The sequence below is a fragment of the Cypionkella sp. genome (assembly GCF_036782355.1).
In the GTDB taxonomy this organism is placed as follows: domain Bacteria; phylum Pseudomonadota; class Alphaproteobacteria; order Rhodobacterales; family Rhodobacteraceae; genus Cypionkella.
Map to the genome: position 1 here is coordinate 1 of NZ_DAIPZF010000024.1, position 50,662 is coordinate 50,662.

The 50,662-nt window shown below is 56.2% G+C and carries 48 protein-coding genes; 34 read left to right on the top strand and 14 right to left on the bottom strand.

Features of this window, described 5'->3' with window-relative positions; genetic code table 11:
* Positions 1-96: 96 nt before the first annotated feature.
* From V7Q10_RS10450 to V7Q10_RS10465, 4 genes are read left to right on the top strand one after another with little or no spacing between them, the layout of a single operon-like run.
* The gene (locus V7Q10_RS10450) at positions 97-1,347 is read left to right on the top strand and encodes a sarcosine oxidase subunit beta family protein (RefSeq protein WP_333869080.1); all 1,251 of its coding nucleotides are present in this window, start codon (positions 97-99) and stop codon (positions 1,345-1,347) included.
* A 10-nt stretch (positions 1,348-1,357) separates the two neighbouring features.
* Positions 1,358-1,645, top strand: coding sequence for a sarcosine oxidase subunit delta (locus V7Q10_RS10455; protein WP_333869034.1), 288 nt, complete (start codon positions 1,358-1,360; stop codon positions 1,643-1,645).
* On the top strand, positions 1,642-4,596 hold the full coding sequence (locus tag V7Q10_RS10460; RefSeq protein WP_333869035.1) for a sarcosine oxidase subunit alpha family protein: 2,955 nt from the start codon (positions 1,642-1,644) through the stop codon (positions 4,594-4,596). Before V7Q10_RS10455 ends, V7Q10_RS10460 begins: the two co-directional genes overlap by 4 nt.
* Positions 4,589-5,155, top strand: coding sequence for a sarcosine oxidase subunit gamma (locus tag V7Q10_RS10465; protein WP_333869036.1), 567 nt, complete (start codon positions 4,589-4,591; stop codon positions 5,153-5,155). The genes V7Q10_RS10460 and V7Q10_RS10465 overlap by 8 nt, the downstream gene beginning before the upstream one ends.
* Positions 5,156-5,164: 9 nt before the next feature.
* On the opposite strand, the gene V7Q10_RS10470 is transcribed toward V7Q10_RS10465, so the two are convergent.
* Positions 5,165-6,181 (bottom strand): GlxA family transcriptional regulator, encoded by a 1,017-nt coding sequence (locus tag V7Q10_RS10470; RefSeq protein WP_333869037.1) that lies wholly within the window; start codon positions 6,179-6,181, stop codon positions 5,165-5,167.
* A gap of 107 nt (positions 6,182-6,288) precedes the next feature.
* Entirely contained in the window at positions 6,289-7,188 is a 900-nt protein-coding gene (locus V7Q10_RS10475; protein WP_333869038.1) for a LysR family transcriptional regulator, read from the bottom strand.
* A 106-nt stretch (positions 7,189-7,294) separates the two neighbouring features.
* On the opposite strand from V7Q10_RS10475, the gene V7Q10_RS10480 reads away from it, so the two are divergent.
* The 9 genes from V7Q10_RS10480 (at position 7,295) to V7Q10_RS10520 (ending at position 17,533) form a co-directional block, all read left to right on the top strand.
* Positions 7,295-8,302, top strand: a complete 1,008-nt coding sequence (locus V7Q10_RS10480) for an Ldh family oxidoreductase (RefSeq protein WP_333869039.1) — start codon at positions 7,295-7,297, stop codon at positions 8,300-8,302.
* Between the two features lie 95 nt (positions 8,303-8,397).
* Positions 8,398-9,405 (top strand): ABC transporter substrate-binding protein, encoded by a 1,008-nt coding sequence (locus V7Q10_RS10485; protein ID WP_333869040.1) that lies wholly within the window; start codon positions 8,398-8,400, stop codon positions 9,403-9,405.
* Between the two features lie 92 nt (positions 9,406-9,497).
* Positions 9,498-10,370, top strand: a complete 873-nt coding sequence (locus V7Q10_RS10490; RefSeq protein WP_333869041.1) for an ABC transporter permease — start codon at positions 9,498-9,500, stop codon at positions 10,368-10,370.
* A gap of 2 nt (positions 10,371-10,372) precedes the next feature.
* Entirely contained in the window at positions 10,373-11,389 is a 1,017-nt protein-coding gene (locus V7Q10_RS10495) for a quaternary amine ABC transporter ATP-binding protein (protein ID WP_442885857.1), read from the top strand.
* 16 nt (positions 11,390-11,405) lie between these two features.
* Positions 11,406-12,860, top strand: a complete 1,455-nt coding sequence (locus V7Q10_RS10500; RefSeq protein WP_333869042.1) for an aldehyde dehydrogenase family protein — start codon at positions 11,406-11,408, stop codon at positions 12,858-12,860.
* The gene (locus V7Q10_RS10505; RefSeq protein ID WP_333869043.1) at positions 12,857-13,861 is read left to right on the top strand and encodes a membrane dipeptidase; all 1,005 of its coding nucleotides are present in this window, start codon (positions 12,857-12,859) and stop codon (positions 13,859-13,861) included. The genes V7Q10_RS10500 and V7Q10_RS10505 overlap by 4 nt, the downstream gene beginning before the upstream one ends.
* The gene (locus V7Q10_RS10510; protein ID WP_333869044.1) at positions 13,858-15,531 is read left to right on the top strand and encodes a hypothetical protein; all 1,674 of its coding nucleotides are present in this window, start codon (positions 13,858-13,860) and stop codon (positions 15,529-15,531) included. The genes V7Q10_RS10505 and V7Q10_RS10510 overlap by 4 nt, the downstream gene beginning before the upstream one ends.
* A complete protein-coding gene (locus V7Q10_RS10515) occupies positions 15,528-16,169 on the top strand; it encodes a DUF3726 domain-containing protein (protein WP_333869045.1) in 642 nt (213 codons plus the stop codon). Before V7Q10_RS10510 ends, V7Q10_RS10515 begins: the two co-directional genes overlap by 4 nt.
* Before the next feature lie 266 nt (positions 16,170-16,435).
* The gene (locus tag V7Q10_RS10520) at positions 16,436-17,533 is read left to right on the top strand and encodes a sigma-54 interaction domain-containing protein (RefSeq protein ID WP_333869046.1); all 1,098 of its coding nucleotides are present in this window, start codon (positions 16,436-16,438) and stop codon (positions 17,531-17,533) included.
* Positions 17,534-17,617: 84 nt separating this feature from the next.
* Here V7Q10_RS10520 and fliD read toward each other — a convergent pair whose 3' ends face one another.
* The 3 genes from fliD to V7Q10_RS10535 are packed head-to-tail and all read right to left on the bottom strand — an operon-like array spanning position 17,618 to position 21,329.
* Positions 17,618-19,243 (bottom strand): flagellar filament capping protein FliD, encoded by a 1,626-nt coding sequence (fliD, locus tag V7Q10_RS10525; protein WP_333869047.1) that lies wholly within the window; start codon positions 19,241-19,243, stop codon positions 17,618-17,620.
* Between the two features lie 47 nt (positions 19,244-19,290).
* Positions 19,291-20,535, bottom strand: coding sequence for a flagellar motor protein MotB (locus tag V7Q10_RS10530; protein ID WP_333869048.1), 1,245 nt, complete (start codon positions 20,533-20,535; stop codon positions 19,291-19,293).
* 29 nt (positions 20,536-20,564) lie between these two features.
* Positions 20,565-21,329, bottom strand: coding sequence for a motility protein A (locus V7Q10_RS10535; protein WP_333869050.1), 765 nt, complete (start codon positions 21,327-21,329; stop codon positions 20,565-20,567).
* A gap of 259 nt (positions 21,330-21,588) precedes the next feature.
* Here V7Q10_RS10535 and V7Q10_RS10540 point away from each other — a divergent pair, with 259 nt between their 5' ends.
* The 3 genes from V7Q10_RS10540 to V7Q10_RS10550 all read left to right on the top strand — a co-directional run bounded on the left by V7Q10_RS10540 (position 21,589) and on the right by V7Q10_RS10550 (position 23,243).
* The gene (locus V7Q10_RS10540) at positions 21,589-22,092 is read left to right on the top strand and encodes an Lcl C-terminal domain-containing protein (RefSeq protein ID WP_333869051.1); all 504 of its coding nucleotides are present in this window, start codon (positions 21,589-21,591) and stop codon (positions 22,090-22,092) included.
* A gap of 105 nt (positions 22,093-22,197) precedes the next feature.
* Positions 22,198-22,605 carry a hypothetical protein gene (locus tag V7Q10_RS10545; protein WP_333869052.1) on the top strand — a complete coding sequence of 136 codons (408 nt, stop codon included), beginning with the start codon at positions 22,198-22,200 and terminating at the stop codon, positions 22,603-22,605.
* Positions 22,602-23,243, top strand: coding sequence for a hypothetical protein (locus tag V7Q10_RS10550; RefSeq protein ID WP_333869053.1), 642 nt, complete (start codon positions 22,602-22,604; stop codon positions 23,241-23,243). Before V7Q10_RS10545 ends, V7Q10_RS10550 begins: the two co-directional genes overlap by 4 nt.
* A gap of 56 nt (positions 23,244-23,299) precedes the next feature.
* On the opposite strand, the gene V7Q10_RS10555 is transcribed toward V7Q10_RS10550, so the two are convergent.
* From V7Q10_RS10555 to V7Q10_RS10575, 5 genes are read right to left on the bottom strand one after another with little or no spacing between them, the layout of a single operon-like run.
* Positions 23,300-23,605 (bottom strand): hypothetical protein, encoded by a 306-nt coding sequence (locus tag V7Q10_RS10555; RefSeq protein WP_333869054.1) that lies wholly within the window; start codon positions 23,603-23,605, stop codon positions 23,300-23,302.
* Entirely contained in the window at positions 23,605-23,901 is a 297-nt protein-coding gene (flgM, locus tag V7Q10_RS10560; RefSeq protein ID WP_333869055.1) for a flagellar biosynthesis anti-sigma factor FlgM, read from the bottom strand. The genes V7Q10_RS10555 and flgM overlap by 1 nt, the downstream gene beginning before the upstream one ends.
* Positions 23,902-23,936: 35 nt before the next feature.
* Positions 23,937-24,635, bottom strand: a complete 699-nt coding sequence (gene flgA, locus V7Q10_RS10565; RefSeq protein ID WP_333869056.1) for a flagellar basal body P-ring formation chaperone FlgA — start codon at positions 24,633-24,635, stop codon at positions 23,937-23,939.
* Between the two features lie 14 nt (positions 24,636-24,649).
* A complete protein-coding gene (locus V7Q10_RS10570; protein ID WP_333869057.1) occupies positions 24,650-25,777 on the bottom strand; it encodes a flagellar assembly protein T N-terminal domain-containing protein in 1,128 nt (375 codons plus the stop codon).
* An 8-nt stretch (positions 25,778-25,785) separates the two neighbouring features.
* A complete protein-coding gene (locus V7Q10_RS10575) occupies positions 25,786-26,313 on the bottom strand; it encodes an LPP20 family lipoprotein (RefSeq protein ID WP_333869058.1) in 528 nt (175 codons plus the stop codon).
* 250 nt (positions 26,314-26,563) lie between these two features.
* Here V7Q10_RS10575 and flhA point away from each other — a divergent pair, with 250 nt between their 5' ends.
* From flhA to V7Q10_RS10600, 5 genes are read left to right on the top strand one after another with little or no spacing between them, the layout of a single operon-like run.
* Positions 26,564-28,684: a flagellar biosynthesis protein FlhA gene (flhA, locus tag V7Q10_RS10580; RefSeq protein WP_442885858.1), complete on the top strand. Its 2,121-nt coding sequence runs from the start codon at positions 26,564-26,566 to the stop codon at positions 28,682-28,684.
* 11 nt (positions 28,685-28,695) lie between these two features.
* Positions 28,696-30,099 carry a hypothetical protein gene (locus V7Q10_RS10585; protein ID WP_333869059.1) on the top strand — a complete coding sequence of 468 codons (1,404 nt, stop codon included), beginning with the start codon at positions 28,696-28,698 and terminating at the stop codon, positions 30,097-30,099.
* Positions 30,100-30,107: 8 nt separating this feature from the next.
* The gene (locus tag V7Q10_RS10590; RefSeq protein WP_333869060.1) at positions 30,108-30,914 is read left to right on the top strand and encodes a MinD/ParA family protein; all 807 of its coding nucleotides are present in this window, start codon (positions 30,108-30,110) and stop codon (positions 30,912-30,914) included.
* Between the two features lie 6 nt (positions 30,915-30,920).
* Positions 30,921-31,640, top strand: coding sequence for a sigma-70 family RNA polymerase sigma factor (locus tag V7Q10_RS10595; protein WP_333869061.1), 720 nt, complete (start codon positions 30,921-30,923; stop codon positions 31,638-31,640).
* An 8-nt stretch (positions 31,641-31,648) separates the two neighbouring features.
* A complete protein-coding gene (locus V7Q10_RS10600; RefSeq protein WP_333869062.1) occupies positions 31,649-32,065 on the top strand; it encodes a hypothetical protein in 417 nt (138 codons plus the stop codon).
* Between the two features lie 64 nt (positions 32,066-32,129).
* Here the strand turns inward: V7Q10_RS10600 and V7Q10_RS10605 are convergent, their stop codons facing one another.
* From V7Q10_RS10605 to V7Q10_RS10615, 3 genes are all read right to left on the bottom strand, one after another.
* The gene (locus V7Q10_RS10605; protein WP_333869063.1) at positions 32,130-32,948 is read right to left on the bottom strand and encodes a flagellar hook-basal body protein; all 819 of its coding nucleotides are present in this window, start codon (positions 32,946-32,948) and stop codon (positions 32,130-32,132) included.
* Between the two features lie 68 nt (positions 32,949-33,016).
* On the bottom strand, positions 33,017-33,355 hold the full coding sequence (locus tag V7Q10_RS10610; RefSeq protein WP_333869064.1) for a hypothetical protein: 339 nt from the start codon (positions 33,353-33,355) through the stop codon (positions 33,017-33,019).
* Positions 33,352-33,984, bottom strand: a complete 633-nt coding sequence (locus tag V7Q10_RS10615) for a hypothetical protein (protein WP_333869065.1) — start codon at positions 33,982-33,984, stop codon at positions 33,352-33,354. Before V7Q10_RS10615 ends, V7Q10_RS10610 begins: the two co-directional genes overlap by 4 nt.
* 98 nt (positions 33,985-34,082) lie before the next feature.
* Between V7Q10_RS10615 and flgB the strand changes: the two genes are divergently transcribed.
* The 11 genes from flgB to flgL all read left to right on the top strand — a co-directional run bounded on the left by flgB (position 34,083) and on the right by flgL (position 48,710).
* A complete protein-coding gene (flgB, locus tag V7Q10_RS10620) occupies positions 34,083-34,472 on the top strand; it encodes a flagellar basal body rod protein FlgB (RefSeq protein WP_333869066.1) in 390 nt (129 codons plus the stop codon).
* A 2-nt stretch (positions 34,473-34,474) separates the two neighbouring features.
* Complete coding sequence (gene flgC / locus V7Q10_RS10625) at positions 34,475-34,891, top strand: flagellar basal body rod protein FlgC (protein ID WP_333869067.1); 417 nt, start codon at positions 34,475-34,477, stop codon at positions 34,889-34,891.
* Between the two features lie 20 nt (positions 34,892-34,911).
* Complete coding sequence (locus tag V7Q10_RS10630) at positions 34,912-35,616, top strand: flagellar hook assembly protein FlgD (RefSeq protein ID WP_333869068.1); 705 nt, start codon at positions 34,912-34,914, stop codon at positions 35,614-35,616.
* A gap of 24 nt (positions 35,617-35,640) precedes the next feature.
* Positions 35,641-39,426 carry a flagellar hook-basal body complex protein gene (locus V7Q10_RS10635; RefSeq protein ID WP_333869069.1) on the top strand — a complete coding sequence of 1,262 codons (3,786 nt, stop codon included), beginning with the start codon at positions 35,641-35,643 and terminating at the stop codon, positions 39,424-39,426.
* Between the two features lie 24 nt (positions 39,427-39,450).
* Positions 39,451-40,206 carry a flagellar basal body rod C-terminal domain-containing protein gene (locus V7Q10_RS10640; protein ID WP_333869070.1) on the top strand — a complete coding sequence of 252 codons (756 nt, stop codon included), beginning with the start codon at positions 39,451-39,453 and terminating at the stop codon, positions 40,204-40,206.
* Positions 40,207-40,277: 71 nt separating this feature from the next.
* Positions 40,278-41,066, top strand: a complete 789-nt coding sequence (gene flgG, locus V7Q10_RS10645; protein WP_333869071.1) for a flagellar basal-body rod protein FlgG — start codon at positions 40,278-40,280, stop codon at positions 41,064-41,066.
* Positions 41,067-41,077: 11 nt separating this feature from the next.
* Positions 41,078-41,740, top strand: a complete 663-nt coding sequence (locus tag V7Q10_RS10650; RefSeq protein ID WP_333869072.1) for a flagellar basal body L-ring protein FlgH — start codon at positions 41,078-41,080, stop codon at positions 41,738-41,740.
* A gap of 11 nt (positions 41,741-41,751) precedes the next feature.
* Positions 41,752-42,876: a flagellar basal body P-ring protein FlgI gene (locus V7Q10_RS10655; RefSeq protein WP_333869073.1), complete on the top strand. Its 1,125-nt coding sequence runs from the start codon at positions 41,752-41,754 to the stop codon at positions 42,874-42,876.
* A 9-nt stretch (positions 42,877-42,885) separates the two neighbouring features.
* Complete coding sequence (locus V7Q10_RS10660) at positions 42,886-43,209, top strand: rod-binding protein (protein ID WP_333869074.1); 324 nt, start codon at positions 42,886-42,888, stop codon at positions 43,207-43,209.
* 4 nt (positions 43,210-43,213) lie between these two features.
* Positions 43,214-47,401, top strand: coding sequence for a flagellar hook-associated protein FlgK (flgK, locus tag V7Q10_RS10665; protein WP_333869075.1), 4,188 nt, complete (start codon positions 43,214-43,216; stop codon positions 47,399-47,401).
* A gap of 16 nt (positions 47,402-47,417) precedes the next feature.
* Positions 47,418-48,710, top strand: a complete 1,293-nt coding sequence (flgL, locus tag V7Q10_RS10670; RefSeq protein WP_333869076.1) for a flagellar hook-associated protein FlgL — start codon at positions 47,418-47,420, stop codon at positions 48,708-48,710.
* A 10-nt stretch (positions 48,711-48,720) separates the two neighbouring features.
* On the opposite strand, the gene V7Q10_RS10675 is transcribed toward flgL, so the two are convergent.
* Positions 48,721-49,260, bottom strand: a complete 540-nt coding sequence (locus V7Q10_RS10675; RefSeq protein ID WP_333869077.1) for a hypothetical protein — start codon at positions 49,258-49,260, stop codon at positions 48,721-48,723.
* A 462-nt stretch (positions 49,261-49,722) separates the two neighbouring features.
* On the opposite strand from V7Q10_RS10675, the gene V7Q10_RS10680 reads away from it, so the two are divergent.
* Positions 49,723-50,235 (top strand): flagellar basal body-associated FliL family protein, encoded by a 513-nt coding sequence (locus tag V7Q10_RS10680; RefSeq protein WP_333869078.1) that lies wholly within the window; start codon positions 49,723-49,725, stop codon positions 50,233-50,235.
* A 48-nt stretch (positions 50,236-50,283) separates the two neighbouring features.
* Entirely contained in the window at positions 50,284-50,469 is a 186-nt protein-coding gene (locus tag V7Q10_RS10685; protein WP_333869079.1) for a hypothetical protein, read from the top strand.
* Positions 50,470-50,662: the final 193 nt, after the last annotated feature.

The window sequence follows — 50,662 nt, forward strand, 5'->3', positions numbered from 1 at the left end:
CATCATGTCGGATGTCGCCAGCAGAATGTCCGAACCGACCCTGTTCTGGGGGCTGAGGATGCTTCAGTTTCGGGGCCAAGATGATCTGAGGTGGATATGCGCTACTCGGGGTTCCAAGTTCTGAAGCAGGCCCTAAGCGGGCACAAAGGCTGGGGCCGCGCTTGGCGCGATCCAGAGCCGCAGTCGCAATATGACATCGTGATCGTCGGCGGCGGTGGGCATGGTTTGGCGACGGCCTATTATCTGGCGCGCAGCTTTGCCAAAGCGCGCGTTGCGGTGATCGAAAAGGGCTGGATCGGCGGCGGCAATGTTGGGCGCAATACCACGATCATCCGGTCAAACTATCTTCTGGATGGCAACGAGCCTTTCTACGAATACTCGATGAAACTTTGGGAAGGGTTGGAGCAAGACTTCAACTTTAACGCCATGGTCAGCCAGCGTGGCGTGCTGAACCTGTGCCACACCGATGCGCAGCGCGATGCCTTTCGGCGGCGGGCAAACGGCATGCGGCTGAACGGGGTTGATGCCGAATTGCTGGATGCCGAAGGCGTGCGCAAGATGGCGCCCTTCCTGAACTTCGACTCCGCCCGCTTTCCGATCAAAGGCGGCTTACTTCAACCGCGCGGCGGCACCGTGCGGCATGATGCGGTGGCCTGGGGCTATGCGCGCGGTGCAGACAGCCGCGGCGTCGATATCATCCAGAACTGCGAGGTCGTCGGTTTTCGGATCGAAAACGGCACCTGTCTTGGGGTGGAAACCACGCGCGGATATATCGCTGCTGCCAAAGTGGGCGTCGCGGTTGCGGGATCTTCCGGTGCTGTGATGGCCAAGGCGGGCATGCGGCTGCCGATTGAAAGCCATGTGCTGCAAGCCTTTGTCTCGGAAGGGCTGAAACCGATCATCCCTGGCGTTATCACCTATGGCGCGGGGCATTTCTATGTCAGCCAATCCGACAAGGGCGGTCTGGTGTTTGGCGGCGATATCGACGGCTATAACTCTTATGCCCAGCGCGGCAACCTGCCGGTGGTCGAAGATGTCTGCGAAGGCGGCATGAGCCTGATGCCGATGATCGGCCGCGCCAAGCTGCTGCGGATGTGGGGCGGCATCATGGATATGTCGATGGATGGCAGCCCGATCATCGACAAGACCGATATCGGCGGGCTCTATTTCAACGGCGGCTGGTGCTATGGCGGCTTCAAGGCGACACCGGCCAGCGGCATGTGCTTTGCGCATCTGCTGGCCACCGACACCCCGCACCCAACCGCCACGGCCTATCGCTTTGATCGCTTCCGCAAGGGGCTGATGATTGACGAAAAAGGCATGGGCGCGCAGCCCAATTTGCATTGAGGGATCCCAGATGATCATCAACCACCCGCTGCTTGGCCCGCGCGACAGTCAGGAATTCACCTATCTGGGCGACGCCAGCCTGATCGAGCGCCCCGATTGGCAGGCCGCCGATGCGGTCGATCAGTTCTATGACTACCTCTATCTGCGCGACAACCCCGCAGGTCTGCACCGCGAGCTGTGGTATCACGAGCAGGGCGATCGATCGTGGCTGGTGGTCACGCGCAACACGCTTACCCATGACATCACCTCTGTCGAGCTGGCCCGCGATGTGGCCAAAGCCAAAGGCCGAAGCACATGAGCCAGATAAACCGTATCGCGGGCGGGCTGATTGACCGCCAAAAGACGCTGGAGTTTCACTTCGACGGCAAGAGCTATCAGGGCCATCCGGGCGACACGCTGGCTTCGGCGCTGCTGGCCAATGGCGTGCGGCTGATGGGGCGGTCGTTCAAATATCACCGCCCGCGCGGACCGCTGACCGCAGGGTCAGAAGAACCCAATGCCATCGTCGCCTTGCGCGCGGGTGCGCGGCAAGAACCCAATGCGCGCGCCACTGTGGCCGAGCTTTATGACGGGCTGACCGCGCGCAGCCAGAACCATATCGGCCGCCTGTCATTCGATCTTTTGGCGGTGAATGATCTGCTTTCGCCGTTTTTTGCAGCAGGTTTCTACTACAAGACCTTCATGTGGCCCAAGGCGTTTTGGGAAAAGCTGTACGAGCCGATCATCCGCCGCGCCGCAGGTCTGGGCAGCCTAAGCGGGCAGCCTGACCCCGATCTTTACGACAAGGGCTTTTTGCACTGCGATCTGTTGATCATTGGCGCGGGGCCTGCGGGGCTGGCTGCGGCGCTGACGGCGGGGCGCAGCGGCGCGGATGTGATCTTGGCGGACGAAGATTTCGTGCTGGGCGGTCGGCTGAACAGCGAAACCTATCGGCTGGATGAGGCCTCTGGGGCAGATTGGGCGCGCGCGGCCGTTGCCGAATTGGCAAGCCTGCCCAATGTGCGGCTGATGGCACGCACCACCGTGTTGGGCGCGTTTGATCACGGCATCTATGGCGCGCTGGAACGGGTTGCCGACCATCTGCCAAGCCCTGCGGCTGGCACGCCGCGCCAAATCCTGTGGCGGATCTACACCAAGCGCAGCCTGCTTTGCGCAGGGGCAATCGAGCGGCCGATTGCTTTCGAAAACAACGACCGCCCCGGCATCATGCTGGGCTCGGCGCTGCGCAGCTATGCCAACCGCTGGGGGGCTGCGGTTGGTCAAGAGGTGGCGATTTTCACCAATAATGACGAAGGCCACAGCACGGCTCGCGATCTTTTGGCCAAAGGTCTGCGCATTGCCGCCGTGATCGACAGCCGCACCGATGCGCCGAAGTCTACCGCCTATGAGGTATTGGCGGGCGCTGTTGTCACCAATTCGGCAGGCAGGCTGGGGCTGCGCTCGGTCACGGTTGGCCTGCCGAACGGCCAAAGCCGCAGGATTGACTGCCAAGCGCTTGGTGTTTCGGGCGGCTGGAACCCGAATGTGCATCTGACCTGCCATCAGCGCGGCAGACCAGCCTGGGATGCAGGCCTTGCCGCCTTTGTGCCAGGGGCAAACCTGCCTATGGGCATGAGCGTGGCGGGTGCGGCAATGGGGCAGATGTCAACCACGGCGGCGCTTGCCTCGGGGGCGGCGGCGGCGGTGGCTTGCCTTGCCGATCTGGGCGTCAGCGCGAGCTTGCCAAAGCTGCCCGCAACAGAAGACAGCCCGCTGCGGCTGACCCCGCTGTTTCATGTGCCGGGCAAGGGGCGGGCTTGGCTGGACCAGCAAAACGATGTCACGGTCAAGGATGTGAAGCTGGCACATCAGGAAGGCTATATCTCGGTCGAGCATCTGAAACGCTACACCACCCTTGGCATGGCCACCGATCAGGGCAAGACCTCGAACATCGGCGGGCTGGCGGTGATGGCCGAGATGACCGGCAAATCCATTCCCGAAACCGGCACCACCATGTTCCGCCCGCCCTATACGCCAGTGTCGATTGCGGCCTTTGCCGGGCGCGCAAGCGGCGTGGATTTTCGCCCGACCCGCCTGACCCCCAGCCATCATTGGGCGGCAGAACAGGGCGCGGTCTTTGTCGAGGTCGGCATGTGGCTGCGCGCGCAATGGTTCCCCCGTGCGGGTGAGACCACATGGCGCCAATCGGTGGACCGCGAGGTGCTGGCCACGCGCAAATCGGTGGGCATTTGCGATGTCACCACGCTTGGCAAGATTGATGTGCAGGGCACTGATGCGGCCGAGTTTCTGAACCGCATCTATGCCAATGCCTTTGGCAAGTTGGGCGTCGGCAAAGTCCGCTATGGGCTGATGCTGCGCGAAGACGGCATAGCGATGGACGATGGCACCACCGCGCGGCTGGCCGAAGATCACTTTGTGACGACCACCACCACCGCCAATGCGGTCGGGGTATACCGCCATCTGGAGTTTTGCCGCCAATGCCTTTGGCCCGATCTGGATGTGCAGATCATCTCGACCACCGAAGCTTGGGCGCAATATTCGATTGCGGGGCCGAATGCACGCAAGCTGCTGGAAAAGATCGTCGATCCGGCCTTTGACATCAGCAATGCCGCCTTTCCCTATATGGGCTGTGGCGAGATCACGGTCTGCGGCGGTCTGCGCGCGCGACTGTTTCGGATTTCATTTTCGGGCGAATTGGCCTTCGAGCTGGCCGTGCCCACCCGCTATGGCGACGCGCTGATGCGACGTTTGGTCGAGGACGGCCGCGAATATGACGCCACCGTCTATGGCACCGAAGCGCTTGGCGTGATGCGCATTGAAAAGGGCCATGCCGCGGGCAACGAGCTGAACGGCACCAGCACCGCGCTGAACCTTGGCATGGGCGGTATGGTCAGCAAAAAGAAAGACGCCATCGGCTCGACCCTATCGGAACGCGAGGGGCTGAACCAACCCGATGCGTTGCGCCTTGTCGGCTTCCGGCCCGTCGATCCGCAGCACAACTTTGCCGCCGGATCGCATCTGATCGGCAAAGATGCCGAGGCGAATGCTGCCAATGATCAGGGCTATTTAACCTCGGTGGCGTTTTCGCCCAGCCTTGGCCACAGCATCGGCCTTGGCTATCTGAAAAACGGTGCCGCCCGCACAGGCGAGATCTTGCGCGCGGTCAATCCGGTGCAAAACGCCGAAACGCTGGTCGAAGTCGTCAGCGCCCATTTCATCGACCCAGAGGGAGAGCGCCTTCGTGCATAGTCTTGCAGCCCTGACACCGCTTGGCAGCCCCCTGCCAAAAACCGAGCAAATCGGCACGCTTACGATTTCCGAGATCACCAACTGCGCGCTGGCCTCGGTCACGCTTCGGCGTGGCAAGGATCAGGCCTTTGCGGTGGCGGCTGAAACGCTATTTGCCACCGCCCTGCCCGGGCCAGGCGTCTGGCAGCAGGCAGGCGTTTATGGCTTGATTTGGATGGGCCCCGATCAATGGTTCATCGAAGCGCCCTTTGCCAGCCATGAAGACATCGCCCAAATCCTGAAGGCAGGCTTGGGCGACAGCGCTTCGGTGACAGAGCAGACCGATGGCTGGGCGCGCTTTGATGTGCAAGGCGCGCGGGTTGTTGACCTGTTGGAACGGCTGTGCCCCGCGCCCAGCCGCCGCATGCAGACCGGCGCCGCCACCCGCACGCTGCTAGAGCATATGGGCTGTCTGGTGATTTGCCGCGAAACCGCGCAGCATTTCAGCCTGCTGGCACCGCGGTCTTATGCCAAATCCTTGCTGCATGCGCTGACAGCGGCGGCGCGCAGCATCGGCTAAAGCCTTGGCCTATGCCGAAGGCAGCGGGCGGTTATTTTCCACCCGAAAGCGGTTGATCGTGGCACGATCTTCGGCAGGGGAAACACCAAATTCTTGCCGATAATGCCGCATCAGGGGCGGCAAAGTTTCGTATCCAATGGCCGAAGCAATCCGCGCCATCGGTTCGCGCGAAAACAGCACCAATTGCCGTGCCGCCTTCATCCGCAGCATGCGGTAATAGAGCGAAGGGCTTTGTCCTGTGGCCTTTTTGAACTGCCGCTCAAGTTGCCGCGGCGAAACGCCCACCGCGCAGGCCACAGCCTCGACCGCAATAGGCTCTGCCAGATGCCGGCCCAAAATCGCCACCGCCTTAGCAACCGGCTCGGGCAACATATCGGCGGTGCTGTCGCGGTGAAAAGTGGGGGTCTTTTGCCGCACCCCCCTGCCCCGCACCACTGGATGTTGAAACCAGCAGGCCACTTCGGTGGCGGTATCGGCACCGAGCTGGGTCTCAACGAAACTGAGCATCAGATCAAAACTTGCCGCAGCTCCGGCCACACTATAGCGGGGATGATCGAAAACGATTACGTCGTCGCGCATATCCATCTGCGGAAACTCTTGCGCAAAGGCCGCCGCATAGCACCAATGCACCGAAACGGCATGGCCCTCCAACAGACCAGACCGCGCCAAAGGAAACACCCCGCCACTGACACCGCCCACCGCCGCCCCGTGACGCATCAAGCGCCGCAGCTGCGCCTCCGAGGTCTTGCGATTGACAAAATCCGAGGTCGGACTGCTTAGAAGAAACAAATAGTCGATCTGCGCGACATCACAAAGCGCCGCATCGGTGTCAAAGACCACCTTGGCACTAGAGGCAATCCGCCCGCCGGTTTCGGAAATGATCTTCCAGTCAAAGGCGATGCAGTCGGCAATTTCATTCGCCGCCCGCAAAGGCTCGATCATCGAGGTCAGGCAAGACATCGGAAAGCCCGGGAAAATCAGAAAGCCGATGGTCAGTGTTGGTTTGTGCAAAAGCTGTTTCACCACAGCAAACCCCGTTTGAAATTACAAAGGTGCCAGATCGGGCCAGCTTGATCTGGCACGGGCACTGACTTTGGCATAAAAGCAAGCTGTGAGGCAGCGCGGCGCATGGCCTAGATCAACTTTAGTGACAGGGCCTGCGCTCGTTTGCGCAAATCCTCGGAAAAAAAGCTGTGAAAGGCTTTGGCCAAGGGGCTTTGAACCTTGTTGCCGGGGGTCAGAATGCCAACTGTGCGAAAGCAACTGGCATCGGCAAGTGTCAGCGCGCACAGCCCAAGCGGCAGCGCCGCCGTGGCCAGCGCCGGCAAGAGCGTGATCCCCATCCCCGCCTGCACCATCGCCAAAAGCGAACTGACATTGCGCACCGAAAGCGAGGATTTTTGCGCCAAAGCCCGAAAGCCTTCGGATGTCAGTCCACGGCAGGCCTCGTTTTGAATGATGTCTTGCGTGGCAAGATCTGGCCAGGCCAGCGGCTGCTTATGCGTTGCAAGCTTGGTGTCAGACCGGCAGACCAGACGAAACGGGTCGGTGAACAAGGGGCTAAAGGTCAGCGTCGCCCCATCGCGCGGCCGCCCCGCAAAACCCAGATCAACCTGCCCACTTTCGACCAGATGATGCACTTCGGTGCTATCGGTGTCGAAAAGTTCAATCTCCAGCCCCGGACGCTGTTTCACAAAGGCCTGAAGCGCCAAGGGGATCAGATTTACCGCCACCGAAGGCACCGCAGCCAGCCGCAACTTGCCCGATCGTGCCCCCGCATAGGTGGCAATCACTTCCATCGCACGATCATAATCACGCAACAAAACCACCGAGCGATCATAGACCAGCTGCCCAAGACCCGAAAGCGTCTGTTTGCGATCCGCCTCGAACAGCGGGCCGCCCAAGCGATCTTCGATCTGTTTTAAGGTCATTGAAACCGCCGAGGGGGTGCGATGCAGGCGATCTGCGGCATCCTTGATATTGCCATTTTCGGCAACTGTTACCAAAGCACGCAGGGCTTCGAGGCGGATCATCAGGCACCACTTCAGATAAATTGAACTCAAAGGTAGAATTAGTTGCTTGCCTGAAGTTAGACAAGCGGGTTTCTGTCGCAAGCAACAGCTAAAGGAGGGCCGCGCCTTGGACCAACACCTAAACCTAGATGAGGTCGAAGACTTGGCCTTCACCAGTTTGCGCACCGCCGGCGCGTCTGAGTTGGCGGCCCGCTCGATGGCAAAGTCGATCCGCGCCGCCGAGCGCGACGGCATTCGCAGCCACGGGCTGATGTATTTGCCGATTTATATCGAACATTTACAATGTGGTAAGGTTTTGCGCGCGGCCATGCCTTCGGTCTCGCGGCCGCGACCTTCGGCGATTTTGGTTGATGCGGGCAACGGCTTTGCGCATCCGGCGATTGATGCCGGATGGGCAGAGTTCACCGCCGCCGCACAAGAAAACGGCATTGCCGCGATGACGGTGACGCGGTCTTACAATTGCGGCGTGCTTGGCCATCATGCCGAGCGCTTGGCGATGGAGGGGATGATTGGCCTGTGCCTGACGCATGCGCCAGCATCGATTGCACCGGTGGGTGGAAAAATTCCGGTCATTGGCACCAACCCCTTTGCCCTTGCCGTGCCAGATGGCGCAGGCGGTGTGGCTTTGGTGATAGATCAATCCGCCAGCGTGGTGGCAAAATCGGAAGTCATTCTGAAATCCCGCAGGGGTGAGCCTATTCCCGAAGGCTGGGCGCTTGATTCCGATGGCAATGCGACCACCTCGGCCGAGGCGGCCCTAAAGGGGTCGATGCTGCCATCGGGGGGATATAAAGGCTTTGGCATTGGGCTGCTGGTCGAGGTGCTTGCCTCGGCGCTTTCTGGCGCGCATTCAAGCAGGCAGGCCAGTCCGTTTTCGGGCAGCCTTGGCGGCCCCCCCGGTACAGGCCAATGCTTTATTGCCATTGCGCCTGATGCCTACTCTGGCACATTTCCAAGCCATATCAATGCGTTGATTGAAGCCATCTCGACGCAAAGTGGCGCACGCCTGCCCGGGTCGCGCCGCAGCACCGCGCGGCTTCGCACCGAGGCGCAGGGGGTTTTGGTCGATGCGGGTTTGATGGAGCGGATCGCGACACAACTTAAGAATAACTGAACTAGACTGAAATAAATCTGGTTTGATTGAACTGAATTTCCAGCGCAGTCTCTGCACAGACGGTCGGTGCAGGCCGCAATCCTTCAGGAGGTTCCATGACATTCACCCTAAGAAACACCGGTCTGGCCGCGATTGCGGCTTTGTCGATTGGCGGCGCGACAACAGCGCAGGCCGCCGATTGCGGCACAGCCGGCACCGTCACAATTGCAGAAATGACCTGGCTTTCAGCGGCATCCTTGGCGCATGTGGCCCAGCATGTTCTGGCCAGTGGCTACGGCTGTGATGCGCAATTGGTGCCCGGCGACACCGTGCCCACCGCCACCTCGATGCTGACCCGCGGCCAGCCCAATATCGCGCCCGAGCTTTGGGTCTCGACCGTGCAATCCATCTGGGATGACGCCCAGGCCAAGGGCGCTTTCTACAAGGCCGGCGATATCTTTGCCAATGGCGGCGAAGAAGGCTGGTGGGTTCCCGATTATGTCGCCGCAGCGCATCCAGAGCTGAAATCCATCGAAGACCTAAAAGCCAATTGGGCGCTGTTTGCCGAGGCCGCCGATCCGACGCGTGGCCGCCTTTATGGCTGCCCTCCGGGCTGGGGATGTGAAATCATCACCAACAATCTGTTCAAAGCCCTGAACTTGGGCGAAACCTACGAGCTGTTCTCGCCAGGCTCGGGTGAAAACCTCAAGGCCTCGATCGCCCGTGCGGTTGCGCAAAAAGAGCCGATTGTTGGCTATTACTGGGGTCCATCGGATGTGATCGGCAAATATCACATGGTGCGCCTTGGCATGCCAGAGTCTGATCCTGCCAAGTTCACCTGCCTCACTCAAACCGACTGCGCTGATCCGCAAGTCACCGGCTGGGCCAAGGGTCAGATTGCGGTTGCAGTCACCGCCGACATCAAAGACAGCGCGCCGGATGTGGCCGAGTTTCTGTCGAAAATGCAGGTTCCAAACGATCTGATCAGCCAAGTGCTAGCTTGGGGCGATGACAACAAAGCCACGCCAGAAGAAGTGGCCATGTATTTCTTGAAAACTCATGAAGCCGTCTGGTCGGCTTGGGTGCCTGCGGATGTCGCCGATAAGATCCGCGCATCGCTTTGATCTGCAAGACAGTTTCGTAAACTAAAACCACGCGGGGCGGCAGTTTCAGATTTGGACCTGCCGCCCGATTTTTCAGGATCAAGGATATCAAAATGGGTCAAGAATTCCCGCAACTGTTTGACCTAAAAGCCTTAAGTCGCTTTGTAGATGATGGTTTCAACGAGATCGTCGGCGCCTATGGCCGCACGCTGGAACAGATCTTCCTGCCGATCCTGAAAATGCTTTTGGCGCTTGAGCGGGGGCTGATCTGGCTGCCGTGGTGGGTGGTTCTGCTGGCGCTGGCAGGGCTTGCTTGGGCCGCCTCACGCGAGGTCAAAACCGTGGCGATTGTGGCTGTTCTGACCATCGGCCTTGGGGTTCTGGGGGTTTGGGAGGCCGCGATGGCCACCATCGCGCTGATGCTGGTCTCGACCTTTCTGGCCATTTTGATCGGCATTCCTTTGGGCGTTGCGATTTCGCGCTCGAACCCGATGCAATCGGTGGTGCTGCCGGTCTTGGACATCATGCAGACGATGCCGATTTTCATTTACCTAATCCCCTTTGTGATGCTGTTTGGCCCCGGCAAAATTCCGGCCTTGCTGGCCACGATCATCTTTGCGATCCCGCCCGTGATCCGGTTGACCAACCTTGGCATTCGCCAAGTCGATGCCGAGATTGTCGAAGCGGTGCGCTCGTTTGGGGCTTCGCCGCGCCAGACCTTGTTTTCGGTGCAAATTCCGCTGGCGCTGCCCACCATCATGGCAGGGATCAACCAAACCACGATGATGGCGCTGTCGATGGTGGTGATTGCCTCGATGATCGGTGCAGGCGGGCTGGGCTATCAGGTTTTGCAAGGCATTCAACGGCTTGAGGTCAGCCGTGGCCTGCTGGCCGGGCTGGGCATTGTGTTTCTGGCGATCATTTTTGACCGCATTGCGCAGTCTTATGGCCGCCGCATGCAAAAATCCCTTAAGTTGGAGCAGTGACCGTGGCCCGTGATGTGAAGATCAAAGTCGAAAAGGTTTGCAAGATTTTCGGCAAGACCCCGCAAGAGGCGATGGCCAAGGTTCAGGCGGGGATGAGCAAAACCGATCTGCTGGCGCAGACCTCGCATGTTTTGGGGCTGAACGATATCAGCCTCGAGATCGAGCGCGGTGAGCTGTTTGTCATCATGGGTCTGTCGGGCTCGGGCAAATCAACTTTGATCCGCCATTTCAATCGCTTGATCGAACCAACCGCGGGGCGGATTCTGGTCGATGGCCAAGATATCCTGACCCTGAACGACACAGAGCTGCGCGACTTCCGCCGCCGCAAGGTGTCGATGGTGTTCCAGCGCTTTGCGCTTTTGCCGCATAAGACCGTGCTCGAGAATGTGCGGCTTGGCCTGATCTTGGACGGCATGGACAAGGCGCAGGCCGACCGCCGCTCGATGGAGCAGATCGAGCTTGTCGGCTTGCAGGGCTTTGAAAACAGCTATCCCGGGCAGCTTTCGGGCGGCATGCAGCAGCGCGTCGGTTTGGCGCGTGCCTTGGCGACAGATGCCGAAATTCTGCTGATGGATGAGGCGTTTTCGGCGCTTGACCCGCTGATCCGCAACGACATGCAGACCCAGTTGAAACAGATTCAGGCACGCTTGCACAAAACCATCGTCTTTATCACCCATGATCTGGATGAGGCGCTGTTTCTGGGCGACCATATCGCGATCTTGAAGGATGGCGAATTGCGCCAGATTGGCACCGGAGCCGAGATTTTGCTTGCCCCTGCCGATGACTATGTCGCGCGCTTTGTGCGCGATGTGAACCGCGCCCGCATCGTCACCTGCGGTGCAATCGCCGATCCTGCGGTGCAAGGCGGGCCAAGCGAAGTGGCCTCTGACAGCTTTTTAGAGCAGGCTTTTGCGATTTTGGCCCAAACCGAAGGCGCTGTCACCGTGCGCCACGCGGATGGCTCGATTGCGGGCGGGCTGACACGGCAGGCGGCTTTTGCCGCTTTGGCACATACATGAAATTGGGACAGAACATATGACTTTGACAGAAACGCGCAACTTTATCGCGGGTGATTGGTGCCAAGGCGAGGGCGAGATCGAAAGCCGCAACCCCTCGGACCTGTCTGATCTGATCGGGCATTACGCGCAAGCATCTGCCGCGCAATTGGATCAGGCGCTGATGGCAGCACGGGCTGCGCAGCCGCTGTGGTGGGCAGCGGGCATCCAGAAGCGTCATGATGTCCTGATGGCGATTGGCACCGAGATGATGGCGCGCGCGACCGAGATCGGCACGCTTTTGGCCCGCGAGGAAGGCAAGCCCGCAGCCGAAGGCAAGGGCGAGGTTTACCGCGCCGGTCAGTTTTTCACCTATTTCGCCGCCGAAGCGCTGCGGCTTCAGGGCGATCAGGCCGAAAGCACGCGTCTGGGCATCGAGATCGAGGTGCGGCGCGAGCCTGTGGGCGTGGTGGCCGTGATCTCGCCTTGGAACTTTCCGATTGCCACGCCCGCGTGGAAAATCGCGCCAGCGCTGGCCTTTGGCAATGCGGTTGTCTGGAAGCCCGCCAATCTGACCCCCGCCGCCGCCGTGGCGATGGCCGAGATCATCGCGCGGGCGGGCTTGCCTGCGGGCACCTTTAACCTTGTGCTGGGGGCTGGCGCGCAGGTGGGCAACAGCTTGGTTGGCGCGCGCGGGGTTGATGCGATCAGCTTTACCGGCTCGGTGCCCGTGGGGCGACAGATTGCGGCGGCCTCGATTGCGAATTTGCCGAAACTGCAAATGGAGATGGGCTCGAAAAACCCAATGGTCATCATGGAGGATTGCGATCTGGATTTGGCGGTGGCCCATGCCGCGGGTGCTGCCTTTGGCGGGACGGGGCAGAAATGCACTGCTGCCAGCCGGCTGATTGTCCACGAGAAAATCTATGACGCCTTTGCTGCAAAGCTGGTGGCCGCGGCGCAGGCCTTGCGGGTGGGCCATGCGCTGGACCCACAGACGCAAATCGGCCCTGTGGTCAGTGCAGGCCAGCTTGCGCAAAACCTGCGCTATATCGAACAGGGTCGCGCCGAGGGCGCCGAGCTTTTGTGCGGCGGCACGCGGCTTGATCGGCAAACCGAGGGCTATTTCATGGCCCCTGCCGTTTTTGCCGACACCAGAAACGATATGACGATCAATCGCGAAGAAATGTTTGCACCGATCACCTGCCTGCAAAAAGTCTCGAGCTATAGCGAGGCGCTGCATGTCGCCAATGACAGCGAATTTGGTCTTACCGCTGGGATCATGACCAAAAGCCTTGCGCGCGCCAACCACTTTCGCGCTAATGCACGGGCAGGCTGTGTGATGGTGAACCTGCCGACAGCGGGCACAGACTACCATGTGCCCTTTGGCGGACGCGGGGCATCCTCGCACGGGCCACGCGAACAAGGGCGCTATGCGGCGGAATTTTATACAACGGTTAAAACCTCTTACACCTATGCGGGTCTTCCAGAATGACGGTGCTGATCGACGGGTTACAATATGCCAATTGGTCCGAACGGATCTTTCGCCAGCTGCGCGAAGGCGGCGTCGATGCCATTCACGCCACGATCACCTATCACGAAACTTTTCGCGAAACGGTCACCAATATCGAGCGTTGGAACCGCTGGTTCGAGCTTTATCCCGATCTGATCTTTCAAGGCTTTAGCGCCGCAGATGTGGGTTTGGCCAAAGCGACAGGCCGGACAGCGGTGTTCTTTGGGGCGCAAAATCCCAGCTGCATCGAAGATGATATCGGGTTGGTCGAGGTGCTGCACCGCTTGGGTCTGCGTTTTATGCAGCTGACTTATAACAACCAATCCTTACTGGCGACCGGCTGTTATGAGGCAGAGGATACCGGCCTAACCCGCATGGGCCGCGCGGTGGTCAGCGAGATGAACCGCGTCGGCATGGTGGTCGATATGAGCCATTCGGCCGAACGATCAACCCTAGAGGCCATCGCCCATTCCAGCCGCCCAATCACCATCAGCCACGCAAATCCAGCGGCCTGGCATGGGGCATTGCGCAACAAATCCGACCGAGTTCTTAAGGCCTTGGCGGAAAGTGGCGGCATTTTGGGCTTTTCGCTGTATCCGCATCACCTTTTGGGCGGCAGCGCCTGCGGTTTGCAAGACTACTGCGCGATGATCGCAAGAACAGTCGAGCTGATGGGCGTCGATCGTGTCGCGATTGGCTCTGATCTGTGCCAAGACCAGCCTGACAGCGTCGTGGAATGGATGCGCACGGGGCGGTGGACCAAATCGGTTGATTACGGCGAAGGCTCGGCCGCGGCTCCCGGATTTCCCGCCATGCCAGACTGGTTTCGCGACAATCGCGATTTCGGCAAGCTGGCGGCAGGCTTGCGGGCGGTGGGTTTTTCTAGCGCCGATGTGGCGGCAATCATGGGCGGGAATTGGTTGCGGTTTTTCCAAGACAGCTTTGGATCGGCAGAACTGGCGCTGCAAAAGGCCGCACAATGACCTGCGGCGCGCAAAACCCGATGCCCGAGGCGGCAGCCTTTCGCAGACCCGCCGCCGAGATCATGGATCTTTCGCGCATGGGCTCTGCGCATCCCACGCGCCTGTCGTTTCTGCGCAGCCTGCTGCGGCGCGTGAGCCAAGAGAACTGGCGCTTTGACCGTCCTGTGTGGTCAATAGATGCCAAGGGTGTGGGCCGCGCGGTTTATCGCGCGATTGGGCCAGATCGTACCTATAGTCTTGTTGCCTTTGCCCATGATCTGCCCGATGAGATGCGCTCGGATCGGGTGATTGCCACGGCTTGGGATGCCACCTTTACCCTGTTTGACGGTGACCCCAGCGCGGCCGATCTTGACCGTCTTGCCGCCAATGTGCCGCTGCAAGAAGCAGGTCGGGTGACAGCGCGCGAGTTGACCCTAAGCCGCGCCAACCGCTCGGTGCGGCTGTTTGCCCATGTGGTCGAGCGGCTTGCGGCAGGCCTGCAACCTGATGACAGTGAAGTGGATGCGGTGGGCTATCTGATGCGCACCACTGCCGTTTACGGCGCGGGTAAGTTTGGTGCGGCAGATCGCCATGTGATCGAACACCGCCCCGAATTGGGCGGGCCGTTTCAGGCCGAGATGCTGACGGTCTGGCTGATCCGACAGTTCACCGTTGATATTGTAGAGCATTTGGCAGCGCTTCGCGGTGGCGCCTTGGCCGTCCGGCTTGATCCGGCGATCAAGCAGCGTCTGGGGGTCGGCAATTCCACAGGCCTTGGCATGGCGCCGTTTCTGGTGCGCCACCCGATTTTGCTGAACAATTGGATGATGGCGCGCGAAGAGGCCTTGGCGCGGGTGCGGTCCCTGCCCGCAGCGACGGCTCAGACCCTACACGACTTTGCCGCAGCCCTTGCCCAAGCGCGCGCGAATGCCGCGCTTTGGCACTCGGCGCATCCGATCCAGATCGCAAAACTTGCCGATCTGCGCCGCGATTTGGCACTGATAGCCGAACGGCTTGCCGATTGGCCGCAGGGCGAACGGCCGTGGAACTTGCTGTGGCTTTGGGGCGCGCAGGCTTTGTCGCTTGAAGGGCAAGAGGCGCTTTTGGCCTTAATGCTGGAACCGCATGGCGCTTTGGTGGATGGGCTGGCAGACTGCATGACCGCAAATGAGGCGGATGGATTTGCCATCAACGGCGCGATGCGGGTTGCCGAAGTGCGCGCCATTCTGGCCGAACGCTATGGTTGGGCACAGCAGATCGACTTTACCCTGCCAGAAAACACCGCGCGGTTCTGGTATGTGTCCGAAGAAAAACTAGAGCCAAGGCTTGGCTTTCGCCACAGCGAAGAGGGCAGCGCGCTTGAGCAGCCCCTGTGCATCGCGCGGCTTGCCGTGGCGCTGGGCCAGGCGCTGGAACCGCTGGCCCCCGATCAGCCGATTGCAAGCCTTTTGCTGCACCAGCCCGAACATCGCTTTATGCTGCGCCGCTTGCAGATCGCGGCAACCCATCCTTTGGCCGAAGTGCAGGCCAATCTGATCGAACAATCCATTCTTCCGATTGATCTGATGCGCTGCAAATTGGCCTTTTTTGGTGCAAGCCGGTTCGACCCTCGGTCGGACAAATGGGTGCGCATCAGCCTGTTTCAGGGTGCAGCCTATCCGACAGATTTTAGCGCGGCGGTGCAGAAGTGACGGTTTCCGCCAGCAGCAGCTTTTCGTCCAACGAGATTGAACAGCTTTGCCTTAAGGCCGCGCGTGGGGCGGGTCTAAGCTGGGGATTGGCGGAGGAGGCGGGCGTCGCCGCGGCCTGGCTGGTATCGCAAGGGATCGATGGCCCCGAGATTTTGCTTCATCTTCTGAGGCTTGGCCCGCTTGCTGGGCCAACTTTGCCTTGGCGGGCGCAAAGCTTGTTGCAATGCCCGATCCGCCTGGGAGCTTCGCTTTGCGATCACGCAGACCTGCCGCAAACCGATCTTGCGATGCGGGAAATCGAGCTTGGATTTGTGGCTATGCCATTGCTTTTGCTTCCATTTCTAAGTCGAATGGCCGGATCAAAGCATAACAGCATCGAACTGCACGGCGCGGGGCCTCGGATTATCCTGCAATCTGGTGAAAGCGCGGTCACGATCGCGCAGGGCACGCCCATCGCCTCGCAGGCACATCTGCGGATCTCACGGGGCGCAGAACAGCCCAAAAAGGCCGCGTTACGCCATTTTACGCTGTCCTTGGCCACAATTGACGCGTTAAATATCTTTGCAATGCGCACAACAGTGCCTGCTTCCGAGGCCTCGCGGGCCGGCGCAGGTGCCTCGGATCGCGATATCGACTGATCACAGATGCCCTAAAAGCCGGTGTGATGCGTTACATCTGGCAGTCTATACGCATCTGGGCAAATAACAGGCAAGGCTTTGGCCCTTGTCAAAAGAGGGATTGCACACTTTCCACCCCTGCCGCTAAAATATAAAATATTTCAAATAAACCTTAGGTTGATACTCAGTAGTTTGACAAGCGCGGTAAAAATAGGTTTTATCGTAATCGCATCAAATGGCCTGCACTGAAAATAACCAATCGAGATCTAAGGGACACTACAGAGGTTATGAAAAAATCAGAGCGGTCTACCTCCCCCATTCTTGGTGAATCGGCGGCGATAAAGCGCTTAAAAATGACCATCGAAATGGTCGCGCCTTCTAATTTGCCTGTCTTGATTACAGGACCAACCGGCGCAGGGAAAGAGCTTGTTGCGCAAGAATTGCATCGTTTAAGCGAACGAAAGGGGTCTTTGATTGCCGTAAACTGCGCAGCTATTCCAAGTGAGCTTTTAGAAAGCGAATTATTTGGCTTTGAGCGCGGCGCATTCACGGGGGCCGACAGGCAACGCATTGGAAGATTCGAGCAATCAGCTGGCGGAACACTGTTTTTAGATGAAATTGGCGACATGCCTTTGGGCCTGCAATCCAAACTGCTGCGTGCGGTTGAGAAACAAGCAATCCAACGGCTTGGTGGCAGCAAAGATATTGAACTTGATCTACGAATTGTCTGCGCAACCCATAAAGATCTAGGAAAATTGGTTGCGGATGGTCAATTCCGCGCCGACCTCTACTATAGGCTCGCTGTCTTTCCGATTAGCGTGCCCTCATTGTCCGAGCGGCTTGATGACATTCCATTAATTTTAAATTTGATTGTCGATGAGCATCTGACAAAAAATCCAAAGTTCATTCAGCCGATCTTTACTGAAGCCGCTTTTGCTGTGTTAAAAAGTCACGACTGGCCCGGAAACGTTCGTGAACTTCGCAACGTGATCGAACGGGCCTTTATTATGTTCCATGGCAAAGAAATTTTGGCAGAGCATATGCGCGATAACTTGTTGCGGCTGAACCCCAGCCAAAATTTCGCAGCCGAGAGTTTGGATACGCTCTGGGAAGCCACCGCCGATATGGGCCTGTCGGTCGATAAAAGTGATCTTGAAGAACACGCTCCACCGCCTGCACCCGATAAATTTCGATCTTGGTTCAAACATTATGCTCTGATCGACCTGCGCAGCTATCTGCGAGATATAGAAATAGTCTTTATTGAAGGCGCAATAGAGGCCAATGAACAGGTTATCAGTCGAGCTGCCGATGCTCTGGGTTTACGAAGAACCACGTTGATTGAAAAGATGAAAAAATATGGCATTGAGCGGTTCGAGGAAAATTAGAGGCTTATCCTTTTACTTTAACCCACTATAAATTTATCATATAAAACAATAAGATATCGTCAAAATACACCAAGTCTAGAAAACCTAGCCGTTGGAATTTCCATTCAGAGCATCGATCATATTTGTCAGGAATGTACCTGAAGATTTCGCTCGGGTGATTTGTTGTTCCATGGCTGTGAATTTTGTCCGATAGAGCTGCGCTAACATATCTTCTTTCTCGGCAAGCGCCGCCAATTCATCGGTTTGTTCAAGCGAAGCATCGCTGTAGCTTTTCTCGATACGTGTAAAATCACCGGCTTTTGACAGAATGGCGGTGATGTAATCGCTCATTTGATCAAGTGTTGATTTACCAAAGTAGATTGAGGAAGAGCCAATCGAAGCCTCGGTAACATCCATCGAAACACCTGCAAAGCGCCCCGTAATCGCGTAAAATGTGTTGCGCCCATTTTTACTGCGAGCGATTAAAGATGTACCGTCCAAGGTGGCTGTTGAGGCGTCAGTATAGACAAAATCATATTTGCCAATTGGAGGGTTTGCCGAAGAACTCTTTGTGACCGAGATCGCGCTGTCGCTGCTTTGCGCCAGCGTTGCGAAGATAGCGCGGTATCCGGCGGGATCAGCGGCAAAAGCTGCGGCGAATTTTGTGCTGTCGATTGAAAAAGTACCATCGCGCTCGGTTTGCACGCCATAGGTTGTCAAATAGATCGGTTTATCACCAAATCCTTCCAAAGGAGTCGTGGTCAGTCGGCTTACCTGCCGCAAAACCGCGGTCATCGTTGCGTCCCCGACTAAGGGTCCAGAGCTTGCGCCATTTATCCCACGCGAGGTTGCGCTTTTCAGCGTGCTGATTAAAGAATTCAGCTTTTCGACATAAGTCGACAATTCACCTTCGGCGAAATCTGCATCCTCAAAAACGCTGACTTTAGCATCGGTGTCTGTAGTTGCGTTCAAGGTAAGGGTGGCCCCAGGAATGAGATCGTCAATCGTATTGGATGACCGTGACAGGGAAATACCATTATAAGTCAAAACCGCATTTTGTGCCGCTAAAACCTGCTGGCTGTTATCTTGACTGGTATCAAAACCTGCCAGAACGCCGCCATCGGCTATCATCTGAACCGCGTTATTTGCCCCCGGATCCGTGATCACCAAAAGCGAGTAATTGCCATCACTCTTGGCCACCACCCTTGCCGAAACGCCGCTAAGGGCACTGAGTTGCGTGGCCAGACCGCCTAATGTGGCGCCTGCCCCTGATAACGAAACACTTTGCGTATTGTTTGGATCGACCTCGGAAAAATTCGTCCCAGACCAGGTGCCAAAGCGGATGGTCAAAGAGCCGCTTGCCAAACTTTCATTCGCGGTTGCGTAGCCGGTAAATTCCAAAACCTGACCCCGCGCCAATTGGCTGACGGTGATCAGATCATCGGCCACTTTCAGCGCGTTATAATCATCGACCTTTACCGAAACCGCCGCAGAGGTCGAATAGGCGTCAGAGGCAACACCGGCATTGGGCGATTGCAGCACTTGTTGAAACTCATCAAAAGCCGAACGTAGTTTTGCAAGCTCGGAGATCGAAAGATCGGTGGCTTCCTGCTTTTTTGTAACCTTATTCAACTTCGGTGCAATTTCGGCAGTCACAATCGCATCGACAAGCTGGGTGGTATTCAGCCCCGAGCCATTGGTATTGAGCGCGCTAATGTAGTCGACCGCCATGATATGATCCTTGTCTTCTGCTTATAACGTCGCAATTGGGCCGATGCTTAGTTTCCTTGGCCGAAATCAATCTCAATTTCGATCCGGCGGTTTTCTTCACGACCCTCGGGCGTTGTATTCGGCGCCAAAGGTTGCGTCTCGCCGTAGCTGACCGCCTTCATCCGCGTCGCCGTGACCATGCCACTGTCTTGGATGGCCTGCACCACCGAGGAGGCCCGCGCTGCCGCCAGATCCCAATTGTCGCGATAGGCCGAGGTCGAAATCGGCACATCGTCGGTGTGGCCCGCAACCGTAATCGAAGAGCCCGCGCCCATCGAAACCGCAGCAATCCTGTTCATGATTTCGCGCGCCTGACCTGTCATATCAGCGTTGCCCGAAGGGAAGGCCCCACCGGCGCCGACCGTGACCATCACCGTGCCTTCACGCCGCTCGATCTTGACCAACCCCTGCTGAAGCTCATTTTGCAAAGCGGCTTGCAGCTGATTTTCGGCGACACCGGCAGCCTGCTCGGCGGCCTGTGCCTGCGCTTGGGCCGCAGCATCAGAGGCGGTAGGCGAAAAGCCCTGCGCATCACCGGCACTTTGGGCCGCGGTGGCCAATTGCGCGAGTTGCTGTTCAAGCCCGCCAAAAAGCACCTCTTGATCAGCCTGCCCCGAGGCCTGACGCGCCTCGGCAAGCGCGGTCAGGGTTTCTTGGATCAGACTTGGCAAGTCTTTTTGCGTGGTGTCCTGCGAGGGGAAATTGATCACCACATTCTCGCCCGCCATGTCCACCTGCACCTCACCAGATTGGATCGCATCTTTCAGCGCCGAGGCCAGCTGATCGGCAGACATCGCCTGACCCGCAGTCGCCTGCTCGCCTGAATTAGCTTGCTGGCCACCCTGACCCTGGCTCTGACCGTCGGTCGATTGGGTGTCACCTGCCACTGCATCTTCACTTTTTGTTTTCACCTCGACCTGTGGCAGCTCTTGCTCGGTGGTCTGTTGCGTCAGCTCTTTGCTGACCGAGGGGCTTGGCGAGGGGCTAAATTCCATCGAAATCACCGTGGTACCCTTGGGCTGTTCAACCACGGGCACGATGCGCTGAACGCCAAAGGCATTCTTCAACGAGCCGGAAATCTGCTTGAATTTCGGGGTATTAAATTCGGCAAATGATAAGATAAGCACAAAAAACGCCATCAAAAGCGTTGCCATATCGGCAAAGGTCGCCATCCATGCCGGCGCGCCGACGGGCGGGCACTTTGGGCAATCTTGCTCTTCGCTTTCTTCTTCAACTTCGACAGCGGCAGCCATGTTTTCTGATCCTCTTCCCGATGCAGCGCTTAGGCCGCAGCGTTCAGCTTCGCTTGCAGCTTCGGCGGCAGATTTGCAGCCATTTGGTCTTGGATGTTGCGCGGGCTTTCCGAGCGCGCAATGCCGCGCAGACCTTCGATGACCATCTCGCGGTAGGTGATTTCATATGCGGTATAATTCTCAAGCTTGGTCAGCATGGGTGCGAACAAAACATTGGCCAGAAACGCGCCGTAAAGCGTGGTCAAAAGCGCCACAGCCATCGCAGGACCAATAGACTTCGGATCCCCCATATTGCCAAGCATCAGAACCAGACCCACCAAGGTGCCGATCATGCCCATCGCAGGCGCAAGGTCGATCCAAGCCTTGATACAGCCCTGTTTGGCCTCATGGCGCGACTTCATCGCTTTGATTTCCATGGTAAGTTGACGCACAAGCTTGCCCTCATCGGCACCATCAACCAGCATTTGAAGGCCTTTTTCAAAGAACTTGTCGGGCACAGATTGCCCATCAAGCGCCATCATCCCGTCTTTACGGGCCACGGCCGCCAATTCCACCATCCGCGTGACCAAAACATCCATCTTTTTAACCGGCGGTAAAAAGGCCTTTGCCATCGCACCAAAGCTGCCCAAATAGGTCGGCAATGGGGCGGTATACATTGCCGCAAAGAACGTTCCGCCAAAGACAATGAGAACCGAAGGCACATCGATAAATGGCCCAATCCCACCGCCCGAAAGCATGGCACCCGCAATCATGGCAATCGCACCCAAAAGGCCGATTAAAGAGGCGATATCCATAGTTCGTTATCCCTTAGCTGAAACAGCAGTGATCTCTTTCAATTTTCGGGCCATCTGAAGGGAGTGCCGGCGAAAATTACGCGTCTAGTCTGGCAAAGTTCTTGCAAGGAGAAAGAGCGAGATACATAAACTTTAAATATTATCCAAGGTTGCAAAGTCAAGCAGAGGCTAAAATATGCCTCTCGCCCCGCCTATATGGGTTTTATCGCTGCTATGCTTGTGACGAAGACAAGATGCTTCCTAAGAAAGGTGTGACCCGATGCTGACCAAAGCCCCGCTTTTATCGTTGTTAGCATTTTTGGCAGTCACTGCTCACCCCATGGCCGCACAACCAACCTTTTATGCGCGCGATAGCTTTGTTTTAGATCTTTCGCGCGGATTGGAATGGATGCGCTGCTCGGTTGGGCAGCGCTGGTCTTTAGAAAGCGAAAGCTGTACCGGCAAGGCTGTTCAGCTAAATCATGAAGAGATTCAGCAGGTTATTCTTCAGGCGGATGAGCAGCTTGGCCCAGGTTGGCGATTGCCCAACCGCGAAGAACTGGAATCCTTGCTGTGCAAAGACTGCGGCCCGCCGATGATTGACCCCAAGCTTTTCCCGCAAACCGAGCCAATGCCTTATTGGACCGATGAAAAAAACTTTTGGTCTCCCAAGAATTATTGGAGCGTCAATTTTATGACGGGATTTACCTATGGCAGATTTTTTCCCAGCCAACAGCAGATGCTTAGACTTGTTCGCAATCGCAAGGCCGCTGCGTCAAACTAAGGGTGGCAAGCCAATGCGTTTCATTCTAGTTTTGGACTGTGCAAATGGGCTATGTTCTAGCACAGGACTGAAACAACAATTTCCGACAAAGGTCGAGGCATTCGCATGAGCCCATCTTATGATCTTGTTCCCGTCCCTAAAGGGGAATTGGTTCCAGTAAAATCTGGCGATCTTGGGCTTGTAAAACGATCAACGGGCACGGGCGATCCGTTAAAACTTGTACCTGAAACACTGCGCCTGCATGACCGCGAAGAAGTCCGTAATTTTCTGCCCGATATTCTGGGGCGCGCGCTTGCGCGGGTTTGGATTGACACACCCTTTGCAGATCATTTTTCCCGTGATCCAAAAGGGTCTTTGGAAACAGCCGGGGTGTTCTTACCTGATAATGTGTCGATTGAATTTTCGAAAGGTGCGCAGGATCGTCCAAAAATCATCGTGTTTGAACAGCAACCCGGCTCTAAGTTCAAATTGCGTGTGTTTTACCTTCAGCTTGTGATGATGGCGGGAAAATGAGGCTGGCTTGGCTGATCCTTTGTGCAGGGTTTTCTGCTGCGGGTTTGGCTGCGCAGGAAACCACCGTCACCGCCGCGCCCCCCGAGCAGGCAAATCCCGCAGACGAGGCCTTTGACCAAGCGGTTCAGGCGGTGCGTGACAAAAAGTTTCGCCGCGCCGTCGATCTTTTCCTGCCATTGGCCCAGGCGGGGGCTGCGGATGCGCAGTACAATCTGGCGGTGCTGTTAAAGCTTGGTCGTGGCCGGCCGCAAAACTACCGCGACGCTTATTATTGGGCGGCACTGTCGTCGCTGGGCGGCGAAACGCGCGCGCCCGAACTGGTAAACGGCCTGCAATCGGCGCTTCCTGACAAAGACCGCGACGCTGTGGTGAAACAGTTACAAGAGCTGTTGGCGCAACAGATCACAGCCGGAGATGACACGGCACCCGAAAAGCTTGCGCGCCTCTATGCTGATTTCGCCATCAAACCCGATATGGAAAGCGCCTTTATCTGGTTTTCGATCTGCTATGCGATTGGAAAAGCCGATTGCGAGGCGGGAATGGCGCGCACATCCGATGGCATGGCAGCAGAGACGCTGATAAAGGTACAGGCCACAGCCGCAGAGGTTTTTGCCGAGTCTGCCTTTGCAACACCCTGAAATTTTAAGGTATTTTTGGTAAAGCTTTTCGCAACACGCGCGTCAACAGCCCGCGGTCAGCCTTCTACACTTGCCTTCAAATAGGCGCCAAAGGCCCGCATCGCGCCCAGCCGCAAGTCAAGCTGCGCACGGGCATTTTCATATTGCGCCAAGACCACTGCAAGCCTTTCGGCAAGTGCGGGATCAGCCGTTTCAAGCGCAACTGCCTCGCGCGCTATGGCAACGAGGCGCAGCAGATCGTCTTCGACCTCTGCCACAATCGAAAGATTGTTAAAATTATCGCCGAGACGCGCAATAACGGCCGAAAACTCGGTTAGAATATCCGCCAGTGGCGGGGTCTTCTCGCCGGTTTCAGATACCATTATTTACGCATCTCGAGATAATTTTCGAACAATTTATTCGAAATCTGATCCAGATCGATAGGATATGTGCCCTTAGAAATGGCTTCTTTGATCCGCCCGACCGCCTCAATATCGAGGGGCGGCGTTTCGGCCATGTCTTTTGCACGCAACTTCGACGACAGGATAGAGACGTCTGAAGACCCCGAAGCCTGCTGGGCCGCGGGAGCATCTATCGTTTTTCGCTTGGCCGGCGCCCGCGCATCTAGCGATGTTTGGGCGAGACTTTGCTGCATCGAGGCTTTGATAAGATCAACCATGAGTACCTCCTTCTATTGCTCTTAACGACGCAATATCAGTTCATGTTAGCTGAAACGGAGATTTTATTTTTTTCCGAGACGAAACCTTGCAACACTTTGTTCGAACTCGCATTTCTAACTGAGACAATATCACCAATGGCACCATTTTCAAGCGCAATTCCAGAGGCTGCGACAGTAATTCCGCCAAGGTCTTGCTCGATGGCAACGCGCTGCCCCTCTTCAACCGCCCAAGCCGGGCGCAAATTGCGCTCGCGGATCGGCACACCGGCGGCGACATTGGCGGTCAGCCTGCGTCCGACGATTTCATCGGGATCGGTGAAATAGCCCTGGGCCGGTTCGGTATCAAGCCGCACACGTTCCAGCATATCAAGCAAGATCAGCTGCCCCTTGCGCGCCGACTGGCGCAGGATCACAGCCTCGACAGCATTTGCGCTAACAGCCCCCTGCCCTGCTGTGTCCAGGCCATCCCAGACCTGCCCCTCGGTGCGCAGAATGATGGACCAAGGCACCGGCAAGGTGCAAGTCACCTCAAGAGCATCCCAACGGTTTTCCACGCGCGGGGCGACCTGCAACTCGGTGTCACAAGGGAAATAGCGGCGCTCGGCGGCAACCATTGGCTTTGCCACAATGCCCTGATCGCGCAAGACCTCGGTGACACGCAGCGCAACGTCAGCCCCGGTTACCGGCTTGCCCGCGCCTGCGGCCCAGTTTGGCAACATCAGAAAAATCGCCATGCAAACTGCTGCTTTCATGGGATATCCGCCATAAAATGGGCCGGTACACCCTGCAAACGGCGCGCGTCCGACGAGGGGTCGATGGTGGCAAGCGTGACGCGGTTGGCTTGCAAATCGGTGATGCGGAACAAAAGAAACGGCTGATCGCCACGATCGGTATAGGCCAGCATGTTTTTCGTAAGCCCGTCTTCCGAGCCAAAAGGCAGGCTGAGTTTGCCATTGGCATAGTCGAGAGGCGCGACCATCGGCTCGCAGCGATAGCGGCCCAACAGGTCAGCAATTTCGACCTCGACCCGCGGCATGACCATGGCCGCAAGCTTTTGACTGTCCTTGCGCAGCAGTTGGTTCAGGCTGCGCAAGGGCAAGCCTGTTGCAACGGGAATTTGCAGCGCAACGTGCCTTTGCGATTTAACCTGCATCGAGCCCGTGTCGATCAACCGAAGGGTCAAGGATATCGCCAAGCTTGCACCAGAGTGATCGCCACCGGTCAAGGAGAGCGACAGCTGAGAGGTGATGGAAAGCCCTGCCTTGGGCTGCAAGCTGGCAGCCCCCGCGCGCCGCCGCGTCAAATTCGCATAATCCATATCGGGCGGCGCGGTCGAGGCAGAGACAGGCTTTGGCCCCACCGCATCAGAGCGGGTCAGCTTGCCATTTTCAGAGCGCAAAAGCGCGTCTTGGATCTGCTCGGCCAAGGAAGCGCCAAAGTTTTCAAGCCAAACCGGCGCGCGCAAATCCACCGAAACCGAAGGCCGGTAGACAAGCGCCGAGACCGCCGCGCGCTTGGCGCAGATATCCGAGCGCACAGGCTCGCCCACATAGGCCTCGACCGTCACGCGATAGAAATCGCCGCTTTTGCCCTCGGACAGCACGCTATACCCCAAGATCCGCGACGAGGGCCGCACCACCAATTGATCCGCCGTGAGAACAGAGTTTGCGCTGGCAGCAAAGCCATTCACATCAACCCCCGCCGACAAAGCCGCTTCAATCAGGGCTTCTTGCAGCGCACGGCGACGGGTGACATCGGCGCCAAGCCCGGTACTGACCGCCTGCCCCGTGGCCTGCACCCGGCGCAGCTCGGCTTTGGCTGGCAGGGCCAAACCGGCCGCAAGCAGAACAATCAAAGCTGAAACCAAGCGTTTCATCGCGCGCTCTAGGTCCGCGTCCGCCGTGCGACCCGCAGCATCTGCGCGATCATGTCACGATCCACCTCCAGCAGCACCTCGTAGACATCGGGCGATTTCGGCTCGATCCGGACGGTGCGCGCGCCGCGGATCACGCCGGTGACGGTGGCGCGCAGGGTGTCAGATTGCACAACCGCCTCTGCCATCGTGGTGCGGCTGTCCACGCTCAGACCGTGAATTTGCTCAGCCAAAGCCCGCGTTGCATCCATGCGCGCAGCGCGGATCGCCAGCAGCGTCTTTTGCGCCGTATTGCGCCCGGGCTGTACCGAGACAACGGCATAGCCAAGCCCTTGAAGCGTGGGCACCGTCGAGGCCGCCGTGACCGCTGGCGCCGGTGCAGGCTCCAAGGCATTCAGCGCGGCTTCAGTTGCGGCCAATTGCTGCGCCGCGGTTTGCTGCCGCGCGCCGTTATAAGGTGCAGCAGAGCCATTCGGCGCGACACAGCCAGAAACGAACATCAGCCCAAGCGAGAGGGCAACCAAGGGTAATTTGGTCAAAGCGGTCAACTCCTGTTTTGGGGAATGGCAAGAGATGCACCTCCCAACTGGTTTGGCCTTGCCTTGCAGGAAATGTGCCAGATCTCTGCCAACTTAGATTTTAAGCCGATTGGCACAGTTTTTGCTTCTATTTCCCACGAGCGTTTTAACGACGCTGCCGGCGGTGTGAGGTTTTGCTGAAATAAGGCAAAAAGCGCTGCTGGCGGCTTAAAAAGTGCAGATGTTTGAATTTTGACGGCCTGGGGGTGTCATGGAATTGACAGGGGTTACAAACCGTTTGGAGGAGCTGCGGCGCATGCTGCAAGGCTCGGCCATGCCGATCGGCATTCTTGTTTTGATTGCGATGATGGTCCTGCCGCTGCCCGCCTTTCTGCTCGATACATTCTTTGTGTTTAACATCCTGCTGTCGCTTTTGATCTTGATGGTTGCGATGCATTCGCATCGGCCACTGGACTTTTCGTCCTTCCCCAATCTTTTGCTGCTGGCAACGATTTTGCGTCTGTCGTTGAACGTGGCCTCGACCCGTATTGTACTGACAGATGGCCATAATGGGCCAGATGCAGCAGGAAAGGTTATTCAGGCCTTTGGCGATTTTGTGGTGTCAGGCAATTACACTGTCGGGATTTTTGTTTTTATCATTTTGGTGATCATCAATCTTGTGGTGATTACCAAAGGCTCGGGACGCGTGTCAGAGGTCTCGGCGCGCTTTACGCTTGATGCGATGCCAGGCAAACAGATGGCGATTGATGCCGATTTGAATGCGGGCATCCTGACGCCGGAAGAGGCCACCGCAAGACGTAAGGAAATTGGCGAAGAGGCCGAGTTTTACGGCTCGATGGACGGTGCGTCAAAGTTTGTCAAAGGCGATGCCATGGCAGGCATTCTTATTTTGGCGATCAACGTCTTTGGCGGGCTGATCATTGGCGTGGCTCAGCATGACATGGCCTTTGCAGATGCGGCGCAGACCTATGTGCTGTTGGCGATCGGCGATGGGCTTGTTGCACAGATCCCCTCACTTTTGCTGTCTATCGCCACCGCAATCATTGTCACGCGGGTTTCTTCGGCAACGGATATGGCGGGGCATATCAGCACACAGGTTGGCCTGTCACGCGCCTGGATCCCGACGGCTGCGGTGGTGCTGATGATCGGCCTTGTGCCCGGGATGCCGAACGCTTTGTTCGGGATCTTTGCTGCCGCTGCGGGCGGCATTGCCTATGTTTTGCACCGCAAAGAACAGGCAAGCGCCGAAGAGGTCGCCCCAGAACCAGAGGCCGCTCCATCGCAGAATTCCGACATCATATCGCTTGAAGATGTGACGGATTACTCGCCGATTTCGGTGCAGCTGGGATACGGGCTTGTTCCGCTGGTTGACGAAGATCGCGGCGGCCAGCTGACGCGCCGCATCACCTCGATCCGCCGCGATGTGTCGCGCTCGATGGGGTTTGTGGTGCCGGGGGTGCGGATCCGCGATGATTTGGGCCTGCGTCCAAACCAATATCGCATTCGCATTGGTCAAACCATTGTTGGCGATGACGAGGTCTACCCCGACCGTAAACTCGCCATTCCAGACGCCAAATCGGCCGTCAAGATTGACGGGATTGAGGCGAAAGACCCCTCTTTTGGCGTGGATGCCGTCTGGATCCGCCCTAACCAACAGGCGCAAGCCGAGGCGCAGCACTATGTGGTAATCGAGCCGACCAGCGTGATCGCAACCCATCTGAGCCAGCTTTTGCTGAAACATGCTTCCGATCTGGTTGGGCAAGATGATGTGCAATTCATCCTCGACAATCTGGCCAAATCGTTTCCGCAATTGGTGCAATCGGTGGTACCAAAGATCATCTCACTGCCGGTGATGACCGAGATTTTGCGGATCTTGCTGTCAGACGGCGTGCCGATTTCGGATATGCGCCGGATTCTGGAGGGTCTGGGCGGCTCGGCCGGGCGGGGCAAATCGCCCGCCGATATGGCGGAATCGCTGCGTCCGGCATTGGCGCCGCTGCTGATCCAGCAAGTCACAGCGCTTGGGCAAGCCATGCCTGTCATCACGCTGGCCCCCGAATTGGAACAGCTGATGCTGAGAACAATGCGCCAAGCTGGCGACGAGGGCCTGATGCTGGACAACAAATTGGCCGAGACTTTGGTCCGATCGATCAATGACGCCTCTGAGCGGCTGGCCGCTGAAGGCCGCCCCGCCATTTGCGTGGTTGCGCCGCAAATTCGCCGACCCTTTTCGAACTTCGTCAAACCCCATGTGCCGCAATTGATCATTCTTGGCTTTAACGAACTGCCCGAAAACCGCCATGTCGAAGTGGTGGCCTCGATCGGTGCGACGGAAAGCCTCGCGACACCCGCAGCACCGCAGAAAGTATGAGGTAACGCGCCATGCCAACAATCACCGTCACCGCCCCCGACAGCGCGCTTGCGATGGACGAAATCATGCGCCGCCTTGGCGATGGGGCTTTCATCCTTTCGACCAAAAGCCATAACGGCCAGATCGAAATTCGCGCCACAAATGATCCGCTGCCGGTAAAAAATGACAAGCCGGAAAAGGCTGACAAACAATCTTTTGGCGAGCTTTTTGCCAAAGTTGGCTTTGCGGACGAGCATTTCGTCTTGAACCGCCCCCGCAGCAATGCCCCACATCCGCAGGCGGGCGACAAGACTTTGAGCTTGGTTCAGCCCCCAGAGGAGGCCAAAGCCCCGAGCAACGCCGTTCATGTCACGCTCGAAGATCCCGTGCAAAGCGCTCTCGCGCCAAGCAAGCCGCCCCATAATGACAGCAGCACCGCGTTTTTGGAGGGGATGTTTGACAAAATTCGCAGTTTTGATGCGGTGCGAGAGGGGAAAATCGAAGATCTACGGCGGCGTCTTGAGCGGGCTATCGCAGGCGTTGAAGCGGCTCGGGCGGCGGCAGATTTTGCCGAAGCCGAGGCGCGCGCCCTTGAAACCGCGCGCGAGCAATTGCAAAGCGAGGTGCGCGAATTGACCGCAGCGCTTGTGGCGACCAAAGAAGCGCATGCGCGCATTGGCGAAGAGGATGCGCTGCTTGCAACCGGCTTTGACGCCCAATTGGTCGGCCGTTTGACGGCGGCGGCCTCGGGCAACCGGCACCTCGACTTTGCTTCGGGTCTGGCGCGTGAAATCGCCGCCGCCCAATCACAATTAAGCTCGGTCCTCGAGGGCGGAGGCTTGGTGGTCGCGGGGCCAAGTGGGGCTGGCAAAAGTCACCTTGCAGCTAAATTTGCAGCGCTGCTTAAATTAGCGTTTCCTGAAAGTCGGGTGCAATTGGTCTCTGTTCCGTATCAATTCGATAATATCACACTTTCGGGCCTTGCTCGGCAAATCGGCATTGATCACTCTTATCTAGAAATCGAAGACCTTTCGGATCTTTCGCATTTCGATCCTGATCTGCGTCTGGTTCTAGATATAAATCTAACTGGCGCACAATTGGGCCAATTGCGTCCGCAGCGTGTTGGAAAAGAACCGCTCCCTGTTGTTCTCGCTATGCCTGCTGGCCAAAGCCTTGGGCGGATCAACCAAACCCTTGCGCACTACGAAGGCATTGCATCGCAAATCGCCCTAACCAAGCTGGATGAATACGAATGCGACGCGGCTGAACTTTGCGCCTATGCGACCTCGACTTTACCCGTAGGATGGTTGTCGGGCACCCAAGATATTGAAGGAACTTTAAACGAAGCCAGTGTCGAAGTATTCCGAGATTATATAATAGGACTGCTACCAGAACAATCGCCGGTCGAGGCGACAACTCAGCTCGCTGCGGAATAGGAAAAAGTATGCCTCACTCTATTACAATCGCAAGCGGCAAAGGCGGAGTTGGCAAGACGTCAATATCGGTCAACCTTGCTCTGATGCTGCAAAAGCTGGGTAAGCGCATGACCTTAATGGACGCCGATTTTGGTTTGGCAAATACCCATATTCTGCTTGGCATGAATGCAAAAAAATCTTTGGCAGATGTGATTAGCCTGGGCAAACCGGTGGAAGAGGCCATTGAAATCGGGCCAAACGGGGTGCAGCTTTTGGCGGGCGGCAGCGGCATGATTGATCTTTTGCATATGTCGCAGGCCGATCGCTTTGATCTTGTTAGAAAAATGGATGCGCTTGCTGATAAAACCGACATCCTTTTGGTCGATGCGCCAGCCGGCGCAGCCGATAGCACGCTGGATTTTATGGCGGCCTCTGACCGTGTGGTTGTGGTGATCGTCGCAGAACCAACCTCCTTTATGGATGCATATGCGCTGATTAAAGCCTCGCATTTGGAACGAAAATTGCAAAGCTTTTCTATTATCGTAAATATGGAGAACAGTGCAGTGGAAGCTCAAAAGCATTTTGAAAAATTTCGAGCGATTTGCATGCGGTTTTTAGACGTAGAGCTGACCTTTTTGGGAAATGTTCCAATGTCGCAAAGGATGCGGCGCGCTGTGGCTGCGCGCAAACCCGTGCTGCTGTCTTCATCCGACACGCAAACGGTCGAGCATGTCGCCTTTCATGACATTGCGCTGCGGCTCTTAAGCGCTCCCCAAAATATCAACGGCGGCATTCGCTTTTTTCAAGCAGCGAATGGTACGATGGAGCAGGTGTGACGTGACATGAACACCCAATACAGCGAAATGAGGCCATCTCCGCAGAACCTGATTGAGTCAGAGCTTAATCAAGTCCGCCGGATCGCGCATTTTTATCATGGCCGCGTCAGGGGCGTGATTGAAATTGAGGATCTAATTCAGGTCGGCAATCTTGGCTTGATAGACGCGGCCCAAAGATATGTTCACAGAGATGGTGTTACTTTTGGATCCTATGCCGGCATTCGTATTCGGGGCGCCATTGTTGATCACTTGCGTCGCGCGTCGCATTTGTGCCGCACGACAATTGCAATGCGGCAAAAAGTAAACCGCGCGACGGAAAGCTTAGAACGTCGATTGCAGCGCATGCCGAGTGCCACGGAAATCGCGGCAGAAGCGGGGATGAATATCCACGAATATGAAGAGTGGCGCGTTGTTTTTCAGGCGAATACCCATAACACAATAGATGAAATGATGGATGACTTTTCCATTTGGTTTCATTCCTCGGATGACAATCCTGAAGACCATTTAGCCAAAGTGCAAATGAAGGCGTCTCTGCGCCGCGCATTGGAGGTTTTAAGTGAAAAAGAGGCTTTGGTGATTCAGTTGTATTACGTTGAAGAGTTGAACGTTTACGAAATCGCCGAGGTACTAGAAGTAACCACTGGCCGCGTGTCGCAAATCAAAAAGGCAGCCATTTTACGACTGCGCGATCGTTTGGCCGAAATTACAGGCGAAGCTATTGGGTGAGAGGGAATTTGAAAAATCCACCAAACCTTGAAAGGCTATCCAACTTACAAATGTTCGTGCAAAGTGCAGAACTGCGCATATTAGGTATTCATTCGCGTCTGACCTTAGAAGTCTCTTGCCAGTTATCGAATATCGCGCGGGGCAGTTGCACGCTTTCTTTTCATCCTGTTGATGCCATTCCGCTGCACGCTCTTGGAAAGATCGAGGTGCCGATACATCGACCTGTGATGCATGGAGATTTGTCGATAACCCGCAGTCTTTTTGATCTTTTGCGTCACGAATTGCGCCATGTGACCAGCCGCCCTGCAAGTATCGTTTTAGCCTTGGCCGAAGAAATTGCAGTGACCAGCCTTGGCGATTTATGGCTTGATAAAACAACCACGCTGACAGTGCGTGACATGTCGGTGATTTTGCCTTTAGTTTAAACAGCAAGGCGGGCGAAATCCTTTAAGATCGCGCCCGCCTAGCCTTATAAAACAACCACAGCCTTTAACGCTGCGTCAGCTTTTCAATCATATCAGAGTTGGTCTGAAGAATCCGAGCGGCGCCGGAGAATTGTTGCTGCGCCCTAATCATGCCTGTCATCTCGACTGTCATATCGACGTTGGATGTTTCCAGCGCACCGCTTTGCACCTGTCCATATCCATCAGCGCCACCAATACCATAGGCGGGCTCACCAGAATTCACTGTCGGCTCAAATCGCGAAATACCAAGCGAGCGCATAGCCAACGGGTTGGGAAATGTCGCCAAGCCAATCTGGCCTAATTTGGTCACGGTTTGGCCATAGGTCCCAAAAATTGCGCCGTCTTTATTGATTTCAAGGGCCGATAACTTTGCACCATCCTTCTCATAGGGCACATTCAGCTTTGTTAAGGATCCAGAAGACAATTCTGCACCATCTGCTAAATTTGAGAAGCCCATAATATAAGCCCCATCGGTTGCGCGCATATCCCCGCTTGCATCAAGCGAAAATTCACCATTGCGTGTAAAAATACGACGATCGCTGATCGCCCCATCCGTGGTGGGGGGGGCCGTTACAAAAAGACCACTGCCCGACAGAGCAAGATTCAAGACACCATCGCGATTTGCCAAGTTACCTTGCGAAATGCTCCGGCGGGTCGATTCCACCGCACTGCCAAGGCCAGTTGTTAAACGCTGAACGGATTCAGCCGAAGCGGCACCGTAAAGATCAGAAAAACTCACATCGCTGCGCTGGAACGCCGTCGATCCAGCATTGGCAATGTTGTTTGAAATTACGGCAAGTTCGTGCATCGCAGTGGACATGCCAGATCGAATAGTACCATACATTTTCGGCTCCTTTAAGCACGGGGGGTAGCCAGCTTTTGCATAAAGCGTGCCAATCCCCCGTCAGCGCCTCACATGCTGAAACTTTTAACCTGACAATCAGCCAGCACGGTTTGCTTGCCCTGACTTAGAAAAACTCTTTTCGCGTTCAGATCAATCATCCATAAGATCGGCGGTGTCGATAAAATCAGCATATCTTGGCTGGTCTTGGCAATGGGCAGCTGCTGCTCGCCAGAGGGGCGCGAAAGAGTGACCCGATCGCCTACAGATCGGTCAATAACACGCAGCTCAAACGGGCCGGTGAGCGCGCTTGTGCAGCTAAAAGACAGCTGCTCGAAGCGTCGAAAGGCGGCGCAATCGTGCAAAACCGCGCCCATCGACAGCAGAGAGGCAAAAACCAGCTTGCTCATGCGCCAGCCTTTTTTGCGCTTGGGGCTTTGGGCTTGCGCGGGGGCTTATCTGGCGTGATCGGCTCGGCCGCAGCGACGGCTGGTTCCTCAACCACTTCGGCCTTGCCCGCGCTGACAAGCTTGCTGGCATCTTCTGGCTTGACCGCGATTGTCGAGCCTTCGAAGAAAACCATCCCGTTCACCTCAGCTTCGGCTAAGATTCTGACCTTTTGCCAAGGTTTTGATGTTGGAGTTGCTGGACTGATTGGGCTGGCCTCGGTTTCGGGGTTTGGTTTGGCCAGCCTGTCGCCGTCTGCCCCGCCCAAGGACATCAGTTTAAGCTTGGAGGAGATCTCGGGTTTGGGCGCCAGAACGTCTTGCACAAGCGCGGGCATCTGCCCCTTTTGCAAAGCCTCCAGCCGCCGCCGCACGATCCAGGTCTGCGCCGCCAGATTGGCAAGCCGGTTGTCCTCGGTTGTTTGTCCTTCAAAGGCACCCTGCAAGTTCGCCAAAGCATCCAGCAGCGACAGATTGCCAAGCGCAGTCAAGAGCTTGGCGCGCGCGCGCTCGAGCTTTGGGCTGAGTTTGGGATCTGCGGCCGAAGCAGGGAGGCTGCGCAGGGCATCAAGGTTTTTCAGGGGGGGTGACATTTTTTTCTCCCAAGACTGACAAGTTGGCACTGTGCTTGCAAATTCCGCTCCAACTCGACCTCGCAGCTTTAAAAAACACAAGGCCTCCAAGTATCGCCATGGACAGTATCGCCGCTTCTTTGAACGTTCACGCTCAGGCTCTTGATTTGCGCAACAAGCGCAATGAAATTCTGGCCTCTAACATCGCAAATGCGGCAACGCCGCACTTCAAAGCCCGTGACCTTGATTTCAATGCCGAACTGGCCAAACATCTCGACACCGGCGGCCCGCTGCACACAAGTGACGCCCGCCACATTCCACAAGCAGGCGTTGGCGGCCCAACCAACCTGAAATATCGTGTTCCGACCGAACCCTCTTTGGATGGCAACACGGTCGAACTTGCAGTCGAGCAGATGCAATTTTCGGAAAACGTGATCCGCTATCAGGCCTCTCTCAGCTTTCTAAATCGCCGCATCAGTGGCCTGCAATCTGCGATCAAAGGGGAATAATCATGGATAAGATCACCTCGGTCTTTGATGTCGCCGCGCGGGCCATGTCGTCGCAGATGACGCGGCTGAACACCGTTGCCTCTAACCTTGCAAACGCCAATTCGGTCGGCAGCTCGCCCGAGGATACCTTCAAGGCGCTGCGACCGGTTTTTGCGACGCAATATGCTGAAAAAATTAACAAATCCGGCCTAGCCACCGTGGGCGTAGATGGCATCGTGGCTCTAGACCGCGAGCCTGGCAAAGTCTTTGCCCCCGACCATCCAAAGGCCAATGCTGATGGCTATATCTTTCGAGCCGCCGTCGATACCGACGAAGAAATGGTCGAGATGCTGGAAGCCTCGCGCCAATATCAAAACAATCTTGAAGTCCTGTCCACCCTGCGCAGCTTGATGATGCGCACGGTGAACATGGGCCGTTAATCCGAAAAGGATCTGTTGCAATGGCTACCATCGACCCAAGCAATGCCGCTCAGCAAGCCCTGTTTGACAAACTGGGTATCTCGACCTCAACCGGCAAAACCACAAATGCGAAACTTGGCAACAGCAACCTTGGTCAAGATGAATTCTTGAAGCTGATGACAACGCAGTTGCAAAACCAAGATCCCTTTGCCCCGATGGACAATGGCGATTTCATCGCGCAGATGGCCCAGTTTTCCAGCGTGACCGGCATTCGCGAAATCTCGACGGGGATTACGGCGCTTTCTGACGAGATGAAAAAGCTGCGCGTGGCGACGGCCTCTAACCTGCTGGGTCATTCGGTTCTGGTGCCGGGCAACATCGCGCGCCCCGACAGCAATGGCGAGATCAACGGCGTGATCGACCTGCCCGCGGCCTCGAGCACCACGCGTGTGTCGTTCTCGGACGCGGAAACCGGCGAATATCTTTACCAACTGGATCTTGGCAGCCAGCCCTCTGGTCTGGTCGGCTTTAGCTGGACTGACATTCCGCCCGAAACGCTTGCCAAGCGCCACGCGATCCAAGTGGATGTGGCCGTTGATATCGGCAAAGGTCAAGAAAACCTGCAACCATCAGTTTTTGCACGGGTTCTGGCCGCATCGGCCGCTGGCACAAGATCTGATGATATGATGCTGGACGTTCAAGACTATGGCGAAATCGCCACCAGTGACATCACCAAATTCCGCTGATCCCCGCACCGAAAGGCAAAACCCATGTCGTTTTATACAGCACTCACCGGACTTAACGGCGCGCAATCAGATATTTCTGCGACGTCGAACAACATCGCCAACGTTGGCACCACCGGTTTCAAGCGCAGCCGCGCTGAATTTGGCGATATCTTCGCCACCTCGCCCTTGCAGAATTCGTCTTCCTCGATCGGTTCGGGCGCTATCCTGAAAGGGATCAAACAGCAGTTCACGCAAGGCAATATTGCGTCCTCGTTGAACGCGCTCGATCTTGCGATTTCGGGCCAGGGCTTTTTTGCGCTGAAACCCTCGCTGACATCGTCGCAAACGGTCTATACCCGCAACGGATCTTTCAACGTCGATAATGACCGCTATGTCGTTGATAGTTCAGGGCAATATCTGCTGACCTTCCCCGTCAACACCGATGGCTCTGTTACCGCGAAAGACCTTGAAAGCGCGGTGCCCTTGCAGTTGCCGGTGACCTCTGGCGATCCGAATGCGACATCCAACATCCAGCTGGGCGTGAACGTGCCCGCCGGCGCGCCCGTGATCACAAGCCAGGCCAAGTTTGAAAATGGCTATGTATTTAACCCTGACGACCCCGAGAGTTATACAAACTCGACCTCGATCACCATCTTTGACGATCTTGGCAATCCGACCATCGCCACGATCTATTTTATCAAAACCCAAAATGCTTCGGCGACGGATCCAACCAATAAATATGACACGCGCCTTGTGATCAATAATACGATCATCAATCCAAATTTGGTTGCCGCCGTGAATGACACAGGAAGCCAGATTTTTGTTGACCGCTTTGGCAATCAAACCACGCACGTGCCCGATGATAACTATTTCCTCGAAGGCAAAGGGTCTCCACTTTATAAACTGGATGATTTACAAACCAAGGTTGCCTCGCAACCTGCCTCCATACGCGGCGAGCAGGCCGGTTTTGATTTTGGCGAAGAGGGCGATAAGCTGGTTGAAATCGTCACCGACCCCTTGATGTTTTCTGCCACCGAAGAAGGCGGCAATAGCAATTCGGGTGTTTTCTGGGGCAAAGATTTCTTGCTGGTCAATGTCGATGACAGCGATGCCCCTGTGTCCATTGATTTGCGGCCTGGAAAATATAATGCCACCCAGCTTGCCGCCGAGGTAGAGCGGGCCATTAACGAAGCTTATGGCGATGACAAAAAATTTCAGATCGTTCAAAACGTAGATGATGAACTGACGATTGATCTTTACAAACTTGGTCTGGATGGCAGCCCTGTCTCGCTTGGCGAAGATAAGATCACAGTCGATCTTTTAAAAGAAACTTCCGTTTCGGAATTGTCTGGCATCGCAATTGATGGGGCCTCGCCCGATTTTACCAAGGACGAGTTCTTGGTGCATGTTCAGCAGCGCATCAATGCGACGCTGAACGATTATATTGATCCCACAGGCAACAACGGTGCCGCGACCCTCGGGGTTGATGGCCGCATGTTCACCCGCGTTTTAGGCGAGAAAATTGACCAAACGCCAACGGCCCCTGCAATCATCCAGATTGATCACAATACCGGAACTGATGGCATAACGGCGGCGACGGAAACAAAATATCTGGCCTTCTCCAATTTTGGGAATAAAGCCTCGCTTTCGGTCTTTGACAAAAGCGTTTTGCTGCAAGCGCCCGCTGACACCAATAAGTTCACTTATGATCCGACCCAAAATACGATCACGATGTATGTGCCCTCGGGCAGCTACGACCCAAAATCAGCCACTATTCAACTTCAAGGGCCCACCACAGGTCAATTTGGCGCGCTCTTAAACGGCAGAACGGTTCGATTGATCGACTCTGCAGGCACCACTGCGAATGGCTTTACCAAAATCCAAATCGACGCCTCCGGCCTCTCTTTATCAGAGACTGGCTTTTCGTTTGACGCTGCGGGCGATCCAATTACGCTTTTGTTCAATCCGTCGTCTGACGTACAGGCCTTCTTTGAAGGGTCAGACAATGGCACAGAGGGTGTTCTGACCACTTTTAACAGCTCAAAGATCGTCCTGCGCGAAATTGGTGCGGATGCAAACCGCAGCACAGCGGCTTCTTCTTATGATCATGCTTTTGTCATTAGCAAAACCAACTTGAATGCGACAGAATTGCAAGCTGTTAGCAGCCTTGGCCTGAGTAAATTGCTGTATGACGGTACCGACGCCACAACGATTGCCTCTTCAACTGCGAACATCAATTCGGTCAACAAGCTGAATTGGGTCGATGAGACCAATCCTGCAATTAAGGTTTCTTACGACGAGATCAATCAAAGGCTGCAATTCTCTGTCGACAGAACAGTTTTAGGCACTGGCACAGGATCAAACTTTAACTCCTTCACAGTTTATGGATCGGCAGATGCCCAAGATACAAATAATCTTGGCATTCCAGACAGTGGCAATGCCTCTCAGGTGCTTATTCGCGGCGGTGAAATCCTGTCAGCCGAAAGCTTTGTTGCCGACGGCGAAGAGATTCAGCTGAACGACAAGCGCTATGGTGTCACGGTCAATTACAAATCAGACACGAAATCTTTCGTAATCAATTCAGGTACAACAGGTGAAAAGATTGCAGCCAATGGTGCCATCGGCGTCACGGCATCGCAAAAAGCCTCGAATATCCAGATTGGGCGCCGAACCCTGAATGGGGATGGCACTGTGGATGCAAGCGAGGTCATCAACCTGGACAATCGGATTATTGGCGGTGGTGAAAATGCGGTCTTCGGTTTTGGTGTGACAAAGTCGGATTACCTTTTTAACGCGGGAACCGGACTCGCCTCGCAGCCTGCAATTGCGACGGGCCGCGCTGCTCAAAGCGATCTGACCCAAGTATTCCGTCTTACTGGTAATGGTGGTGAAAACATATTTAATATCTCGGTGAACGGCATTGCCGGGATCATTGAAATTCCACCTGGAAATTATGTAGGTACAACCCTTGCCACAGCGCTTGAAGAGAAAATAAACCAGATTGCCGATACTCTGACCGGCGAGGGTGTTGGCGGTGTGACTGTTCGCTATTCTGCAGCAACCAATAACTTTACGTTTATGACAGGCACCACCGGCGATACCTCGACAATCAAGGTAAAAGGGACGGCGCAGCTTGGGCTTGAAGATGTGCCGTTGGGGGTTGGATCTGTCCCTAAAATCTACAATCTCGTGCAAGCCAAAGATGCCGATGGTGTGGCGCTTTATGTTGACGCGGATGGCAATGTGGTAAAATCTCCGCCAGATAATATGGTTACAGGCTATTATCCGCTTTATATCGATGAGGGTGAACTGACTTTCGACAAAACCGGTAAGCTTGTTAGCCCAAAGAATATGGTGCATTTCGAACAACAGGCCGATGGGTTTTCGATCTCGCTTGATGTCGACTTCGCATCCTCGACCCAATATGCACAGCCCTTCTCGGTTTTGTCAGTTGAACAGGATGGTTACACTTCGGGCCGACTTGATGGTCTTGAAATCGACAGTTCTGGCACGATTCGTGCAAACTACACGAACGGTCAGAACAAGCCGTTGGGTAAAATCATGATTGCAACGTTTAATAACCAAAACGGACTAAAGCAGGTGGGCAATGCCACCTATGTTGCGACAGCCGTTTCGGGAACGCCGCAAGTGGGTGAGGCGGGATCCGAGGGGTTCGGCAGCATTCAATCCGGTTCTTTGGAACGCTCAAACGTTGATATCACAGAAGAATTGGTCAACTTGATTACCGCCCAGCGGAACTTCCAAGCCTCGGCCAAAGCAATTGAGACCACGACCACCCTGACCCAAACCATCATTAATATCCGGATGTAAGGGTCGCTTAAAAGGACGAAACCCATGGACCGCATGATCCACACTGCGCTGAATTCAATTCGCAATATCTATGATATTCGCTATACCACATCACAGAATTTGGCCAATATGGTGGTTCCTGGGTTTCGCCGTGAAATGCCAAACGAAGGCGGCAGCGGCTTTTTACTTGATAACGGTCAGCTGAGCGCGCGCGCCTTTGCTTTGGAAATGGGGCCGGCTCAGTTTTCTGAAGAATCCGGCGCAATCAACCCTTCTGATTTGCCAACCGACGTAGCTTTAGTCGATGAGTCTTATTTTATCACCGACCCAGGTGATAATAACTTTGCTCTTTCACGGCGCGGCGACCTCAAAACAAATGCCGAAGGTCAGCTCACTGACGGCGCAGGCAGCCTTATGATGTCCAGCACGATGCAGCCGTTGAACGTGCCAGCCTACCGTGAAATTCAGATCACCCAAATCGGCGAGATTCTGGTCAATCCGCTGCAAGCCGAAGCGGGCACTTTTATTTCAGCGGGATTTATCGGAACCACGACGCCGCAATCAAAGTTAGTCAAAGATCTTGATGGCCATATTCGCTATGCTGACAGATCAGCTATTACGCCTGATCAATCGGGAACGATCATGCAAAACGCCTTGGAGGCCTCGAACGTTAATCCAGTTGAGGAGCTGGTGAATTCGATGCAGATGCAGCGCCAATTTGAGATAAACCTGAAGCTTATATCGGCAGCGAAAGAATTAGACGAAGGCGGCGCGCAATTGTTGCGCATGCCCAACGAGTAACTCATTTTTATAAGCCGGTCTGGCACGGCGTTTGCAATAGTCCTTGTATCAGTTTCAAAAGGACTTGAGCCATGTCTTCCAGCGCTATGCATGTTGCGACAACCGGTCTTAATGCTCAACAGCTTAAGATGCAGATCATTGCCAACAACTTGGCAAACGTTAATACAAACGGCTTTAAACGCGATCGCGCGAATTTTGAAAGCCTGCTTTATCAAGTGATGCGCTCGGGTGGCGCGCAAACTTCTGATGGAACGATGCTGACCTCCTCGTCCACCATTGGAACCGGGGTGCGGCTGGTTTCGACCGACAAGCTTTATACCCAAGGCAGTCTAACCAGCACCGAAAACTCGATGGATATGGCCATCGATGGCCAAGGCTTCTTTCAGGTTCTGCTGCCAGATGGGCGAATGGGCTATACCCGAAATGGCGCCTTTTCGCGTGACGCAAATGGCACTTTGACCACGGCCTCGGGCTATGTGGTGCAACCAGAGATCCAAATTCCAGATGGCGCAACAGAAATTAACGTCGGCGCAAATGGCGTGATCACAGTTTTGGTTGGGGGGTCTTCCTCGCCGCAAGAAGTTGGTCAATTAACGCTTGTCGATTTCACCAATCCGCGCGGATTGCAGCCAATTGGGGAAAACTTTGTGGTTGAGACACCAGCATCTGGTGCGCCGATTGAAGGCAACCCCTTTGAAGGCGGCTTTGGTAAAATCACTCAAGGCTATTTGGAAGGCTCGAACGTCAATGTGGTTCAACAACTTGTCGATATGATCGAGACGCAACGGGCCTATGAAGTCAGCTCGAAATCAATCACCGCGGTTGATGAAATGATGAAATATATCTCGAATAATCTGTAAGGTAACGCATCATGACGGCGAATGTTGCTGCAAAAATCGGATTGTGCCTTTTGGCTTTAAGCGCCTGCTCGGAAGTGATCGAAGAAAAGGCGTCTGTCGATTATCAGCCCGTGTACACCCTGCCCGAGGCAATGGATCCTATGGCAATGCCGACGGGTGGAATTTATTCCAGCGCTCAGGTTGGGCTTTTTGCCACTGACCGACGCGCGGGACGCGTGGGCGATATTTTAACCGTCGCCTTCACAGAAAGCTTTTCGGCCACAAAATCGCAAAACGCAGCTGCGGCGAAATCAAGCAACGCGAATTTGGCTGTGCCACTTTTGGGTTCTACCCTCGGCACCAAGTTGGCAACGGGCACAGACCAGAATTTTACGGGATCAGGGTCTGCGGCGCAGTCGAATTCGCTGACAGGGCAGGTTTCGGTGCATGTCATTCGCGTCTTGCCCGGCGGGAATCTGGAAATCTTGGGCCAAAAGCGGCTGACGCTGAACAATGGCGATGAATATATTCGCGTCAAAGGCATCGTACGTCCCGAGGATATTTCTTCGGATAACGTCGTGCAGTCTGATCGTATTGCGGATGCTGATATTAAATATGTCGGTGCTGGCGAATTGGCAGACACCGGCAAACAAGGCTGGCTTGGCCGCGCTTTGACATCTGTAAATCCGTTTTAAGGAGCAACGCCATGACGCCTTTATTGCGCATCGCAATCACCACTTTGATCCTGCTTTTGCCAAGTTTTGCCTCGGCAGAACGGATCAAGGATATTTCCTCGATTGCGGGCGTGCGGGGCAACCAATTGATTGGCTATGGCATTGTTGTGGGCTTGGCGGGATCGGGCGATGGCAGCACCGGCCTGACGCTGCAATCGATGGAGGCGATGGTGTCGCGTTTTGGTATTGTCACGAATGCTGCGGGGCTGAATGCCAAGAACGCGGCCGCGGTTATGGTGACGGCCGAGCTGCCAGCCTTTATCAAACCAGGGCAGAAGATGGATGTGACCGTGTCGACCGTGGGCGGGGCCAAGTCTTTGCGCGGCGGCACCTTGCTGATGACGCCACTTTTGGGGGCCGATGGCGAGACCTATGCCATCGCGCAGGGCAATCTTGTGGTGGGCGGTCTGGGTGTCGAGGGGGCTGACCAATCCTCCCTGGTGGTGAATATCCCGACAACAGGTCGGGTTTTGGGCGGGGCCACGGTTGAAAAAATGGTTGAGACCAGCTTTTTGGAAACTGAAAACCTGATCCTGAACCTGAACCGCGGCGATTTCACGGGCGCGCATAATATGGCCGAGGCGATCAATGAGATGTTCGGCGCAGGCGTCGCGGTGCCGCTGGATTCAAGTTCGATCCGCGTGCGCGCGCCGCAAGATGCATCGCAGCGGGTTTCCTTTGTTTCCTTGCTAGAAAATCTCGAGATTAAGGATGCTGAACCTCCGGCACGGGTGATCGTGAATTCGCGCACCGGCACCATCGTGATCGGCGGCAATGTGCGCGTGACGCCAGCTGCGGTAACGCATGGGTCCCTGACGGTGAAGGTCAACGAAAACCCCACTGTCACCCCGAATTCAAATGTAGCGATGAACGGCAATCAAACCGTCGTCACCCCTGCGGCGCCAACGGTAACACCCAACAGCCAGATTTCGGTCGATCAACCGAATGTGCGCGCCTTTGTCTTTGATGCCGGCGTCTCGCTGTCGTCTTTGGTGGATGCGATCAACGCAGTTGGGGCCTCGGCCTCGGATCTTGTGGCCATTCTGGACGCCCTGCATGAAGCCGGCGCGCTGCATGCCGAACTTTTGGTGATCTGAGGACAGATGATGGACAAACTCGCAGCGCTTCCCCTGCCCTTACCCGCCCAAGATGCAGGCTTTGGCCGGCCAAATATCTCGACCCGCAACGCAGGGGCGGGCGAGTTGCGCCAGGCCGCCGAGGAGTTCGAGGCGATGTTCGTGCGCATGATTATGGCCGAGGGGCATCAGGCGAAATTGGCAGATGGCCTGTTTGAAAGCGATAAGGACGACGCCTTTCAATCCATGCTCGACAACGAATATTCGCGCTCTGTGGCAGGGCAAGCCGATCTGGGCATAGCCAACGCGCTTTACGCACAATTCGCCAAGAGCCTGCCGAAAGAGGGGGAATGATCCGGTGTCAAGCCTTCTCGACATCGCCTCTAGTGGGATCCAAGCCTATCGCAAGGCGCTGGCGGTTACCGGCCAAAACATTGCCAATATCAACACCGAAGGCTATCGGCGCCGCGAAATCTCACTGAGCGAAGTCTCTGGCGGCTCGAGTGACATCACCACAATTTCCGATCAAACCGGATTAGGTGTTCAGGTAACTGACATTGCCCGCGCCTTTGATGAGTTTCTTGCCAGCCGAACCCGCGGTGCTACGGCAGATTTTGGTGAGGCAGAAGCCAGCCAAGTTAGCCTGGAGGCGCTTGAAAAAACGATTCTGCCCAGTGACTACGACCTGACCTATTTCTTAACCGAGTTTTTTGACGGTCTCAGCTCGATCGCCCAAGCCCCTGCCGATCTGTCAGGGCGCGTGGTAGCGATGAGCCAAGGCGAGGCTTTGGCGGGGGCCTTTGGCCAGACGGCTTCGGCGCTTTCCAGTTTGAAAGATCAGATTTTAGCACAGGCGAAAATCACCGTAACCGAGGTAAACTCGCTGCTTTCGGGGCTGCAAAACACCCAGCGTCAGGTCATTGCCACTTCGGCAGGATCGGGGGCGAACGCGATTTTGGACTCGCGCGATAACACCCTGTCTAATCTGTCGCAATACATTGGCACCACCTTGGAAACCATGTCGAATGGTGCCGTAAAGCTGCGGCTGGGGGCCTCGGGCAATGGGCCAATCTTGGGCACTGTCACCGATGTTGGATCTTTGGCAGTGCAAGAGGGGGACGGCCGTCTGATTGTGTTGGCGGGCCAAAACCAGGGACTTTCCGAGACACAGGAAGTCACCTCGGGGCGTTTGGCGGGCTTAATGTCCGCCTATGAGACCGTCTCTTCAACCTTGGACAAACTGGACGCGCTTGCAAAGCAATTGGCCACCGATTTCAACAGAGTGCATGCGCAGGGTCTGTCTTTGGACGGCAGCGCGGGCGGGATGATGTTCAGCGCTGACGCTTGGTCGATCGCGCGTCCTCAGACCAATCTGGGCGATTTCTCGACCTCGGTAAGCGCCGATCAGGTGATCCCCAGCGGATCGCAGCCCGCAAGCTTTATCTATGACAGTAAAACTGCAAATTGGATCGGCACGCTGGCCGATGGCAGCCTGGTCAAAAGCCCTAAAGCCAAGATTGTTTTGGAGGGGGTCACCGTTACGATCACCGGCCAACCGGCGAATGGCGACAGCTTTATCTTGGCGCCTTCGGTGGGCAAGGCTGAAAACATGCGGTTCCTGCTGAAGCGCCCCGAGGAACTGGCGGCCGCGGCAATGGTTATGGCCAGCGCGGATGCTGGCAACATGGGCAGCGCCGAGGTCACCCTTGTTGGCAGCGGCAAGATAGATCCAGCAAACCTGCCGCTGCTTTCGGATGTGACGGGCAATGATGTCTCGGGGCTTGCAGGCGCGCGCTTGCGGGAAAATGGTGCGATTGGGCTTATTCCTGCGGGCACGGCAAGCGTCGATCTGGTCTCGCTGACACGACAAGAGCAGATCGGCTTTACCCTAACCACCGAACAATCCCGCACGGCGGCGGGCCTAAGCTTGACCCTTGCCGACGGCCCCTATGCGGGATCGCATAGTTTCAGCTGGCCGAACAATTCGCCACTGGCAGGCGATGCCGGCACGACAGAGCAGATTGCCAAAGCGCTTAACACAGGGGCGCTGACAGATGCCAACGGCTTGAGCCTTGCCGATCTTGGGCTTTACGCCGCGGGTGCGGGCACAAACCTGACGCTTGCCTCGCAGACAGCAAGCCTTGGCGCCGGCAGCCTTGGCGGTGTGACAGGCACGGTGACGCCGCGCATCTCGAGCGCCAGCGATATTCAGGTCTTTACCCGAGAAGGTGTGCAGATCGCAGGCACCGCTCTCAGCCAAGCCGATGTCATCCGCTATCTGACGGCCGCGAACGGTTTTTTGCCCGATGCAGAGTATCGCGCAGACTATCTGAACACCAGCTATCGCGGCATGACTGTGGATCGGGCCAGCGCAAGCGGCAGCGCAAGCCTGACACTTGGCGGCGCGGGATTTGCCCCCTATCAGCAGGCCGGCAGCAGCTTGGCCGCGCGCTCAAGCGAGGGCGGCAGCCTTGTGTTGACGCTTGCGGGCGAGACCAGCCCCATCGCCCTGCCCCAAGGTGCCATGGCGGGTTATATCGCCTCTCTGATCAACAAACAGTCAGCCGATACCGGCATTCACGCCGATGCTAGTACTAAGCTTGCCTTTTCCGAGGTTCCCGACGGCGTGATCTCGTTTCAGATCATTGGGGCCAATAGCACGGCTATCACGATCAGCGCCGGCGTCTCGAATGGTTCTCTCACCGAACTGGCCCGCGCGCTGAATGCCCAAAGCAGCGCCACAGGCTTCAGCGCCAGCCTGAGCAATGACGGCAAGCGTTTGGCTCTTAGCAGCACGCTCGGCGATGATTTGGCCTTGACCAGTGTGACCAGCAGCGGAGGCGCCTTCAAGATTGGCGCAGTCGATGCAAGCGGGGCATTTTACGGCACAGCAGAAACACTGGGCGGGGCAGCAGGCAACAGCAGCTTGCGGCTGGGCGGCATGGTAACGCTGACATCGGCGCTGGACTTTAGCGCCAGCTTTAACGGTGGCGCAGCTATGGCAAGCCAGCCCGATGCCTTTGTCCAAGGCCTGATGCAGCGCAGCCTTGATCCGGCCGGCAGCTGGCAAGAGATTGATTTCAAGCTTACCGAAGGGCTTGATAGCAATGAAGCCGGTGCCGAGGGGCTGTTGGCCTCGGTGGGGGCGACGACACTGTCCTTAAGCATTGGCGGAGAAACCGTCAGCCTAAAGGCCAACAGCCTGACCGATCTTTTGCCATCAACCGTGGCCAGCGCAATGGCGCAAAGCCTACGAGCCAAAGGTGCCGTACCTGCGCTGACAGGCGTGGCGCTGGCCAGCCTGCCCACAGAAGGCACGCGGATCTCTGTGATGCTGGGCCGCGAAACCTATCAGCTTGAGATGGTAGGTGGCGAGATAAGCGTGACCGGCCCCGAAGCCGATCGCGTGACGGCCTATTTCGACCCCAGCAACAGGCTGCGTCTTGCGGCAAGCGATGGCACGCTGTCAGGTCAGGCGCTAACACTTTCGCCCGATACGCCAAGCGCGCTTGCGGCAGCTTTCGGCCTGACCTCTGCCGCTGCACGCCAGATCACCGGACGGGCCTTTACGCCGCCGCTGGCCGATGCCAGCTTTACTCTCGAGCTTGATTACGCCGGCGCGGTCAGCACGGCCACGATCAGCTATGATCTTGCCACGCAAACCTTTTCAGCCACGGGGCTGCCAAGCGGGGTCAGTTTTGCGGTTGTGAAAAACGCAAACGCTGCGCCGCAGATCCAGCTTTCGACCGCGGGAAATGATCAAAACAGCCTGCGGTTTCTGGCGGGCGACGATGCAAAAACCCTTGGCCTATTCACCGCAGGCGCGCAAGTGACCCTGACCGAGCGCGGCCTGCGGTTTGACGCAGTCGATGGCGCAGCGCTGCAAGTTTCGGGATCAAGTCTTGCCCAAACCGGCGATCGTCTGCGCCTGAGCGGCGTTCCCAATGAAGATCTGATCGTGCTGGTAACAGGCAACGGCGGCCGCATTATCGCCAGCGCCCTGAGCCCGCCACAGCCCCAACAAAGCGCCGAAATCCCAAGCCTGTCTTTGCGCGTCATGGATGCGGCCAGCGGGCGGATTGAGATTATCGATCAGGCCAGCGGCAGTTCGATTGCAACGCGGTATCTGGGCGCAGACGGGCTTATTTCGGCGGCAGGCTATACCTTCCGGCTGAATGGCGCGCTGGCCAATGGCGATCAGTTTACGGTCACGGCCAATCTGAAAGGAACGGGTGACGCCAGTAATATTCTTGCGCTGATGGCGCTGGAATCCAAAGATGCAGGGACCGGTGTAGGAGGTTTTCGCGAAAGCTTTGGTGCCATTGTGACCGAAGTTGGCGCCAAGACCCGCGCCACCAAGGTGAATGCCAGCGAAGCTATGGCGCGCCGCGACGCAGCCGCCGAACAAGATGCAGAATACTCTGGTGTAAACCTAGATACCGAAGCCGCCCGCATGCTGGAGCAACAACAAGCCTATCAGGCCTTGGCACGGGTTTTGCGGACATCCACGGAACTGCTGCAATCCCTTCTCGACGCACTTCGTTAACCAAAAGAGGCTTAAAATGGCAATCAGCACCAAGCAATTCAATGACCAGACGGTGCGGCTTTTGGGCCAGATGAACGATCTGGCCGTGGGCTACCAAAGGCAGATTGCCACCGGCAAGAAAGATCTTGCGCCATCGGTGGCCCCCGTGGACTCGGCCCGCCTCTCTGCCGCCGAGGAAATTGACGCCCGTATCCAGCGCTATCAATCCAATATCAACAGCGCCGAAAACCGGCTGAACCTTGCCGACAACGTGCTGTCGCAGGTGGAAACCCTGACCACGCGCGCCTACGAGCTGGCCATTCAAGGCGCCAACGACACCTATTCCGCCGCCGACCGCCAAGCGATGCGGATCGAAGTTGACCAGATCACCGAAAGCCTTGTGTCCTTGGCAAATACCAAAGACACGCTTGGAATGTCGTTGTTTGGTGGCTTTCAGGCTCAGGGTGCAAGCTTTACGGAAGGCTTGGATGGGCGGATCAGCTATCAAGGCGATTTGGGCCAGCATCGGATCAAGGTCTCGGACACGACCGAGCTTTCAACCGGTATCGACGGCGCAACCGCCTTTATGCGCGTCGGCACTGCCGAGGGGCCAATCTCGGTTTTCGAAGTGCTGCGTGGGTTGTCGCAGGCGCTGACCACCTCGAACAGTCTGGCAACTTCGGCCACACTCGACACCGCTGGCGGGGCGCGGGTTACGGTCTCGGCAGGCCGCAGCCCAATGCAGCAAAGCTTTACCCTAACCGGCAGTCAGGGCGCGGCACATATTTCAGCCGAGATCATTGACGGCTCGCCTGGCGCTCTGATTGCTGCGATCAATGCCCAGACCTCGATCACGGGGATCACCGCTATCGCCGAGGCAGGCACTGGCAGCTTTGTGCTGACTGACCTTGCCAAAGGTGCAATTCAGCTGACAAATTATCAGGTTTCCGGTCAAAAAACCGCGCAAGATCCGCTGCGGGGCGCGCTGACCCTTACGCCACTGGATGCCAGCGGCACTGCGGCTGGGCCTGCGCAAACCTTGGCCGATGCAGACCAGGCCATCACAGCTTCGGTGGGGCTTTTGTCAAATGTGACCAATCACATCTCGACGCAGCGTGCCAAAATCGGCGCCTATGCCAATGCTGCCATGGTGCAACACTCGAACCTAGAGGAGCAGTCGGTTTTTGTCCAAAAAGCCAAATCGGAAATTGCCGATGCCGATCTGGCAGACCTTATCACGCGCTTGCAAACACTTTTACTAAACCGCGACGCCACACAGCAGGCCTTTTCAAAAATCAGCCAACAATCGCTTTTTGACTATCTACGCTGAGCGGCGGCTCTCAGCCCTCGGGCTGGTCGCGAAAGAAAATCCGAAACCTTTCAACATCTTGCCAGCGACGCCCGATTTCGCCCTGCTCTAGCCGATTGGCCAAAACAATCGGGGCTTGCGGCGTTTTGGGCACTTCGGCATCCGCAACTTTCAGCACGGCAAGCAAATGCGCATAGGCATCGGCGCTGTCAGAACGGCCCGGCGCGCTGATCCTTGGCACCAAAGGACCGTCCGAGGCGGCCTCATTGGCGGCAAATAACCCGCCAATAGATCTGGCAGGGCCCGTGCTGGGGCGGCGAGCGTCTACGCCCTGCCCGTTGCCCGTCCGCCCCTCTTGCACCCTATTTAACGTCACCAAAAACTTGGCATGATAGGCAGTGCCGCGATCTGGATCATTGGAATGATACCGCTGAACCGCCGCGCTCCAACTGCCAGATTGCGCACGCAGGGTTTTTAGAAACTCGATGGCATAAGCGATATTTTGTTCTGGATCCATCATTGCAGCAAGCGAGGCAAAGCGTTCGCCGTGCCAGCGATAATTGATCTGCATGCAGCCGATATCAACATTGCGCTGCCCTTTCGCAAGAAAAGTTTGCAAGAAAGCCAAAGCGTCAGTGCTGCTTTCAAAATAATGCCCCTGCCCGCCGGTATTAAGCGTCCAAGGCCAAGCTTTGGTGCCGCCTTTTCCCGAACGGCCAGACTCAATGCGGGAAATCGCCGGCAGCAGACCATCTGGCAGCCCTGCTGCTGCACCAAGCCGTGCGGCAATAGCCTCGCAATCAGGTGATGATGCAGCCTGACCGACCGTTGACCAAATTTGGCAAAGGCTTAATATCAGAGTGGCAAGGAACCAATTTCGAATTGTCATGCCTTCAGGTTGCAATCTGCGGGCCAGACTCTAATATTTAGGGAATTTGCGTCGTTTTAATTTTCTGAGAGCTATACCCGGGGAAATAAAGCAATGATCAAAGAGGCCCTTGGTTTTTTTGCCACCTATGTGATGCCGGCGGCTTTGGTCGCGGGCGGCTTTTCGGCTGGGCACATTTCAGTGCAAGGTCAAAGCGATCGCTTAACGGCCTATCGGATTGAACACGGGCTCATTCCTGAACCCGCCGAGGCGCCCGTCATCGCTGAGGTGGCAGCAGATGTGCAATTGGATGCCAATGGTCAACCGATTGCGCCCTCGCTTTTGTTGCCAAGCTATCGGTATTTTGAAATTCCGGTTCCTTTTACCGGAAACTTTGACACCTCAAAGCGCTTGTACAAACTGCAATTGGCGCTTTCGATCCATCAGTCAACCTGGGAAAGCGATGCGACCATTGCCAAGCTGGAAGAATTTGAGCCGCAAATTCGTCCTGTTATTGTAACGGCTTTGATTGGTGTCAGCGAAGAAACCCTGCGCAGCCGTGAAGGTCGCCAAGCCCTTTTGGCGCAGATCCTGATCGCCGTGAATGACCAGCTGATAAAGCTAGAGCTAAAACCCGTCATTGAAGATGTGGTTATTACGGATCTTGCACTCACCTGAATTGGCATCGGTTTTGCATAGCTTTTCTTAAGATATGAGGAGCATGCAATGACCAAAACACAGTACAAGGATGACGAGGCGCTTTACGCGCCCTTGGCAGGGTACGGCGTCGAGATTCAGTTCTTTGACGAAACCGACAGCCCCGAGACGCAAGTGACCCTGCCCTTAGTTCATTTCTTCAACCAAAACGCCGCATTGGGCAGCAGCCTTCCGCTAGGCCGTTGGCTTAAATAGCGAACGATTTCCGCAACATTTGCCTTCGAGGTTCGCGCTGTATCCATCACCAGTGCAAAAGCCTGGAATGGGGTCTTTTATCCTTTATGCCGCGCATAAAAAAGGCCCCCGAGTGGGGGCCTTTTAAGGATTACCTTTTTGAAACTTAGCCTTGCAGCAGCTGCAACACGCCTTGCTTGGAGGCATTCGCCTG

What these genes read in the sequence shown, in the direction of transcription:
- V7Q10_RS10450 (WP_333869080.1), top strand. Translation starts at nt 97, where the DNA reads ATGCGCTACTCGGGGTTCCAAGTTCTGAAGCAGGCCCTAAGCGGGCAC.
- V7Q10_RS10455 (WP_333869034.1), top strand. Translation starts at nt 1,358, where the DNA reads ATGATCATCAACCACCCGCTGCTTGGCCCGCGCGACAGTCAGGAATTC.
- V7Q10_RS10460 (WP_333869035.1), top strand. Translation starts at nt 1,642, where the DNA reads ATGAGCCAGATAAACCGTATCGCGGGCGGGCTGATTGACCGCCAAAAG.
- V7Q10_RS10475 (WP_333869038.1), bottom strand. Translation starts at nt 7,188, where the DNA reads ATGATCCGCCTCGAAGCCCTGCGTGCTTTGGTAACAGTTGCCGAAAAT.
- V7Q10_RS10485 (WP_333869040.1), top strand. Translation starts at nt 8,398, where the DNA reads ATGACATTCACCCTAAGAAACACCGGTCTGGCCGCGATTGCGGCTTTG.
- V7Q10_RS10490 (WP_333869041.1), top strand. Translation starts at nt 9,498, where the DNA reads ATGGGTCAAGAATTCCCGCAACTGTTTGACCTAAAAGCCTTAAGTCGC.
- V7Q10_RS10500 (WP_333869042.1), top strand. Translation starts at nt 11,406, where the DNA reads ATGACTTTGACAGAAACGCGCAACTTTATCGCGGGTGATTGGTGCCAA.
- V7Q10_RS10505 (WP_333869043.1), top strand. Translation starts at nt 12,857, where the DNA reads ATGACGGTGCTGATCGACGGGTTACAATATGCCAATTGGTCCGAACGG.
- V7Q10_RS10510 (WP_333869044.1), top strand. Translation starts at nt 13,858, where the DNA reads ATGACCTGCGGCGCGCAAAACCCGATGCCCGAGGCGGCAGCCTTTCGC.
- V7Q10_RS10520 (WP_333869046.1), top strand. Translation starts at nt 16,436, where the DNA reads ATGAAAAAATCAGAGCGGTCTACCTCCCCCATTCTTGGTGAATCGGCG.
- fliD (WP_333869047.1), bottom strand. Translation starts at nt 19,243, where the DNA reads ATGGCGGTCGACTACATTAGCGCGCTCAATACCAATGGCTCGGGGCTG.
- V7Q10_RS10530 (WP_333869048.1), bottom strand. Translation starts at nt 20,535, where the DNA reads ATGGCTGCCGCTGTCGAAGTTGAAGAAGAAAGCGAAGAGCAAGATTGC.
- V7Q10_RS10535 (WP_333869050.1), bottom strand. Translation starts at nt 21,329, where the DNA reads ATGGATATCGCCTCTTTAATCGGCCTTTTGGGTGCGATTGCCATGATT.
- V7Q10_RS10540 (WP_333869051.1), top strand. Translation starts at nt 21,589, where the DNA reads ATGCTGACCAAAGCCCCGCTTTTATCGTTGTTAGCATTTTTGGCAGTC.
- V7Q10_RS10545 (WP_333869052.1), top strand. Translation starts at nt 22,198, where the DNA reads ATGAGCCCATCTTATGATCTTGTTCCCGTCCCTAAAGGGGAATTGGTT.
- V7Q10_RS10550 (WP_333869053.1), top strand. Translation starts at nt 22,602, where the DNA reads ATGAGGCTGGCTTGGCTGATCCTTTGTGCAGGGTTTTCTGCTGCGGGT.
- V7Q10_RS10555 (WP_333869054.1), bottom strand. Translation starts at nt 23,605, where the DNA reads ATGGTATCTGAAACCGGCGAGAAGACCCCGCCACTGGCGGATATTCTA.
- flgM (WP_333869055.1), bottom strand. Translation starts at nt 23,901, where the DNA reads ATGGTTGATCTTATCAAAGCCTCGATGCAGCAAAGTCTCGCCCAAACA.
- flgA (WP_333869056.1), bottom strand. Translation starts at nt 24,635, where the DNA reads ATGGCGATTTTTCTGATGTTGCCAAACTGGGCCGCAGGCGCGGGCAAG.
- V7Q10_RS10570 (WP_333869057.1), bottom strand. Translation starts at nt 25,777, where the DNA reads ATGAAACGCTTGGTTTCAGCTTTGATTGTTCTGCTTGCGGCCGGTTTG.
- flhA (WP_442885858.1), top strand. Translation starts at nt 26,564, where the DNA reads ATGGAATTGACAGGGGTTACAAACCGTTTGGAGGAGCTGCGGCGCATG.
- V7Q10_RS10585 (WP_333869059.1), top strand. Translation starts at nt 28,696, where the DNA reads ATGCCAACAATCACCGTCACCGCCCCCGACAGCGCGCTTGCGATGGAC.
- V7Q10_RS10590 (WP_333869060.1), top strand. Translation starts at nt 30,108, where the DNA reads ATGCCTCACTCTATTACAATCGCAAGCGGCAAAGGCGGAGTTGGCAAG.
- V7Q10_RS10595 (WP_333869061.1), top strand. Translation starts at nt 30,921, where the DNA reads ATGAACACCCAATACAGCGAAATGAGGCCATCTCCGCAGAACCTGATT.
- V7Q10_RS10605 (WP_333869063.1), bottom strand. Translation starts at nt 32,948, where the DNA reads ATGTATGGTACTATTCGATCTGGCATGTCCACTGCGATGCACGAACTT.
- V7Q10_RS10610 (WP_333869064.1), bottom strand. Translation starts at nt 33,355, where the DNA reads ATGAGCAAGCTGGTTTTTGCCTCTCTGCTGTCGATGGGCGCGGTTTTG.
- V7Q10_RS10615 (WP_333869065.1), bottom strand. Translation starts at nt 33,984, where the DNA reads ATGTCACCCCCCCTGAAAAACCTTGATGCCCTGCGCAGCCTCCCTGCT.
- flgB (WP_333869066.1), top strand. Translation starts at nt 34,083, where the DNA reads ATGGACAGTATCGCCGCTTCTTTGAACGTTCACGCTCAGGCTCTTGAT.
- flgC (WP_333869067.1), top strand. Translation starts at nt 34,475, where the DNA reads ATGGATAAGATCACCTCGGTCTTTGATGTCGCCGCGCGGGCCATGTCG.
- V7Q10_RS10630 (WP_333869068.1), top strand. Translation starts at nt 34,912, where the DNA reads ATGGCTACCATCGACCCAAGCAATGCCGCTCAGCAAGCCCTGTTTGAC.
- V7Q10_RS10635 (WP_333869069.1), top strand. Translation starts at nt 35,641, where the DNA reads ATGTCGTTTTATACAGCACTCACCGGACTTAACGGCGCGCAATCAGAT.
- V7Q10_RS10640 (WP_333869070.1), top strand. Translation starts at nt 39,451, where the DNA reads ATGGACCGCATGATCCACACTGCGCTGAATTCAATTCGCAATATCTAT.
- flgG (WP_333869071.1), top strand. Translation starts at nt 40,278, where the DNA reads ATGTCTTCCAGCGCTATGCATGTTGCGACAACCGGTCTTAATGCTCAA.
- V7Q10_RS10650 (WP_333869072.1), top strand. Translation starts at nt 41,078, where the DNA reads ATGACGGCGAATGTTGCTGCAAAAATCGGATTGTGCCTTTTGGCTTTA.
- V7Q10_RS10655 (WP_333869073.1), top strand. Translation starts at nt 41,752, where the DNA reads ATGACGCCTTTATTGCGCATCGCAATCACCACTTTGATCCTGCTTTTG.
- V7Q10_RS10660 (WP_333869074.1), top strand. Translation starts at nt 42,886, where the DNA reads ATGGACAAACTCGCAGCGCTTCCCCTGCCCTTACCCGCCCAAGATGCA.
- flgL (WP_333869076.1), top strand. Translation starts at nt 47,418, where the DNA reads ATGGCAATCAGCACCAAGCAATTCAATGACCAGACGGTGCGGCTTTTG.
- V7Q10_RS10675 (WP_333869077.1), bottom strand. Translation starts at nt 49,260, where the DNA reads ATGCAGATCAATTATCGCTGGCACGGCGAACGCTTTGCCTCGCTTGCT.
- V7Q10_RS10685 (WP_333869079.1), top strand. Translation starts at nt 50,284, where the DNA reads ATGACCAAAACACAGTACAAGGATGACGAGGCGCTTTACGCGCCCTTG.